Here is a 56,543-nt window from a genome sequence, read left to right as displayed (position 1 = left end):
CTTTACCGACATCTTTGAGCGCCTTTCCTCCGGCCTTCATAATGTCCTTTCCGACTTTGCCGTAACTCTTCACCAAACCTTTTCCGGCTTTAGCGACCGATTTCACGGCACCACTCGCGGATTTCGTAACTGCTTTTACAGCCTTTCCGATATTCGGAGCTTTGATTCTAATGTTTGGAATTTTAGGAAGTCGGATCGGTGGAAGTTTGAACTTGAATCCTTTGAAAAGTGAAGCGAGTCCGAATCCCGCGAGTTCGTCCCCGGCTAAGGCGATCGGAAACGCGTCGTCATGGATGTAATTTCCGAGGTGGATTAGGTTCGGTGAGTCTTCTCCTGAAAGTTGAGACTCGGAAGGTGAAAAGTATTCGAATCCTTCTAAAACAAAATCTCCGAGAAGTTCGTCCCCTTGAAGTTCTTGAGTAGGAATAAACTTTCCGTAGACTCGGAGGATTTGGAAATCTTCCGGTAACGTTTCGTTTTCGTCCCCTTCCAATGTCAGTCGATTACTCATATTCTAAAAAAAGAATAACAGAGTTCAAAAAAAGTACAAGAGCGTAATTTAAGTTTGTATTATATAGGTTTCAGACAAGTCTCACACAAGTCCCGTTTTTAGAATTTTTTTATGAAATCGGAAAGATAGAACTCTCTTCGGTAGTTTTCTCCGTAGAGTTTTTTTCCAAAGCTGCAACGACCCGAATAAGTGGCGTCCGCAGAATTCCAACGTCCTGAAATTTGTATCTCCGGGTAAATGTGATGCGGCTTAATACTTTTTCCACAGACGACCGCGCGACAAGGAACTCCGTTGTAAATCGCCCACGCGAGAATCGGAATTGTTTTGTCGTCGCAGTCTCGAATTGGAAAGTCTGCTTCCTTTGTATATTTAAACCGACTTACAGTTTCAAGTCCTTCCGGATCGGCGATATACGGAAGGGATCGAACAAAGTTATAAAGTTCGAAAATACTTTTGTCTTTGAACTCCCCTAAGTCGTTTGGATATTGATAAGCGAAGCGGAAAATATCGGAAACCGTATCGACAAAACTTTCTAACGAACTCAGGGCCGGTTTTAGATTTTGAAATTGATTCGGATTTTTTTCGATATACTGCAAAAGATTTTTTACAGAAGCGTGATTTGCTTGTGGGGTCTTAGAAAGAAGTTCTGAAAGCGAATTCATGCAAATATGAAAGCACAGAATGAAAGAAAAGTACAGTTCCGGAAAAGTTTTTTTGATTTAGATCGATTTCAAGGGACTGACAGGACTCGAATAAGTCCCATTCAAGTCCCTTTTTTGAAGTGATAAGTCCCGAACAGGTCGCAAACAAGTCCCGAATGAGTCCCTTTTGCTAAAAAGGAATTTCGTCGATAACCTCTTTGATTATTTTTTTCGATTTTTTCTCTGCGAAATCTTCTTTCAGTCGTTGGTATTTTTTGTTTCTCTCAAATTTTTCTTTTCCTTCGAGTTTCAAATCCTGAAAGTATTCGTCTCCATGAAGATCGGACATTAAAAAGACCGCACCCGAAACTTGATTTTTTAACCAATGGTCAATGTCTTCGAGTCCAGTTTCGTATTTCGGCAATCCGATCTTTTCACCTTGGCTTTCTCGAAGAAATTCAGTCCACCACTTGCAAACTCCCCAGTGTTCTTTTCTCCTGAGTCTTAAATAATAATGACCGAGGTCGTTTACTCTCTGAGTATAAGTCGGTTCCAAAAATTTTAGATAGTAGAACGCGGTTCTTGCAAACGATCGATTTTCAAAAGTAGCACGTCTGGGATCTTTGATCTTTACCGTTCTTTCTAAAATTTCCCCTGTCTCTGGATCGACGTTCCAAGTAGGATTGCAATACTGATCAGAGGCGTCACCCGTGAGCTGGAATTCTAATCGATTCCAAATTGGATAAGCACACTCCGGACCGACTTGAAGTTTCTTGTCATAGATCCGTACGAAGACGCTGCTTTTCCGCATTGCGCCGATATAAATTGTATAACCTAATTTCCCGAGTTTAGGGTCCGTAAATAGAGAACCGGTTTTTATCTTGTCGCCAACCGCTTCGAATTCACTAAAACCCCGGAACCGTGTTAAAACTTCTTTCCGATCCAGTTTTTCAAGGATCAAAGGTAGGTCCAGGCGTCCGTCAAAATCGTCTTGTGCCAAATCGATTCGAGTAAACCGCCCTTTATGTTTGATCGCCCCTTGAATCAGTTCGGAAAGGTTCTCTGTTGTGGATCCAAAATTAAAAAGAGCCTTCGCGGAAAGCGAAACGTAAATTTTCTGACTCTTACGATTCGGCGAGAAAGCGCCGAAAACGTCTCCACGAGTCCGGAAAGTATGCGTGTGACCCGTATTGTATCCCTTTTCTTCAATCTCGATGCTTCCAAATACGCTTTCTAACCAAGACCAAGCCTCATCCGTATATTCCACCGTGAAAGAAAGCCAGTCAATGAAGGGTTGTTTAAGATAGTCGGGTATGAAATCCATGATTCGATTTGATTCCTCAATCTGTTTGATTTAGTTAAAATATTTTGGAGTTAGCGGGGGGGTGTTACTCTCCCCCCTCCGCCCCGGAAAATCCGGGCATAAAAAAAACCGGAGGACGTTCCCGTCCCCCGGCCTGCCTGTGATGGGCTTTATTCCCTTAGCGTCCCCGCCATACAAATAAAGCCGTTTGTTTTCAGAACGGAACACCGTCGGAAAGATTCTCTTCTGAAGGTTTTTTCTCGGATGGTTCCGAATACGAAACGTTGTATCGTCCTTGCGTTTCGTTGTCTGGAAAAAGAGCAAAATTCAGCTTGCCTTGTGGACTCAAGGGGGCCACAATCTCGCAAGAAAGGTATTCTTTAGATCCACTCTTAGAAATCTTTTTCCATGCGGCTCCCGCTTGATTCTTCGCGTAGTAAACTAAGAAATCAGGCGCGGAGTCCTTGGCTTCCGGTGCGTTCTTTTTCGAATTCTCTACAACGTAGAATTCCATCTTTGGAGAAAACGGAAGGTTTATTTCTAAGTTGAAAAACTTCTTTCCGCTCTTATCCGCCTTTTCTTCCATGAAACCGAGAGTCTTAGACATTCTTTTTACCCTCGTCGCTCATCGATCTAACCGCATCCGCCAAAAAGAAAAAAGACTCTTCATCTAAGGTTAGATGAATGTTGGCCTCGTCTTTCGGGATAAAGATGTCGTATTTTGTAACGTCATCTTGAACGTATCTTTTTACCGATGCTCTCGGCTTCTTCTCATTTTGGGTTTCCATTTTCTTTCTCCTTAATCTTTAAAAGATTCCTTTCCTTGCCTCTCGGCTACCGCCTCGGGATTTACAGGATTGCCATTCCTGGCAGTCGTTTTGTGAATCTCCCCCCACTCCGGTCGGAATTGTTCTCGCGGAATAAGCGTTCCGCAAAACACCGCGTAAAGTTCACGATACCAATCCTTCCCGTCGCCTTTCGGAACATACCGAAGTTTTCTGGGACGTTGTTTCCTTGGATCGTAAACGTAAGCGTTAGCCATTGGCTCCGGGAAGATTTTCCTTGATTTTACTCGCCGCTCCACTGACCTCTAAAGCCGATGCGATTTTTTCAACGGCTTTAGCGTCTATGATCGCTTGGTCTTTTACGTCCACGACGATTACAGTTCCGTCTTCCATTACGATATTGATGGACTTAATTTTCATCTTTGTTACTCCTCTTTAAGTTTTTCTAATGCTTGTCGAATTTCTTCCGCTTCTTGTTTGGATATTAACAGAGTCATTTTCGGGAAAACTAAACTCAAGATAGCGGTTAAGACTTTGATCTTATATTTCAGTTTTTTAATTTCGTTTTCCATTTCTAAACCTCTTTACCAAGTAATTCTAAAAGTCCGCCTTTTCCTGAATCAGCCATTGAACCCATGACCGACTTTATCATCGGAGCTAAAGCGGAAAGGTCGAATCCTCCGCCCGCTCCGGGAATATTCGGAATTTCTAATCCAAGAACTTTTCCGATCACAGATAAAACGATCGGGTTTTCGAGTGCTTTGTTTAAATCGATTCCTTCCGAAGAAGATCCGCTTTTCAATTCTCCTCTGACTCGGCTTTCAATCGCTTTTGTGAGTTTGATTCTCTCTGTCTCTAAGAGTAATTGATTGTTCTTTGTGATCTCTAATTTGTATTCCCAATCCTTATTAATTCTATCGATCTCCGCTTTGTGGGATTCATTGAGTCTTTTGATTTCAGCTTCGAACGTTGAGCGGAGAGAACTCAATTTCACTTCCCACAGCTCGCGGTCTTTCTCGTGAGAAACCTGGTCTTGCTTGCGAAGTTCTAAAAGAATGCTTAGGTTAGGATCTTTTGATGATTGAGATTCAGCGTTTTGTAAGACTGGAAGTTTGATTTCCTCGCCAGCTTCTTCTTTGTTCGGAACATTGAATTCAAAATTGGAAAGTGATTTTTCACCTTCGTCCGTGACTTCAAAAACTTCCGCTTTATATACACCGGAAGGAAGGTTGTTCGGAATCGAGAGCTTCTTAATCGAAAAAGTCATCGCCGCTTTTATGTGTAAAAATTCGATTCGATAACTTGAATCCGGACTCGTACTAGTCGAAAGGTTCGCCAAAAGTTTTCGAGCCGTCTTTAAATCCAGAGTCATTGCTTCCCTCTGAACGCGCCTTCGGTCAGTGCTTTGCGAATCGTTTTCGTTGAAACTGTCTTTCCCGAGGCTGTCTTTGGAAGACGCTTCGCTATATCTGTTTTCGTGTATCCTCTGCGAGCGAGGTCTTTGACTTCCGCGACAAAGTCAGTGGTTCTAATTACTTTCGGCATCCCTATTTCCCCTAAGCACATTGCAGACATGCTTTTCATCTTCAAAATGATAACGTTTACACTTTTCGCATTGAATGAACTGAAACGCGTTCTGACTTCCTTCTTGTTTTTGGCCCTGCGTTAAATAAGCGGTGAAGCTGGCCGATGCGTTTCTAATTCCGTTTTCCAGCTCTTCTTGAATTCGGCTCTTTACGATCCTAAAGAGTTTTCCGAATTCTTCTTCGATGATCTCATCTAAAAACTTGCTCACGGTTTCCCTTCTTTCAAGTTTGCCCTGTGGTCGAGATAGAAAAGTCCGAAGACGAAAAACGAACCAACGATTTCAATTAGAAGGAGTTCCATATGAACTTTCCTCTTTTGATATACGAATTCTCAATTCAACTTGATTAATCAAGGATTCAAGATCTCTCCCTATGACATAGTAGTCCGGTGAACCAAAGTTCTCTTGAAAAATCCTATCTAAAATTTGATCGTGAAATTTTAAGGATTCGAGAAAACCCTCTAACTTATACGCAAGATCTCCGGGAGCGTTAGCAAAAATTTCAATTGTTTCTTTCTTAATTCTATCTTCTTCCTCTTTCGAAAATTTAATCGGACCGGAAAAGCGAACTTGATCGGGAGGAAGATTGAAGAGTTGAGAGTTTCGAAAATCTCTATACGCATCCTTTGAAATAACAGCGATCAAGGTGACTAACGCACCAAAAGCAAAACTCATAAAAATTGTTGTTATCATTTTAGTCCTCTTTATGTCTCATTATACTTTAAAAAAACTTAATCTTTCCAGGAGGAAGGATGCGGCTCTTGTATCCGGCCGTTATACAGATTCGGCAACGACCTAAAGAGTAAAGAACTGTGACTGCTCTTCCACAACCCGAACAAGTTCTAAGTTGGGTTTGACTTCCAGGTTTTACCTCTGGAAGTCCTTTTGCTTTTAGTTCCTTATTCAATTCGTTCACGAAGTCTTTTTCCATTTACTCCACCCTGATAATAGTCCTAACAGGCCAACGAAGAAAGCCGATGAATACCAGGAGAGTGAGGTAAACAGCAAAATTCCTTCATGTGGATTCGGACTTAGTGATTCAATGCAGAATGAAAAGAAGAAGCCGACCGCCATTCCTAAGAAAATAAAAAGTAGAAACTCTATCTTCATGCTGAAATATACTCCGGTTTGTTGATTCGAACGAGGTTGCGAATCGCTTGTCTGACTCGATTGATTGCAATTCGTTTTTCAGGATTCGTTTCTCCTGAAAGAACCAGATCAATGTTAGCCGATTCTCTTCCGTTGGAAAAATGAATGAGGATTGTTCCAGCTTGCTCAGTCGCTCTTTCTGCATCTGGGCATGAAGAGCAAACGACGGCCCAGGCAATCCCTGGGCTTAAATCGTGCGCGAAGTTCTTGAAGACTTTATGAGTCTGCAAATATCCTTTTACATGGAGTGTAAGCATTTCGGATTCGAACTTGTGAGCGTAAAACGAAATGTTACCGTGAGAGAACTCGATTGAAGTTACTTTCATTTCCTTGTCCCCTTTCTTTTGGATTGGTCAACATCCATGCAAAATTGGTAATACATGGTTACGGAAGTTCGTATGATTTCTTCGAGGTTCTTTCGAGCTGACTCTTTGATTGCCTTCCCTATTGCGTCGATGCTATCGGAATCATCGAACGTTTTCAATGCGACTTGACCGCGCTGAAATTTGTCTTTGATGTCTGAGGCTTGCGTAATAATCGATCCGACTTTTCCGGACCACCAGTTGAGAGAACCGGGTTTAAATTCACCCTCTTCCCGGCTTGAGAGTTTTATTAAGGCTTTTTCACGGGCAGTTTCGAAGGATTCGGCTAATTGTAAAAATTGCTCTTTGGATGTTAATTGTGAGGTAGGTTTGTTTCTTGCCATACGTTATTTAGATTTTTCATGGCAAAAAACCGGTTCATTGAATCATATTAAAATAAAATGATTTTATAATGCGACGATAATTGGACTTCCTCTTTTGTATCTTATGTCGCATTATGAAATTTACCAAGATGAACGTCTCCATACAAGATGTATTAATAAATCTAACATATCCAGGACTGCGTTCGTAAAATAGATCTTACACAAACGTTCAGAGACTTCTTCAAAACCAACCCGTTCAATTCTTTCCTATACAATCGAATTGAGAATGAAAAATAATTTTGAAAGATCCCCAACCTGATTCATTTTTCGAGGCGGGGATCCGGTACAAATTGAATTTCTCGTTCTCGAATTTTATTTTACGGTAACCGTACAATCACCGGTCATTTTGCTTTCGGAGTCGATTTTGAAATCACAAGCGACATCGTACGTAAATTTGTCGTTATTGTATGTTCGAGAAACGCTAACGTTTCCTCCTCCGACGGATCCTGAAACCGCAACGGTTCCCGTTAACGTATCGACATATCCCGCTTTAAATTTAAAGGCGCTATTGGAAAAAGTCGGGTTTTCCGTTATCGTTACTTTGCTCGTAATTTGCATATCGACATTGCTCGTAACATTTACAGTCTGAGCAGCTCCACCGTTGATTGCGAGATTGGAAGACTTCGTAACATATTTTTCCAGATACTTAATAACGGAAGTATTAGTCGCCATATCCATACTAACCATTTCTAAGTTATAGTCTCCGCTCACATTTAGATCGCCGGTTGTAATAGAAGTTGTTAGACCTGGAAAATTAAACCAATCGTTGCTTTGAGACGCGCACTTGTTCATCGTTAAATTCCCGTCCATGTTCATTTTGAACGATAATCCAGCGCCGCTCATGTTGGCCGTATAAGAGACTTTCATTTTGTCCAACGTCATCGTTCCGGAATTACTCCCCCCGATCGTACAATCCGTCGTTCCATTGAGTGTCGCCGTGCAGGAAGTAGTATTGCATGTTCCCGATTCTTTGGTAAGGCTCGTTGGAAAGGAACGAACTTGGCTTTGCAGAGCCGCTAATCTTGACTTACTTTGGATATAAGCTGTCAGATTTTTCCTTTCGATTTTTGGAATCTTAAAATGAAAATTCGAAGCGACTCCGCCCTGAATCCCTGTGCTGATCGAATTCGATATTCCGGAAACGGCCGTTCTGACTTGAGCGCTCGTTTTTGTAGCGTTTAGATTTGCGCTAGCTACGACTCCAAGAAGCATTAATGCATTTTTGTCATCGGACTTGTCTTCTTTACAAGTAAAGAACTGTAAGGTTAGAATAGTTATTGAAACTATCTTAATAAACTTGTTCATCATCAAATACCAAAATCCTTATAAGCAATTTAAGGCTGTGACTTTAAGAAAACTATATCGATTTGTCAAATAATAATTTCCTACTTAAAATTAATTTATCGGATGAAAATTAACGTAAGAAAACTTTAATATATCCGTAAGGAATTATTAAACCGACTTGACTTCCTTCATTGATTCCAATCGAAGAGCGTACCATCCCTATTGCCTGTCCATTTTCCAGAAATACGCATGCGCCGCTTGCGCCGGGAAAGGCGATTTGGTTTACTTGGATAAACGGAATACTAGGATACGACGGATCAAATTGAATTCTATTTACATGCGAAATGTAACCAAAATAAATTCCCGGAGTTCCCCCATACGCGCCCGTCCAGGAGAACACCTTCAGCCCTTCCGACAATTCCGAACGGTCAACGAAGTCTAATGCCTCTGTCGGGAAAACATCGGAATTTTCCTTAAGTTGTAAGGACGCTAAATCAAATTTTTTCTCTACCTTAAGTAATGTTACTTTATAAAAATCTTTTGCATTGTACGAGACGAAAGTCTCATCGTAAAGATCGCGAAGCAAATGCTCTGTGGTCAATATCAGATTGTTTCCGATAACGCATCCGGTTCCTAAGGGTGCGAGATTTTTATCTCTGTAAATCAGCACGGATCTGTTTTTTTTATCGTCCCATTTTCCTAAAGATTCTTTAGCAGGTTGGCCGCAATGAAGCAGCGAAAGAATGAAAACGAGGGTATTATACAAAGGAAATAAATTTTTTCGTAGTAACATTTCTGGGCCTGATTCGGTAAAAACCAAAATAACATCTCCAGGTCCAGTCGGATATTTCCTTCCGTCAAAAATCGTTTCAATCACATCACGATGGTTTGTAATGTGATTGAAATAAACTTGTTTTTATAACTCGGCGATTCATTTCATTTTTGAACGCGGTATTCGATTCGCATACTTCTTCCCGCGATGCCTTTGCAGATCTGTATCACTGAAATTAGAACGAAGCGCGAACGGCCAAACGAACCGATCGTGGCGCGGACGGTCTCGTATGAATGTCGTTTGTTCCGCCTTCGTCCGGGCCTTCGGCCTCGTGTTTCAAACGGGACGCGTAGTAATAGTCGATGTCGCTGACCTTTGCGTTTTGGAGGTTGAACATCTCGAAGACCGCGCTCCACGTTTCGTCAAATTTATGCCCGAGCTGCAGATTGAGCAACGTGGTCGGCGGTGATCGCACCGAGTTGTCTTCGATCAAAGAACGAGGACCGAAATAACGGGCGCGGACACTACCGAACCATCGATTCGTTTCTTTGAGAGTGATTCCTCCCGTATAAACGCTTTCGATCGAACCGGGAATAAAGTTGCCCGGCTCGTCTTCGCTGGAACGAAACCGCGACTTGGAAACCGAAACGTCCGCGTCGAAGACCAGATTCTTGATCGGCTCGAACGAGTTGGACCACTCGACACCCCTTCGAGTGCTCGAGCGGCTCGGTTCGGTCGTGGCGGCGTCCCCGACAAAGATCAATTCCGAATCAAGATCGAGCTGCCAGGCGCTTACGGTGGTCTTCCATCGATCCATCACCACGCTTCGAATTCCGAATTCTCCTCCTCGGGACATGACGATCGGAATAAACGGATGCGCCTTATCGGTAAGACCGCGTGCGTCGTTCGTATGAAACCCATGCCCTCCGTTGAGATAGATTTCGGTGTGCATCCACGGGCCGAATACGATCCCCGCCTTCGGACTTCCCACCGAGGCCCGCGTTCGGTCGCTCAATTCCGGATTCTTATCATCCACGTGGAACTGGAACTGATCGGCTCTGATTCCGAGAACGGTCCGTATTTTAGGCGTCCATTGTATTCTGTTTTCATAATATACGGAAAGATTCGTCTCTATGATTTGGTTCGATTTGAGGTTGTCGATCTGGGCGCGGGCCTCCGTATGATAGAGGGCGTTTCGAATGAAGTCTCTGCGGATTTGAATTCCCACTTGGTTTTCGAATTTGATTCCTTCCCATTCGGAAAAAATTTTATAGCTCGTTTTGATTCCGGATACGGTTCTTCGATCGGTTTGTTCGACCTGATCGCCCCGTTCGTGATCGACCATATAGTATGTCGTGTTTGAAAAAAGGGCGAGATCGTAATACAAACCATATACTAACAATCTAATATCCTTCGTTTTGTCTCTGTGATGCGCTTCCCAGGAAAGACTGGCCCGATTCGTTCTTCCTCCGTCCGTGGGATCGACCGCGTCGTATCTTCCGATTCCGTCGTTTTCGGGGTCGAGCCACGACTTCCCTCTCTCCAGGGCGCGTTTCGGAATTTGATGGGTCGTATGCCAGTTTCCTCTATAACCCATTCCTAATAAACGATGGCCGCTCTTATCATCGCCCACGCTGTAACTTACGATGCCGTTCGCCTTTCTGTAATTTTCCTTTACCGTCCAAGGTCCGTCCGAATGAGAACCTTCGAACGCGTACAGCAAAGTTCCCGATCCGATCGAATGCGACTTTGCTACCAAGGCTCTGCCGAAACCCAGGGTTCCACCTTCGATCGTGGCGATTCCTTTCTTTAAGGAACGAAAGTAGGAAACGTTCATCGCCCCCGCTGAAGAGAAATTGCCTTCGTCCGCGTAATAAACTCCTTTTTTAAACCGAACTTCTTCGATGAGTTCCGGCATAATGAAGCTGATATCCGAATACCCTTGCCCGTGTCCGTGCGAAGGATTGTTGACCGGAATGCCGTTTACGCTTGCCGCAAAGTCCGTTCCGTGATCGAGATTAAATCCGCGGAGATAGTATTGATTCGCCTTACCCGAGCCGCTGTGTTGGCTAACGATCATTCCCGGAATGAACTCCGCGATTTCCCCCGTTCTGGAAATCGGACGGGATCGAATCTGTTCGGAACGAATCACTCCTTCGCTCGCCGAGCCCGCGATTCCAAGTCCGAAGTTCGCTTTTCCGTTGACGACGATCCCGGAATCCTTTTTGGATTCGCGATCGGATTGGGTTTTGTCCGTTTCCTGCGTTTGTGCATATAAACGCATTTGTCCGAAACAACCGATAAAAATGAGAATGATAAGAATCCCTTGGGTTCTTCCATATACGTCCTTTGCCATTTCTCCACCTGATGAACGGGGAAAGCTCGAAAAAAGAATACGGATTCCGCTTGAACGAGCGGATAGAATATTCCTATATCATGAAATTCTGATTCTATATCCTGATTTGAGGATGCCCCAAATAGTCTTTCGGGGCCCTTCGTTCTGTACGGACGTACATAGGCGAGAATGCAAACAACCTAACCTCGAGGTTTATGAATTGCGGGAGATCTGGCTTATCTCAATCGTTATACGCGAATGAGACATACAGTTGCGGGTCAGCGTGGGAGTTTCACCCAACTTCATCCCTGAAAGCTAAGGCCAGTAAACCGATGTTTGATTTTGCTTACAATAATATTTTAAAATTTAAGATTTTAATTTCGATCGATTCCGGATTATGGAAATGATTTTCGTTCGGTTGCCTTCGCCTCGAATTCAATACATTCTCCATTTTGAATATGCCAAATATCTTTTATTTCCGGCCTGAGAATTTTAAACATTCGTGTCATAACGAAGCCATGCGTGCACAATGCGACGACTCGGTCTCGGAATAATTCGGCGTGAGAATCTAGAAAAGAACGAATCCGTTCGTCCACGTCTCGTTTAGATTCTCCTCCGGGAAATCGAAGATCGTCGTATATCGGACCGAAGTCGCTCCATCGCTTCCAAAACGATTCCCCGAAATACGTATCCACTTCTTCGATGAGTTTGCCCTGCCCTTGTCCGAGGTAAACTTCCCGAAGTCTTGCGTCGAACGTCGTTTCTAAGCCGAGTTCGCTCGATACGATCGCGGCCGTTTGTTTGGCGCGTAACAGATCGCTACTGATGAGGAAGTTCACGCCCGATTTTTTTAGGAAAGGGATTACGGATTTCGCCTGTTCTTCCCCTTCTTTCGTAATCGAAACTTCCGAATGGCCTTGAAGTCTTCGTTCTCGGTTCCATGGAGTTTCGCCGTGTCGAAAGGCGTAGAATATATTACGTTGATCGGGTCGATTTATCATTGTTAGGTGACCCATTCTTTCCAAACCCAAGCGGATAAAAAATAAATCAGGATATAAACGCACGCGGTGAACAGGGAGGAAAGAAGAATCAAACGATTTGCCTGAAGAATATGTTCGACCCGGAATTCCTTTTTGAAATCCCCGAGCTTCGGTTTCTCGCTTTTGACCCCGTCGTAAAAGTTGATTCCTCCGAGCTGAAGTTCCAGCGCTCCTGCTGCAGCCGCTTCCGCAAGACCCGAATTCGGACTCGGATGTTTTCTCCCGTCGCGCAAGAGGATATAGAATGAATTCTTAAAGTTGTATCCTAAAACCCAAGACGAAAATACAAGGACGCAGGACGTGATTCGCGCGGGAATGTAATTGGCAATGTCGTCCATTCTTGCCGGGAAGCCCCCGAACATCCGATATCGCTCGTTCTTATATCCGAAAAGAGAGTCTAACGTGTTTATGGATCGATACAACATCGCCCAAGCCGGTCCTCCGAATGCGGCGTAAAAGAGAGGAGCGGTGATTCCGTCGACCAGACTTTCGGAAGTGCTTTCGACACAGGCTCGTATGATTTCCGGTTCTTCGAGATCTTTCGTGTCTCGTGCGACGATACGGGAGACCCGTTCGCGTGCCAGAGGAAGATTTTTCTGAACCAGAGCGTCGTAGACTTCCCTGCTATGATCGATCATATCTCGAATCGCAATCGTAGTATAGATCGTAATCGCAGACAATAATGTTCCGAAGATCCAATGCGTCGTTTCCGCAAATCGAATGAACAAAAAAGGAATGAAAAAAGAAGGAAGATATACGGAACAAGAAGTGAAAACGCCCGCGATTCGTTCCGAACGAAATGCGGAACGAAAGAAGACTTCGGAAGTTCTCGCGAATTTACCGATGATACGAACCGGATGCGGTGCGTTTCTCGGGTCGCCTAATATCAGATCGAAAACGATGGATGCGGCTATGATCCAAGGCATCGTCAAAGTCCCATCAATTGATAAACGAAGTTCACGTCCAAAGATCGCCTAACGTGTTCCGCTAAACGGTCCAGGGATTTTTCAAGGTTGTACGAAACTTGGATTTCACCCAAGGGTTGTTTGCCGTTTCGGGTTCGGATCCGATCCAAATAATTTCTCCTAAATTCGTCTCGATCGAAAACTCCGTGAATGTATGTTCCCCAGATTCTTCCCGTTGAATCGCTATGACCGAGAGCGTCCTTGTTTTCGTTTTGAAAGATGGTTGCGTTTTGTCCGATCGACTCCGTTCTTCCGTGATGGATTTCGTATCCCTCCACTTCGCAGCCGCTCGGATTATGAATCGCCTTGACTTGCTTGAGCAATTTATCTTTTTCTAATACGGTTTCCAGATCCAAAAGTCCGAGGCCTTTTGTGTTTCCCCGATCCGTTTCGATCCGATACGGATCAAAGACGTTTCTTCCGAGCATTTGATAGCCGCCGCAAATGCCTACGATATCCGTTCTTCCGTTATTCGCCAGGGTTAGGATCGGTTCCTCTAAACCGACATTGCGTATATGATCCAGATCGGTGATAACGTTTTTGCTTCCGGGAAGAATCAGTACGTCCGGTTCTCCCAGATCCTTTCGGCTTCTCACGATGCGAACGCGTACGTCCGGTTCCATCCGAAGCGCGTCGATGTCCGTATGATTGGAGATTCTCGGAGTGTCGATCAAAGCGACATCGATTCTATTTCCCAAGGGAGATGTGTCGTCTAACGCTCCCGATTTGAATTCAAGGGAGTCTTCTTCGGGAAGTTCCAGGTTTTGAAGATGGGAAACGATTCCTAGAACGCGTTTGCCCGTGTATTCTTCCAGATATTCCGTTCCCGTTTTGAGCAATTCTTTGACTCCGCGAAAGCGGTTGATGATAAAACCGGCTACGAGTTTTCGTTCCCATTCCGCTAGGGTTTCCATCGTTCCTAGGATCGATCCGAAAATTCCTCCGTGATCGATGTTTCCGATGAGAAAGACGTTGGCCTTTGCATACTCCGCCATTCTCATGTTTACGATGTCGTTTTTTTTCAGGTTCACTTCGGATGCGCTGCCCGCTCCTTCTATTAGAATTGCGTCATATTCGGATGAAAGCGAATCGTACGCTTTTTTCACCTCTTCAAACGCGAAGGATTTGTATTTCGTATAGTCCCTGAAATCCATTGCGGCGATCGGTTTACCGTTGATGATTACCTGTGAATCCTTTTCGCTCGAAGGTTTGAGAAGAATGGGATTCATCCGAATGTCCGGAAGAATTTTTGCGGCCTGTGCCTGCAAGGCTTGTGCCCGTCCGATCTCCCCTCCTTCGCGGGTAACGAAAGAATTTAAGGCCATGTTCTGCGATTTAAACGGAGCGACTTTGATTCCGTCTTGAACGAGAATCCGGCAGAATGCGGCGGTCATAACGCTTTTTCCTACGTTAGACGCCGTTCCTTGGAACATGACCGCCGGGGTTTTGCGCGGAACCTTTCGAGGATATGTTTTACCGTGAGATAACTCGTAGAGGGCGTTTAAGATCGTTTCGTTTTCTTCCGGAGTTCGAACCGCAAGGCGAACGAATTTTTCGGAGAGTCCGATAAAATTACCGCAATCTCGGACAGCGATCTTATACTTTAACAGAAGATCGTTTGCGAGAGAAGACCCTGTTCTTTCGTTCCGTATTTTTACGAGAACAAAATTCGTCTCGCTCGGGAATACATGCAAAAAATCGAATCGACCGAGTTTTGCAACGAAGTCGTCTCTCCATTCGGAAACCTTGTTTCTTGTCGCTTTAAAAAAATCCGAATCGTCGATCGCTTTTTCGGAAACGGCGGCGGCGAGCGCGTTGACATTCCAACTGGGAAGTCTTTTGTTGAGTCGGGAACAAATCTCTGCGGAAGCATTGCAGAATCCGATCCGCAGTCCCGGAATCGCGAGAATTTTCGTCAAAGACCGGATCAAGATCATATTTTCGGTTCGTTCATTTTGAAACGAATCTTCTTCGGAAACGAATTCGATAAACGATTCGTCGATCACAAAGAAACTATCCGGGAAAGTCTTCGCGAGTGTTTGAATTTCTTTTTTGTTGAGAGTGAGTCCGGTGGGATTGTTCGGATGCCCTAAAAAGATCAAAGCCCTCCGGTCAGGATTCGATCGTACAACCTGTTCGATCGCATCGACTTGAAGACGAAACGAATCTTCTTCGTGGAGGCGCAGTTCCGTGCAGGGAAGATTTGCAAGTTGGATCGATTCCCGATAACCGCCGTAACAAGGTTCAATCAGAATCGCATAATCGGCGTTTACCGCAGACGGAATCTGATGGATGAGTTCCGCCGCTCCGTTGCCGAAAACGATCTGATCGGGGAATATTCCATATTTTGCATGTAATTTTTCCTTCAAAGACGCGTAATCGGGATCGGGATAAGAGACAAGATCGCTGATCTTAGAGTTTAAAAACGGGCGGAGCCATTCCGGGAACCCGAGCGGATTGATATTTGCGGAAAAGTCCAGAATTTGATCGGGTGCGCACCCTGCTCTGCGCGCAAGCTCCCAAAGATTTCCACCGTGTTTTGTACGTTCCATATTCGCTTTTTTATCCTAATTGTCGGCGTTTCGGATTCCGAACCGAGAGTGGAATCCCGCTGACCATAAAGTAGACCGAGTCCGCGCTTTGTGCAACGGTTTGATTGCAAGTTCCCAAAAGATCTCTGTAAATTCTTCCTGACTTGGTTGGCGGAACGATTCCCAAACCGACTTCACTGCTCACAAAAATCACTCTTTCAATCGGAGAACGGGAGATCGTATGCGTCAATTCTTTGCAAAGGATTCGAACCTCCTCTTCGTTTAACAAACGATCGGATCGTTCGGCTTGATAGAGCAGATTGTTGATCCAAAGGCTGAGACAATCCACGACTACGATCGATCCCGGCCGAATTCGGTCGGAATCGAATCGACTCGCGAGGTTCGTTTCTTCTTCGACGGTGATCCATCGTGCGTTTTCTCGTTCTTGTTTGTGTTTATGAATTCTTTGATGCATCTCCTCATCCAGGATCGGACAGGTTGCAACGAAAACTTTCTCACCTTGAGATTCTTCCGCAAGCCGTAACGCAAAGCCGCTTTTGCCGCTTCTGCATCCGCCCGTGATTAAGGTTATACCGGCCATTCGCTTCTCCGTTTTGCGGAATATTGATTGAGGCTTGTGAGCAATGCGGTCCCGTTAGAAAAAATTTCCATAGAAGAAACCGAAGCGCTCTTCACTTGGAAGTGAAGGTAAGAAGAAGGATGAATTTTTAGAAGAAGGCAGATCAATGTGGAAATCAATCCTCCGTGCGAAACGAGAATGATCTTTTGTGCGGAAGACTCCTTTAAAAAAGAAGATAAGAAGTCGATGCGGTCCACGAACGTTTTAAAGGATTCTCCGCTCGGGAAGGAGAAGAGAGACGGCTCGGCGGCCCAACGAATCAAACCTTCCGGATCGATTTGCTCCAATTCCGTAAAACTTCTTCCTTCCCAATTTCCGAAATGAATTTCCTGCAACGCCGGAATGACGATCGGCTCCGAAGAAGATTCCAAACCCATTTCTTTCCAAGTTTGAAGACTTCTTTTTGACGGACTGAGGTAAACTTGTTCATTCGAAGAATGGAATGTTTCTTTGCAGTAATTTCCGAGCGACTGCGCGTCCGAAATTCCTTGAGCGGAAAGTGGAGGATCGAGTCGGCCGACGTATTTGAATCGATAATCGATTCCTATGTCCGCGTTTCGAATGAGATACAATGTCTTTTTCAAAACGTTCCTCCCGCTTTGATTTTTTCCTCTTTCCATTTCTCGATTCCTTGCCGTACGGATTCGTAAACCGCTTTGCCGATCAGATGACCGGAAAGAGTATGTTTGCCCGTGTAACGGATAGGATCGCCTAACAAAGGTGAGGCGAACGCGATACAATCGGTACCCGTTCCCGTTGAAAAATCTCGACTCACCTTGCTTTTGACGTCCGCTTCGAGAACGGCAAGGGTTCTCGCTTCCGCGATGAGAGAGACCGCTTCCAAGGACGCGCTTAAATCCATCGGCGCCGAACACCGGACCAGAATGTTGATCGTTCCATACGAAGGAGAAACAAAGGGGGGATCTCCGATGCGAACGGCGTTTCCAAGACCGGCGGTTACCAGGGATTTGATTTGCAGCGTTCCCCGTTGCAGAGGGACTTCGGAATAATTTTCAAGGGACGCGCTCGTTAAAAAACCGACTACGTTTCCCGATTTTTCTCGCCGTGATAATTGTCCGCGGAAGTAATCGCTCGGTTCGATTTCGGGAGAAAGATCTTCGTTGCGAACCCTATGCCATACGATCCGATCCGTTTGCGTCCAGCCGCCTCCGATCACGGCCCAACTCAACACGTTATGCGCCTCTTTCAGATCGATTTCCAACCAGGAGACATTCGATGGATTGGATAGAATGGAACTCATCGGATCACCTTTGCTTGGGCGCAGGCTTGTACGAATCGTTCCGGTAGAATCGGATTGGAAGCCCAATGCACGTGAACATAGGACGCGAGAACGGAATTTCGAAGATATCCCTCTTCGCTTGTTTCGTTTCCTCTCCGTTTTCTGAGTTTATAAGAAAGTTCGATTTCAGCGGAAGAATCCAGAGTCAATTCCGAATAACGAAATTGATGTCCTCTAAAACGGATTCCGGGTTCTCCGAAGAAGGTGGGAATCTCCGTGGAAACTTCGACGTAACCGAGCGCCTTTAGTTTTTCTCCCATGGTTACCGTTCCCCGAATCAACCCGACCATCGGATACGATTCTCCGTTAACGAGTCGAATCGAGTCGGAAAGATACATGAGTCCGCCGCATTCCGCATAAACGGGACGGTTCGTATATGCAAATTCCCGAATGTCGTTTAACATTTCTCGGTTTTCGGAAAGGGCTGCGGCGTGCAGTTCCGGATACCCTCCTCCTATGTACAATCCGTCCACTTCCGGCAATCGGTTGTCTTTGATCGGGGAAAAGAATACGAGTTCCGCTCCGGCTTCTTCCAGTCGCATTAAATTTTCTTGATAATAAAAATGGAAGGCGGCATCCATCGCGATTCCGATTTTACATCGAGGCGCGATGGATCGAGTTTCGCGGCGGGGTGCGGAGAGTTTCGGGGCCGTGTTTGCGATTGCAAGGATCGAATCGATCTGCAACCATTCTTCCGCTAAACTTCCCCAAAAAGAAAACATCTCCTCAGGTAGGGCGTTCTCAGCTGCGGAATACAATCCAAGGTGCCTTTCCGGAAACGCGTGTTCGGGTCGTTTCGGAAACCCGCCGACGATCGGCACGTCCGAAGAAGCGCTTTCCAAAAGTTGAATATGTGATTTGCTTCCGATAAAATTCGTACATGCGCCCGCGACGTTCAGATCCGGGTCGAATTCTTTCAAGCCTTTGAGAATCGCCGCCGCCGTTCTTGCCATCCCGCCCGCATCCAAGATCACGATCACCGGCGCGGACAACCACTTCGCGATTTCCGCGGTGGAACCCGCTTCTCCGTTGGGAGAATGTCCGTCGAACAATCCCATTACGCCTTCGATGATCGCAATGTCCGCGTTATGACAGGCTTCTCCGAACGTATTCAGTACGGATTCTTTTCCCATCAACCAACCGTCTAAGTTGTGACAAGTTTTCCCGGTGGCCCGAGAATGATACGTAGGGTCCAAATAATCGGGGCCGCATTTAAAGACCGCGACGTGCATCCCCCGTTTTTGAAGGGCTTGCGTTAGCGCGAGAACGATTGTCGTCTTGCCGACTCCGCTCCCGGTTCCGGCGACGACGATTCTCGGAATGTTTCTTTCAAGGGAAGAATTTCGAGCAGGATCGTTCATCAGAAATCGATTCCTTTTTGCGCGGGAATTCCGCTTTGATACGGATGTTTTTTCGCTTCCATCACGCTTACGAGATCCGCGTATTCCAGCAGAACTTCGGGACAGTTTCTTCCGGTGACGACCACGTGAACGTGGCGGGGACGTTCTTTTAAAACTTCTAAAACTTTTTCCACTGGAAGCCATCCGTAATGAAAGGCGTACGTAATTTCATCGAGTATTATAATATTATGATTTCCTTCTTGAATCATCCCTGCGGAAACGGACCAGGCCTCTTCCGCCGCGGCCTTGTCCTTGTCGAGATCGTCGCTGTCCCAAGTAAAACCCAGACCCATAACGTGAAAGTCGAGTTCGGGAATCGTTCTCGCGAATTTCCGTTCCCCCGTTTCCCATTTTCCCTTGAGAAATTGGATCACCCCGCATTTCATTCCTCTACCCAAGGCTCGAAATACGATTCCGAGCGCCGCCGTGGTTTTTCCTTTTCCGTTTCCGGTATGAACGACAACAAGGCCTCTGGTTTCTTTTGCGGGTTCGCTCATCGATTTCGTTTTGCCTTTCTGAATCCGTGCGAAAAATCGGCGGAATACAACCTCGAGTCCGCAAAATCGCGACAATCCAAAACCGGACCTACGAAGATGATCGCCGTCGACGAAATTTTTTCGGCTTTGACGCGCTCCGCGATGTCGCATAACGTCCCGATTAAAATTTTCTGTTCGGGCCAGGTCGCTCTTTGTACGACCGCCACGGGACATTCCGCTCCGTAAAAAGGAGTCAATTGTTCTACGATTTTTCGAATGTGGAGTACGCTCAAAAAAAGTGTGAGAGTGGCTCCCGATTGTGCGAGAATTTCAAGTCGCTCTTTTTCAGGCATCGGTGTTCTTCCTTCCGCTCTTGTGATGATGACCGTTTGCGAAACTTCGGGAAGGGTGAGTTCCTTGCCCAGAACCGCGGCGGCCGCCGTAAAGGAACTGACGCCGGGTACGATTTCGTATTGTATATTCAAAGAATCGAATCTTCTCATCTGTTCGGCGGTGGACCCGAAGATCGAAGGATCTCCGGTATGCACCCTCGCCACGTCCTGGTTCTTTTCTTTAGCCTGGAGAATTACTTCTAAAATATCGTCTAATGTCATATTCGAGGAATCTAATACGGTTGCGTCCTTTTTCGCTCTTTCGATAACGGCGGTCGGCACGAGTGATCCGGTATAAAGAACGACGGGACAGGTTTCCACGAGTCTCGCTCCTTTGATCGTGATGAGTTCGGGATCGCCCGGCCCCGCTCCGATGATATAAACCTTCATACTGCACCTTCGCTTAACATTTTAGGATCACTCCGCGGACGAGAGACCAGACGTCCAAGGGCATGGCGCCGAGCCAGGAAATGTCCGAATATTCCTTCTCGTCGATAAAAACCTTTCCGCTTTCTGTTTTTACATAACCGAGAAGCCGTTCGCTTGCGGAAGAATTTCTGTATATGATGAATTTCTCATATATTTCTCGTGGAAGAATGTCGTTGTGCGCCGAAATCGCGAATTCGAAAATGAGATCGAGAACTCTTTTTGGATCGATCACTTTGAGTTCGCAGTATCGACCTCCGTATTCTCCCGGATCGCGGAAACCGTAGTCTTCGAAGCGCGTGGGAGTTTTCAATCTTCCCACGATATAATAGCGATCCTTGTTTTTAAAAAGAATTCCGCCGCCGAGTCGGCCGATAAAACAAAGTTTGTGTCGGGTCGGATCGATGGAATCGATTCGTTTGGGAACGTTTTCTTCTTTCATCTTGGTCAAAAGATCCAAGGTTTCGATCGCCCTCACTGCGGAAGAATCCAGGGTCGCGGTCGCACTTACGGGCGCGGCTTGAGGGTTCGTTTCCGCCTCGATCACCGAAGTCGAAGGTTTTAGAAATGCGCCTTTGATTTTCGTAATATTCAAATTCGGTGATGGATCGTTCTCGGAGGTTCTGCTTTGCAGATCGCCTTCCGATCGAAGAGAAAACGCCCTTCTTTGTCCTTCCTTGACGCTGCCGTCTTCCAAGGAATATTTGTTCGTATAACCGCGAGGGGTGACCATAAAACCTTCGTAGACGAACGTTTTGGTGGAGCCCACGAGTACCGTGGTGTTCATTCCGATTTCGTAATCCAAAAAGTTGTCCAGATCCGAAAGCTGAACGTTCTGTTGTCTTCGATACGCGCTTTTGACGAGCGCGACCGGGGTCGTTCCGGGGCGATGTCGCTTAATAATTTTGGAAGCCTCTACGATTTGTCTTTGTCTCCTGCCAGAGGCGGGGTTGTAAAGAGTGATGACAAAGTCTCCTTTCGCGGCGCACTCGATCCTGTTTTCGATCACGGCCCAAGGAGTCAAAAGATCGGAAAGGGAGATTCTCGCCATATCGTGAACGAGAGGGGCGCCCACAAGAGAAGCGCAGGAACTATCCGCGGTGACTCCGGGAATCATTTTGATTTCGGGTGAATCTTCCTTCTTCCATCCGATTTTACGCAAGACTTCGAAGACGAGGCCCGCCATTCCATACACACCCGCGTCCCCGGAAGAGATCAGAGTCACGATTTTGCCTTCTCTGGCGGCGTCGACTGCGGCTTGCGCCCTGCCGACTTCTTCGGTCATTCCCGTTCTTGTCACTTGCTTCCCGACTAAGTGGTGTTTGACGAGTCCGATGTAGGTCGCGTAACCGATGACGAGATCCGCTTCCTGTATCGCTTTTAAAACCGCAGGCGTAATGTGCGAATCGTTGCCCGGTCCGATTCCGACGATGTTGAGTTTTCCTTTCTTCATACGTTTTCCCTCGAGGCTGTCGTCAACTCGGGCATCGATCGTTTCGGAAACGGAATTCGAGAAATCGCAACGGTGAGATTCTTACCGTTTTCTTCTTCCTTGTATTTTTGTTTGGGAACGAGTAATGCTTCCGCTCCGGAAGCGAGCAAGCTTGCCGCCTCGCTGACCGATTTGGTTCCCACAAAATGTTTCACCGTGTTCGAAGGATTGACAATCGAAGCGACTTGATCCAATTCTTCGGAGGAGAAGGTCGACAATTCCCATCCGTATTTTGCGCAGAGTTCTAAAAACGCGTTCTCGTCTTTTTTGAGGTCCGCGCTTGCGATGGCGCGTACGCTTTCGATCGCGAGTCCGTTTTCCGAAAGAATTTTGAGAATCCCGTTTTCCGCCGTTTGAAACGGTATGTCACGATCGCATCCGAGTCCTAGTATCAGAGATTTAGGATGATATAATATAGAATTATTGTAATGTTCTATGCTTCTTGTCTTTAAGTCGTTCCGATCCGTGGCGATGAGAAGAATTTCGTATTCCGTAGGATCGACGTTCTCCCAGGAAGTCGCGTATTCCACTCCTTTCGGAAGAGGTTTATCCGGAGGCCACCAGTCGGCTTCTCCCGTTTCCTGAACGAATAAAACTTTCGTTTCGTTGACGACCGCCGCGCAGCCTCGCGTTACGTTCCGATCCGGATGTTCCAGTTTCCATCCGAAATCGCGTCCGAGTATGTCCACGGTCAACGTGCCGGAAACGTCGGACGCGGTCGTGATGACGGGAGTATTCTCCAGGGTTTGCGCGAGACGTTCCGTATAAAAATTTCCCCGGCCTACGTGACCGGATAAGACGCAGATCGAAAAATTCGCGCGATCGTCGACGCAAAGAACGGCCGGATCCACTTTCTTATTTTCTAATAAAGGCGCGATCATCCGAACGACGGCGCCTACGCTGATGATGAAGATATGACAGTCGTATTCCTGAAACGTTTCGCGCATCGTTTGATCCATCGGAAGCGAAAGCGGTTTGGAACCGGCGGGCGCTTGATCGAGAAACTTGGGAGAAACGAAGAGGTCCACTTCTTCCCAAGCCGATCGGATTCTTTTGGCGATTTCGAGTCCGTGTTTTGTGATTACAAAAACGGAATATGGTTTTCTATTCCGCTTCGACATTCCGTCCTCTTAATACGCCTTTTCGTTTTCGGATCGAAAGAATCACCATCGAAAAGTAATCGCAGTTTTCGTTTCGAATCGTTTCCAAATCGCGTACGATTCTTTGTCGATCCGTGGTTCCGTAAGATACGTAGCTTGCGTTTTGCAGCAGATCGAGTTCCTTCAGCATGGCAACGAGCTGCGGAACGACTTGTCCCACTTTCGTAAGAACCACGGTGTCGAATTGTTTTACGAGTTCGGGTAAGTCTTCGATTCCGTACGTTCCCGGAACGACGCAAAAGCGTTCTCTTCCGTCCGCAAGCGGGGTTTGCAATTCGGCGGGAATCGCCGTGATGGATGAAACGGCCGGAACGATTTCGACTTCGATACCCGGCCATCGATCCTGCGCTTCTTCCAAAAGATAACTCCAGGAACTGTAAACGCTCGGATCTCCTTGCGTGATAAATGCAACGTTATGCCCTGCTTCCAATCGAACTCCGATTTCCGAAAAGGCTTTGTCCCAAGCGGGAATCAGAATCTCCGGTTCCTTAGTCATCGGAAAATGAAGAAATAATTTTTCTTGGGAAGAATTTTCCCGAACGACCGGAGAACACACTCTCCATGCGAACGGTTCTAAGTGTTCGCTGCTTTTCGGAATCGCAAGAACGTCTACTCCATTCAAGACGTGAACCGCTCTAAGAGTGATCAAGTCGGTGGCGCCTGGGCCCACTCCGACTCCGTAGAGTTTTCCGTATTTCGTTTTCATCGTTGAAACCCCTCCGGCTTCGTGACTTTAAAGATATGAATCGGGTTGAGAGCTTCGTATCGCAGATAGTCCGCGAGAGGTTGTGCCCGGGAAACGTTCAAAAGAGTGACGTCGGGAACGAGACAAAGTTTTTTGAAACTTTGATACGCTTCCGCGACGTTGTCGAGAGTTACCGCGTTGACGACCAAACTTCCGGAAGAACTGAGTCTATTTAAGCAAATTCGAATAATCTCATATAGGTTTCCTTTGGAGCCGCCTACGAATACACAATCTGGATCGGGGAGCCGTTCCAAAATTTCGGGCGCTTTTCCGGAAACGACGTGAACGTTATCCGTTTTTTGGGAAAGAACGTTTTGTTTGCAGATCTCGATCCCTTCCGGATCGACTTCTATGGCGTAGGATTTTCCGTTTTTGGCGATTTGAGCCGCTTCGATCGCAATCGATCCCGATCCCGCGCCGATGTCCCAAATCACGCTGTCGTCCCGGATGTCGAGATACGCGACGGAAAGAATCCGCACTTCCTTTTTGGTGATCAGTCCTTTTTTCGGGGTTCGTTTCGCGTAGTTCTCTTCGGGAACGTTAGGCACAATCGAAGGGGGCTTCCATTCGGATTCGTTTCGCGTAAGAATCAGCACGTTCAAAGGATTGATCCCTTCTTCTTCGCTTAACAATTTTATGTCGAACTTGCGGATTCTTTCCTCTTTGCCGCCTAGGTTTTCGCAGACGAACGCGGTCCAATCCGTTTCGCCGAAGTTTGAAAGATAGGACGCGATCGCCCGAGGATGATTCACCTCGTCCGTAAACAGAGCGACCTTACGAAGAGATTGGAGCTTTGTCACCAGGCCCTCGATTTGTCTTCCGTGTAGGGATAAAATTTCGGCGTCGTCCCATTTCATTCCGACTCGAGCGAACGCTTGTTGAATCGAACTCGGAGCGGGAATGAAGTCGACGTGTTCCAATCCCACTTTTTTGGAGATGAGATTTCCGATTCCGAAAAAGAGAGGATCGCCCGAAGCGAGAACGCAAACGGTATGTTCGGAAGCGAGTTCCGCGATCCGTTCCGTCGCTCGGATCAAATCCCCTTTGAAGACGATCTTTTCACCGCGGAATTGAGGAAAAAAATCCAAATGTCTTTCGCCTCCCGCGAGAACCTGCGCTTTGGAGACCGCGTTGATCGCGAGGCTGGAAAGCCCCGGACAACCTTCGTCGCCCATTCCGATTACGGTGACGGCTCTCATCGTTCCCCTCGTTTGGAGGATAAAAGAAGAAGTGCGTGAATGATCGCGACCGCAATCGTGCTTCCTCCTTTTCTTCCCCGCGTCAGAACGTAAGGCGTGGAAAGCGTATCAGAAGATTCTAATGTTAGAATCACTTCCTTGGATTCGACCGCGGAGACGAAACCTACCGGAACGCCGATGACGAGGGCAGGTTTTGCGTTTTCTTCCCGGATCATCCGTTCGATTTCAAGCAGGGCCGTGGGCGCGTTCCCGACGGCGAGGACTGCTCCATTCAAAAGTCCTAATGTATGTGCCTTGCGGATCGATTCGATCGCACGAGTGGAGTTCTTTTCTTTGGCGGTTCGAATCACGTCTTCGTCGGAGATGAAACCGTACGTCTTGCATCCGTAGGCGGCGAGTCTTTCCTGATTGAGACCGGCGATGATCATCTGCACGTCGCAGACGATAGGACAACCGCTTCGCAACGCGGCGATCCCGGAGTCGACCGCGCGTTTATGGATTTTCGTGATGTCTTTGTATTCGAAGTCGGCGGTTGCGTGGATGATTCTTCGGACCACTTCCCATTCTTCCTTTGAAAAAGAATGCGGTCCGGCCTCTTCGTCTATGATCGAAAAGGATTTGTCTTCGATTTCCCTTCCGAGAGACGTCATTTGTCTCATGTCATTCATGTTCGGGATTTCCTTCCGTTGATTCTATGTTTTGCGAGAAGTTCTCGCATTTGCCGAGCAGGACTCCGTCGAAGTCCACCATATAACAGGAGATTTGTAGATTCGTTCCCGCGTGTTTGGAACAGTTCTTCGCGACGATCTCGCAGATTCTCGTGGTGATATGTTCGTAACCGTTCGCTTTGCAGACTTCCAATACGTGTCTTGCCGTGTTTGCGTTTTGAATTTCAACCGCGATCGGTTCCGGGATTCCGATCGATCGCGCGATTTCGGATAACAATTTCGTGTTCACGGAGGAACCGCCTCTATGAGTCATCATCACTCCGTCGGCCATCTTGGATAACTTGCCGATCATCCCCACGATGATGACGTGACGCATGGATTCCTTGACCGAGGTTTTGATTCCGGTTCCGATAAAATCGCCGACCTGAATAAAGGAGAGTTCGTTCAAGGAAGGCAAAAGATCCATCGCGAACTTTTCGGATTTGCCTCCGGTCGTCAATACGACGGTATCGATTCCGTATTCTTTCGCCATCTGAACGGCTTGGATCACGCTTGCCTTGAACGCGGCGGTGGAATACGGCTTTACGATTCCGGTCGTGCCCAAGATGGAAATCCCTCCGATCAAACCCAGACGTTCGTTCATCGTCTTCTTCGCCATTTCCTGGCCGCCCGGTACGCTGATCTCCACCTCGGCGCCGTTATACGAACTTCCTTCGAGTTCTTCGAGGATCATTTCGCTGATGTTCTTTCTTGGAACCGGATTGATCGCGGGCTCACCCACTTCGAGACCGAGTCCCGCCTTAGTTACCGTCGCGACTCCGTCTCCGCCTTTCAGGACGATTCTGCTCTCTTTTGTTAAGCGAACTCGCGCCGTGAGTTCGGCTCCGTGCGTGCAATCCGGATCGTCTCCCGCGTCCTTGATCACGCTGCAGATCGCGACTTCTCCGTCGAGTTCGCATCGTTTGACCGGAAATAGCACCTGACGTTTGTTAGGCAAAGTCGTTTCGATTTCCAAAACGGGTTCCCGTTTTAAGAGAAGACGGGTGGCCGCTTTTGCCGCGGCGGCGGAACAAGCTCCCGTAGTGAATCCTTCTCTTAATTCTTTCGTAGCCATAAAGTGGTCGCTTCAAGGTCGAACGTTTTCCGATTCCCGCATCGAATGGAAGAACGTTTCCAATCCGACGTTCTCTTCCGAAAGTCCCCGGACTAAAAGAACGTCTCGGATCATTCGGATCAATTTCCCATCCCCCGCTAAAAACGCGTTGTTCGGGAAAATGGAAGAATCCAATTCTTCCGTAACCGCACGCAGACATTCTTCTTCGCGTAGGCGATCGCCGATCGGAGAAATCGGAAGTATATGCAAAGAATGGAATGTGTTTGGTAGCAGGTCCAAAACTTCCTGCACGGAAATAAATCCGTCGGCGGGAGATAAAAACCAAAGAACCGCAGTGCGTTCGAACTTGTCTTTCCATCGGTTGGATTGAAGAATACTGATGATCGCCGTGATTCCCGTATCGGTCGCTACGAGAAGAATTCTTCCGTCTTTGGGCCAGGAAGGGTTTGCGATAAACTTACCCCAAGGCCCCGAAAAATCGAGTTCGGAACCGATTGCAAGATTTGGAATATACCGGGAAGCGAATCCCCCGTTTAACGGCTGGATGCGGATCTGAAACTCTTCCTGTTTATCGTCCGAGGAAAAGATCGAATAGGCGCGTTTGATTTCCTTTCCTTCTTCCGCGATAAAACCGCAGTTGAAGATCACGTATTGACCTCCTGAAAAATGAAGAGGCCCGCTTTTGGAAACGAAGGTAATCGTCGCCGAACCTTCGGTTCGAATCACGTTTTGGACGACCGCTTTTTTCGGAGGATTTGCCATCGATTTATGCCGGATAAATTTCGTGAACGAAGTCGTGCATCTCTTCCAGATCGCGAAACAGATTCTGAAAGGACAAAAGGGAATTCTTCAGTTCGAGTTCCACCTTTTTGGTAAGAATCAAAAGGGAACGATAATACGACATCTTCGGATCGTCTTTGGAGGTTTTGGAGATCGTCTCCTCCAAATCGCTCAGAGAAGCCTCGTAAAATTTGATGAGAGATTCCAAGTCCTTGGCTTCCGCAAGAGAACGAATCGGTCCCGGAGCGCCTAACGCGTCTTCGCCGATCTCGGCCCTTTCGTGACGGATCGTAGCCTCGTCCTTGATTCCGATTACGTTCATCATTCCCAACCGCAGAGCGGCCACTTCGTGACATGCCATTTGATTTCCTCCCATTACTGCATGATATTGTCTACGAGTCGCGACACGAGACGGTCGTTAAACAGGTGTTCGGCGACCAATTCTTCGGCGTCGTTTTCATCGACCTTTTGATACCAGATTCCGTCCGGATAAACGACCACTGTGGGCCCTTCTCCGCATCTTCCCAAACAGGAACTCTTCGATACGCGAAAGTCGGTTTGTCTTCCGTGTTTTTTGATCGCGGAACGGAGACGATGAATCAGGGAAATGCTTCCCTTGCTCGCGCAATCCACGTTCTCGCAAACGTAGATATGTTTTTTTAAATTTCGATGCGGAAACTCGTGCGGCGCCGCTTGCGTATGCGTCTCGAGATGTCTCATGCTCCAAAGAAGAGAATTGAGTCCGCCGACTTTGTTCTTGAGACCCGGAATGGAAACTCTGTATTCGCAGTGATCGCAGGGAAGAGCGGCTTTGCCCGAAAGAGCCTGCGAGATTCTTTCATCGAGGATCGGATACAGGATCGGATCGGGTCCGAAATGAGGCGCGACCTCGATCCGAATCCAAGGATGACTCTGCGAATATTCCCCGGCTATATGAGAAATCTTTTGTATTAGTTTTCCATCAAATAGGAAATACGGGAGAATCAGCAACCGCTCCGGCCTGAGTTTCGCCGCCATTTCTATACTTTCGTGTAACAGCGGTTTTGTGATTCCGATAAAACAGGGTTTGACGAAGAGAAAGGAATTCGCTTCTTCGAAAAATCGCACGGCCTTGTAGAAATCTCCGTTGGCATCCGCGTCCGAAGCCCCTCTGCCCACGACGATAACGGCGGTTTTGGAAACGGATTCTTCCTTAAAGTGTTCAGAGGTGCGAGATCGGATGGATAATAATTTTATGATATTCGAATGAATTCCCAAAGGTAAGGCGGTGATCCATTTGTGGTTCGGAAATTCCTCTTTGAGATCCGAAAGGATCAGAGCGATGTCGTTTTTTACGTGTCCGCTCGCGAATAAGAATAAGGGAACGATGAGAATTTTTGTGTGGGCGGATGCAAGCTCGCGCAAGGCCGTTTTTAGATCCGGCTGCGCGAGTTCGACGTAAGCGATTCGGATTTCAGATTCGGGATGAAGTCTGCGATATCCTTCCACAAAGGTCTCGAATTCCTCACTGGAGGAAGTTTCTCTGCTTCCATGGCCCACGATGAGAATTCCAAGACCGTTCATAGTTTTACGCCCTTCCCGTTTCCGCTGAGACAAAAACGTTTTGTTTTGTTCTTAGGAAACGCGTTACCAGAAATCCGATCACGCTCCAAAAAACGAGGTTCGCGAGGATACTGTTGAAAACGAATTCCACTCGGAGTGAATTCGGGACGGGCGTTTCGGTCGAATACGGAGGAACTCCCGGAATCCAAAACAGAAAACCGAACAACAGAATCCATAACAAAACGCAAAGTAGAAGTGCTATGCTTCTCTCTTTCGGAAAGCGTATCTGCAAATACAAGCTAAGAATCAAACCGATCGAAGACAAACCGACCGATTGCAGCCACCAGAATTGCCTGGATTCGAAGTCTTCTTCCGAGCCGATCACTCCGGGAAGTTGCGGAGGAAGGCCCAAAGATGGAATTCCGAAAAAGATCAGGAATCCGGAAACGGCGATCAAAAGGGAAGGTTTCCAGGACGCAGAAAAGAATTCAGAAGATAGAATATTCCTAAATTCTAAAATACAATGCGCTAAGGTCGCGAGAATCCCGAAGGCAAGACCCAAAAGAAGGCAGCCGATCCAAGTCCACAAAAAACGTTTCCCAGAAGGAGCGGAAGAATCCCCTTCTGAAACGGTCGTTTCGTGATGATGGTGCGCTTTGACTCCGGTACCATGAGAATGCGAATGCGCGGAAGTCGTCTCCGTTTTCGTTTCGAAAGTTTCGGCCTTGAGGATCAACGGTCCGACTAGGAATTGAAGTAAGATTCCGTACGTCAAACCGGCGATCAAACCCGCCTTAGATCCTAAGACGAGTCTCTGTAAAAGGATTCCTTTCATCTTCAGTGACAGGGAAATCCGGTCGCGTGTCGTATATCGTGAAACGACGCGTGCAGTTCGGGCATCGGTTCCAAGCCGACGATATAAATCACGAACAAAGAAACAAAAATCAACGATACGGTCAGGAACGGATCTAATGACACGGAAAGATCCTTGTTCCGTTCCACGGACGTAGAAACGGTACGCATAGAATACTCCTCCTTGCAGAGTAAACTTCAAGACGAACGATATGTAAGCGTAGAAATTCTCCGAGGAGCATCTAACGCGTGTTAATGAGAAATTGTCTTTTTTAAGTTACGGATCGCCTTACTTCCGAGGACGAAACGTATCTTCAGGATTTTCATAGGGTCGTATTCTGACTTGAGATCTTCCTACTCAGCATGCCTTCCCAGGTTGCCCCAGTGACTTAATATGCCTTTCGTCCCTCTTACAGCGGCGGATACCGTGACGGATTCTAACCGTCTTCCCACCGACGTGGACGTCGATGAATCCCATGAAAATGGACTGTAATTCCACCAGCATTCGGATCGATTCTTTTGGAAAGAAGATTTTTTCGATCGATCTAAAAATCTTTTCGAGTTGAAACGCTCTTTTCTTTGATCTAAGATAAGATCGGTTCGAAGTTTTGGAATTTGTTTGCAGAATTCTTTACGGCGCGTCCCAAAAACCCGATTTACTTTGTCAGAAAGATCAAGCTGCAAGGTTCTTTCTCCGTCGAGCGACTCACAGGAGTGAGATGCCGAGTTTTTTTGGGACAGGTTCTTATACTGAAATCGCTTCTAAGAATCCTGCTTGACCCTGAAAAAAAGAAACTTATACAGTTCGCATGTTTTTTTTAGCGCAAGCCCGCCCCATTCTTGTCTGGCCGGAATTTTCTTGGATCCCGGTCATCAACGGAACTATCTTTGTGGCTCTCCTGTTGCTTGCCGGATATTATCTAGAAAGACGTTTTCGAAATTCGATCAAACATCGCGCCGCGTTGCGCGCTAAAATTCTCAAAAAACTTCCGCTGACCTACATGAACGGAAGAGACGTGATTCAAATTCACTCTTTTGTGGATCACGCATCCATCTCCGTTCTTCAAAAGATCTCGGATTCTCACTCTTGGTTTCAGGAAGTGTTTCTTCCGGAACTTGCTTCGTTTCTCGCACATCAGGGAGAACTCCCCGCTTGGAGAGACGCACTCATCGTCAAAAGATTGCAACATCTCGTTCACGATCTCGGACCTCATCCGAGAAAATTGATTCCCGTCGTATTCTTGACCGATGGGGAAGAAGCCTTCCCCGGACTTTTGTATTCGGGGCCGCCCGGTCCGGACTCCGTTCAGAAAACTCTTCACGCGAAAGTTTTTACGAAGAAGTTGTATCATTCGTTTCCCGTATCGACCGGGGATAAGATTCACGTATTGTTTTCCGGCGAAGACAAGGAATGGATTCGTTTCGACGCGAAGATCCTCAGTTTAAACGGAAATGATATGGGAATTCAAGTCGAGACTCCTCCCGAAAAAGACGCGGAAAAAACGAGGGCTTGGGGCGGAATTCAAATGGGCGGCGTCAGCGCTCAGGAAGATATCGCTCTTCCCGAAGAATTTCAAGGGAGTCTAACGCAGATTTTGAACTACGCGGCGATGGGGAACTCGGCCACGTCCGAGATTCAACGAAGGGTGCAAGCCTTTAAGGAACATCCCGGTCTTGTCCGCAAGGAACACAAACCCGAAGAAATTCAAACCTTCATTCAACTGTACTCCGCTTGTTATGCGAGATACAGATCGGACATCGGTCCGGTTCCGAAAGCGGTTCTTCTGTTTTTATACTTCTTTTATATGGACGAGAATCTTCTTTCGGCGGGAAGAATCGTTCAGCTCTACGGAACTCTTCAGAAGATCCGCGGTTATACTCAGGATGCAAATCCTTCCAATCATAAGATCGCCGTGTATTTTTTACCGGAATGGCTCGGTCTCATTCTTTCCGGAAAGAAAATTCCTTCGCGAAATCACTTGGCGCAATCGTACGAACAAGTGCGCGCGACGATGTTGCGTAAAACCGGAACGGACGAATTCGCGGGCGACAGCGGAATCGAAGACCTTCTTCATTTATTGGATTGGGAACTCAGCAATTTATTGTTCAACGGTCTGATCGGAGTATCCGCCAATCCGAACCTCGCGTATCCGATTCTTTCCGAAGATCAGATGTACGGAGAGACGGATGCGTTCTTGGTGACCCCGGAAAAACTGAACGCGGTCGTCGATCACGTTCATAAAATCGATAAGCATCTTTTTTACAGACAGATCTCTTTCGAACCCGAACAGACTCCGGGCAAACCCGAACTTGCAATGAAGGAAATCTGTCCCGATTGTATCATTCTTCCCGTGTTCGGAAGCAGAGGCGTTCTTTGGCAGGAAATCACTTCGGGACTTTCGTCGAGAGGACGTCTCGTATTTCCGCAGATCTTAAACGAGAACATGACTCTTGCGATCACGAGAACCCTCGGAGAATTCCGCTGGGAAATCGAACGAACCGTCCGCGGAAGAAAATGGAAGGATTCTTCCCCTCCTTCGCTGACTTCGGAATATTATTTGTATCTGGAGAATTACCGTAAGTCTCCGGCTTTGACGCCCGACGCGAAAAAAGGAATCGATCAACAGCTGGTAAAATATAAGAAAAATCTAAAGGACTTGTTCGCTAGCGATTATTCGTATTGGATTCTGTTCGAATCCTCCGGCAAACTCAGACTCAATCGCGTTTCGAGGGACATACTCAACCGTTACGTTCCGTTTTCTCCGCAGCTTCGCGGCGAGTTGCAGAAGAATCCGATCCTCAAGGAGTCCATGGATTCTTTCGAGGCCAGAAAACGCAGACTCGTTTCCGGAATCAAAAAAAGATACAATCCGTACTTTCAAGCGGGAAACGTCCCCGTCGAAGTTCTGGAAACCATCAAGTTCTTCGAGGAAATGTAAGAATATTATAATAATCTTTCGAACGGAGAAGTGCGCCAGTCCTTCGTTACGAAAAACTTGGAATGACAGGCCGGGCAGGCGTAGTTTCCGGAAACCTGTATCTTCAGCATATGAAAGCAGTTCGGACAATTCACCAGGACGGGAGAATTCTCCGTAAACGCCCCTCCGTTTGCGTCCTCCGCGGTCAGATGGGCTTTTGCCGATTCCCGATCTCCGAATACGGGGATTTCGTTTTCTTGTTGGGAAGAAATTTCGATTCCGCCCGGAACGGAGCAGATCGCGAACTTGGTTTGCGGAAACCGTTCCGGAAGTCGGTTTAATATGGAAGCTCCCTCTAACGTTGCCGTTTGAAGTCCCGATGCGTCCAAAAGAATTTTGCGAGGAGCTTCCGCGAGATCTTCCAATTTGGAAAGCAGCGCTTCTCCCAATTTAAAGTCCAGATCTCCTTGGAGGTTGATGATAATTTCTTTCAAGGTGTCCCGATATTAGAACCGATTTATTCTCCTATTGGAGTGGGGCAAGAAAAGAATTTCTGCAACACATTTTTCGATTCGCCCAAAAATCGGCCGCATTCATTTCAAAAAGATTGGACTTTTAGGAACAAGCGGATTTTATTTCCTACATGCTCGGTCATTGGAATCGAAGAATGTGGGTCTTCCCTTTGGATCTTTTATTCATGGGAATCTCCTACTTTTTGGCGCATTGGATCCGCTTCGAATCGTTCGTTTTTCTCGCTCAACCGGAAAGATTTCTCACCTCTTTACTCATCGTCATCAGCGTCCGAGCCGCGGTTTTTATTCTTTCGGACATTTACAGATCGATTTGGGCCTATGCTTCCATTCACGACCTCGTGGAAATCATCAAGGTAACACTTCTTTCTTCCCTGATTTCGACTACGGCGCTTTTGTTCTACAACCGATTCGAACAGCTCTCGAGAATGGTTCCGGTTCTCGATACGCTTCTTCTTTTGAGCTTTCTTTGTATCCGCAGTTTTTCCTGGAGAGTGTTCCGCGATCAGTACATTCTCAAAAAGGCAAAGGAAGAAGGACTTCCCACGCTCATTCTCGGTGCGGGAAAAGTAGGCGCTACGCTTCTTTCCGAAATCCGTAGGCACAACGAACTAAAGCTGAATCCGGTCGGATTCTTGGACGACAACGTCCAAAAGATCGGCGCGCATATCCAAGGCGTTCCGATCCTCGCAAAGATCGATCAAGCCGAACAGATGATTCATCAGTTCGGAGTCAAACAGGTGATCATTGCGATCACCAATCCGGACGGAAAGTTGATCAGCCGTTTGATCCGTTCTTTTGAAAGTACGGACGTGAAGTTCAAGATTCTTCCCTCTTTGGGATCTTTGTTTTTTGATTCTCCCAAACTGAATCAACTCCGGGAAGTTCAGGTGGAAGACCTTTTGGGTCGTCCGGTCGTCGACTTGGAAATCGAATCCATTCGTTCTTATCTCAAAGGCAAATCGATTCTCGTGACCGGTGCGGGCGGTTCGATCGGAAGCGAACTTTGCAGACAGGTCGCGGTATTCGAACCTTCGAGAATTCTCCTGCTGGATTCCGCCGAAACGCCGTTATACGAAATCGAATACGAACTGAAGAAAAAACTGCAAGGTCAGAATGTGGAACTCGTTCCGATCGTCGCGGACATCAAAAATCTTTCCAGAGTCAGTTCGATCTTTGAAAAACATTCTCCGCAGGTAGTATTTCATTCCGCCGCTTACAAACACGTTCCGATGATGGAAGTCAATCCGACCGAAGCCGTGATGAACAACATACTCGGCACGAAAAACATCGCGGACATTTCAAGACTTTCCGGCGTGGAACGTTTCGTTCTCATTTCCACCGATAAGGCAGTCAATCCGGTCAACATCATGGGCGCTTCCAAACGCGCCGCCGAATTGTATCTGCAACATGTTTCGAGGGAAACCAGAACCAAGTTCATCACGGTTCGTTTCGGGAACGTTCTCGGTTCGAACGGTTCGGTGATTCCTCGTTTCCGAGAACAGATCGCAAACGGCGGACCCGTTACGGTTACGCACCCGGATGTGATTCGTTACTTCATGACGATTCCCGAAGCGACGCAGCTTGTGTTGCAGGCCGGAAGTATGGGAGAACGCGGAGAAATTTTTATCTTAGAGATGGGTGAGCCCGTCAAAATCTTGAATCTCGCCGAAGAAATGATTCGTCTTTGCGGACTCAGACCGCATGTGGACATTTCGATCCAATTCACAGGACTCAGACCCGGAGAAAAACTGTTCGAAGAACTTCTTCTGGATTTGGAAGGAATCAAAAAAACGCATCATCCAAAGATCAAGATCGCTGCGCCTCTGGAGAATCAGGAGACGACCACGTTCGTCGCTCGTTTTAACGAACTTCTGAACGCGGGCCGCACCAACAAAGACAAGGATATCTTCCTCGCCTTCAAGGCCCTCGTTCCGGAATACAAAATCCACGGGGATTATTTGAACGAGGCCAACGCGGGAATTACGGATCAGAATTTAAAGAATGGATAAACAAAATCTGAAAGAAGAAATCCTGACGCTCCGAAAGTTCAAACGTTCTTTGTTCGATCTTTACTGGGATCAGTTCGGGACCTTCTATCTGCAAGCCCTTCCCCATCCCCAACTCGTCATCGGCAAACGCGGGTTAGTCGGCGACGAGAAAGAATCCGGGATCGTTCTCGTGTTCGGACCGAAGGGCGGCGTTCGTCGTTTGGACCTTCAGGAAGAATGGATCTACGCGGAACTTCAATTCGGATACATTTGGGAAGAAGTCTTCATTCCCTGGGATTGTGTCCTGCGCTATTTTGATAAAACACAACAAACATTGACGAATCTAAAAGTTTTTACGACGGAGCCTGAGATCCTGCAGGATTTCCGTTCGGGCGAGAAGACGGTCACAACAGAGAAAAAAGAGGATGATACGAAGGACGATAAGTCCAACGTGATTCAAGTGGATTTTGGGAGTAAATCGAAACAATGAGCCAAAATAAATTAAAATGGTTTGTACTGGGGGATTTGGACGGCTTTTTCGGTCTGATGATCGACAATCTGATTCAGATTCTCGTTCTTTCTTTTTTGCTGACCACGTTATGTGGTGTTCCGGGCGATTTCGTTTATAAGGTCATTCTTCCGGGAACGGCAATTTCTCTTCTACTCGGGAATCTCTTCTATTCCTGGCAGGCGCACCGTCTCGCCGAAAAGGAGAATCGGACCGACGTCACCGCCCTTCCCTACGGGATCAACACCGTATCCTTGTTCGCATTCGTATTCTTTATTATACTTCCCGTATATAAGAAAACCGGCGATTACAAATTGGCTTGGCAGGTCGGACTCGTCGCGAGTTTTCTTTCCGGTTTGATCGAGATGTCCGGTTCCTTTGTCGCGGAAAAGATCCGCAAGGTGACTCCTCGCGCCGCTCTTCTTTCTTCTCTTGCGGGAATCGCGATCACCTTTATTTCCATGGACTTTCTGGTGAAAACCTTTCAGAATCCTCTGATCGCGTTTCTTCCGTTCGGAGTGATTCTTCTGCAATACTTTGCTAGAGTAGTGTTTCCGTTTCGTCTTCCGGGCGGACTCGTCTCCGTCATCTTAGGAACCATTCTTGCCTGGTCGCAAGGCGTTTGGGGAAATCCGATGATGGACGGGGCGTTGCTCAAAGGTTCCACGAGTCAGATCGGTCTTTATCTTCCGGTTCTTTCCATAAGCGATTTGTTCTCGGCGTTTCAACACGCGGATATCCGCGAATATCTTTCCGTTTTGATTCCGATGGGGATCTTTAACGTGATCGGTTCTTTGCAAAACATAGAATCCGCCGAAGCTTCGGGAGATTCCTTCAATACCAGAGATTCTTTGATGGCGAACGGAGTGGGAACCGTTGTGGGATCTTTTTTCGGATCTCCGTTTCCGACTACGATCTACATCGGACATCCCGGCTGGAAAGCGTTAGGCGCTAGAGCGGGTTATTCCACTCTCAACGGAGTGTTTATGACGATCGTCGCGCTCTTCGGTCTTCTCGCATTCATCCAAGCCTTGATTCCCGTCGAAGCCGGAATGGCCATCGTACTTTGGATCGGAATCGTAATCGGTTCGCAAGCATTTGAAGCGACTCCGAGCAGACACGCTCCCGCCGTCGTCGTCGGAATTCTTCCCGCTCTTGCTGGTTGGGGAGTTCTTCTCGTTCAATCCACCTTCAACTTCGCGGACAGATCCATCGCCGGAATTCTGGAGAACGCGGGCGTAAAAGAAACCGCGCATCTTTGGATGTCGGATGTTCCGTTAGGATTACCGTTTCTTCCCTATCCACTCGGAGGACTTTTGAGTCTGTCGCAGGGATTTTTGATCTCTTCGATGATCTGGGCTTCGATCGCAGTGTTCGTCATTGATCGTGATTTCAAAAAAGCTTTGATCACTTGTTTGATCGCGGCCTTTCTCGCGGCGACCGGTTTCATTCACGGATTCTCGTTACGAGGAAACGATATTCTCAATCAATTCGATGTCGGTTTAAATTCTTTCGTAACCGCGTATGTGTTGTTGGGGATTTTATTCTTAATCGCTTCTTTTTTTCGTAAAGAACCGAGGAAGGTTTAAAAAAATCGAGATCGTAACAAAAGCGTTGAGCGCATTTCGTTCGAGTTCGGGTCTCATTAAAGACGTAGGTCGGGAGTGATGTCTCTAAGGGACTCGTTGAAAAAAACGCAATAGAAATGCTCCCGAAAGGAGCATTTCTGAGTCTAACATTTCGAAAAGAATTCAATCGGATTTGAAACTCGGTCCAAAGAATTGCACTTATTTTAAGTTTATAAAATTCAATCTCGCTTCCTATGGGGCGCGAGATAAGGAGAAACCAAAATGTGGTTTAAACGAATTGGGTTGTTTTTACTGACCAATATCCTCGTGGTCGTTACGATTTCGATCGTTACGAGCGTGCTGGGAATCGGTCCGTATCTGGATGCAAACGGAATTAATCTGAGTTCATTGCTCGTGTTCTGTTTCCTCTGGGGGATGGGCGGCGCATTCGTATCGCTGTTGCTTTCTAAGTTTATGGCGAAGATGATGATGGGCGTTAAGATCATCGATCCAAGATCCGCGTCCGGAGCCGAAAGAGAATTGTATTCCAAAGTGGAACGACTTGCAAGAACCGCAAATCTTCCGATGCCCGAAGTGGGAATTTATCATTCTCCGGAAGTGAACGCGTTCGCGACCGGACCGTCCAAGTCCAGTTCTCTCGTCGCGGTTTCCAGCGGACTTCTACAAACGATGGATAACTCCGAAGTAGAAGGAGTCCTCGCGCACGAATTGGCGCACGTAGCGAACGGAGACATGGTGACCATGACTCTGGTACAGGGAGTTGTTAACGCTTTTGTAATGTTCTTTTCGAGAATCATCAGCTACGCGCTCAGCACGATGGTCAAAGACGAACTGCAATACACGGTACGTCTTGTGGCGAACATCTTACTCAGTATTCTGTTCAGCATTCTCGGGTCGATCGTGGTCGCGTATTTCTCCAGAACGAGAGAATACCGTGCGGACGCGGGCGGAGCGAAACTTGCGGGACGTCAGAATATGATCGCGGCCCTCGAAAAACTGAGACGCACATTCGACGCACCCGAAGACGAACGAGGCGGAGACGCTCTTGCCACGATGAAAATTTCGGGACACAGCAAATGGATGGCCTTGTTTTCCACTCATCCGCCATTAGAAGCGAGAATCGCCGCGCTGAAGAATTCTGGTTATTAAGAACCGATTCTTCCTCAATCGAAATAAAGCCCGGTTTTGCCGGGCTTTTCCGTATTCCGAACAAAAAAGAATTGTTTGAAATGTCTCCGGTTTTTTGAATAGAACCCGTAAATTAAAAACCTGGGACGTAAAACCTAGATGTCTATTGTTAAATCCAAAATCAGAACCATCCCCGATTATCCAAAACCGGGAATCTTGTTTCGCGATATTACATCACTCTTACTCGATCCGGAAGGACTCGCACTGACCATCGGAACTTTCGTAAACCGCTACCAAGGCAAAGGAATCACAAAAGTTGCAGGAATCGAAGCCAGAGGATTTCTCACGGGAGCTCCTCTCGCGTTTCAACTCGGAGTCGGTTTTATCCCCATCCGTAAAAAAGGAAAACTTCCTTCCGAAACCGTTTCGGAAGAATACGACTTAGAATACGGAAAAGATGTGATCGAAATCCACAAAGATGCGGTCGAACCGGGAGATAGAATTCTTCTGATGGACGATTTGATCGCAACCGGCGGAACCATGATGGCCGCGGTTAAATTACTCAGAAAACTCGGAGCCGAAGTCTACGAAGCGGGGGTCATCATCGATCTTCCCGATTTGGGCGGCGGCAAAAAACTTCAGGAAGAATTGAAGGTGCCGGTTTTCGCGATCTGCGAGTTCGAAGGACATTAGAAAATTCTAAACTAGAAGTTTCTTATTGGGAGGGCCCATTGACGGCTAATCTATCCGGTTTTTTTAGGATTTGGTTTCGAAGAAATTCGAATGTTGCGCTCCGGGCCTTCTCGGTCGTTTTGTTTCTCGTTTTTCAAAGCGGCGTTTACGCCGTTGAAAACGCCCTTCCCTTCGACGAACTCCGCAAAGGCGTCGTTCAAATCCGGGTTTATTCCCAAGCGGTGAATCCGTTTTCTCCTTGGACGACCGATACGGTGCGGGCCAGTTCGGGCACCGGTTTTTTAATCGGAAATAAAAGAATTCTTACCAACGCGCACGTCGTTTCGAACGCGAAGTTCGTGCAAGTGCAGAGATACAATCAAACCGAATGGTACGGCGTGAAGATTCTTCATCTCGCACACGACTGCGACCTCGCGGTTTTGGAAGCGGACAGCCCCGACTTCTACAAGGATTCGAGAGATCTTTCTCTCGGAGAAATTCCCGAACTCAATTCTCCCTTGATCGTGGTCGGTTATCCGATCGGAGGGAACAAGGTTTCCGTTACGCGAGGGATCGTTTCAAGAAAAGATCAATCCGTATATTCTCATTCCGCGGTGGACAGTCATTTGGTTCTGCAAGTGGACGCCGCGATCAATCCGGGTAATTCCGGCGGGCCCGCGATTCAGGACGATAAGGTTGTGGGAGTTGCGTTTCAAGTCGCGACCAAAGGGGAGAATATCGGATATCTCATTCCTACCAATGTGATCCGTCACTTTCTCACGGATATTGAAGACGGAAAATACGACGGTTACGTCGAGCTCGGAGTGAGAACTCTCAATTCGTTTAACATTTCTTTGCGAAAGGCGAAGAAGATTCCCGATTCTTTGGAAGGCGTGTTCGTTACGCGCGTGTTGAAGAACGGTTCGGCGGAAAACCATCTGAAAGAAGGCGATTTTCTCGTGCAGATCGACGGACATCCGATCGGAAAAAACGGAACCGTGATGCAGGACAAGGACGCACGAGTCGACTTTGTCGAGATCGTGGATAACAAACACGCGGGCGATCAAATTTCTTTTAAGCTCTATCGTGACGGAAAGGAAATGTCCGTTTCGTTTCCCGCGCTTCGTATGCCCGATTTCGATTTTATGCGGAATCAATACGACAAGTCGTACGATTACGAGATGATCGGCGGACTTCTCTTTCAAGAAATGTCACGCGATCTCATTACGAGTTGGAGCCGCGGAGGAAACACTTCCGGAGGAAGCCAGCTATTATACAGATTCTTTTACTTTATCGAAGACGGTCTGAATCGAAGTAGAAAGACGGACGTGGTTTTATATCGAAAACTTTCGCATCCCGTGAATTCCTCTTCGGATTACTTCGTCAATCTCGTGTTGGAATCGGTAAACGGAACTCCCGTCGGAGAATTGAACGATCTCAAACGGATTCTGAAAGAATCCAAAGAAAAATATCTTCGTCTGAAATTTTTAGACGTTCAAGTTCCTTTGATCTTGAATCGGGAAGAAGCCGAACGAGCGGACGAAAAAATCCGCAAGACCTACGGTCTGGAGTAAATACGAACATGACTCAATTCAGAACCTTGCTTTTTTCCCTCGTTCTATTTAGCTTCGTTTCGATCCCTTTTTCGATTTTTGCGGAAGTTTCTTCCCAGGGAGAATCGGATCTGCTTCTTATTAAAAAAAATCACGTTAAAGCGAAACATTCCAAAAATGCAACCGCGCAAAACGGAGCTGCGAACGGTTCCCCAAAGGAAACTCAAAAGGAAGAAAAGAAGGAATCCGTTTCCAAATCCTCGAAATCCGCCCAGGAATCGTATTATAAAAGCATTGTGCAGATCAAGGTAACGTATCAGGAACCCGAATACCACCAGCCTTGGAAAAAGAAAAATCCTAGAGTAAGGCGCGGGGTCGGAGTCGTAACCGAGGGGAATCGTATTCTCATTCCCTATTCTCTTTTGCCGGACGCGACTCTCGTCGAAGTCAAAAAGTATTCTTCGTATTCCGAGATGAAGGCGATCGTATTCAGACAAGATCCGGAATCCAACCTGGCTTTATTGCGTGTGGAAAAACAGAATTTCTTTGACGATTTGGTTCCTTTGGGTTTTTCTCCCGTGGTCGTATTTCCGAAGCAAGTCAACGTTTATCAGTTGGACAATTCCGGTTCCATCCAATCGACCGCAGCAGCTCTTTTGAGCATGGACATGGATCAAATGCCTCTCGGACAGGTTGAACTTCCCGTTGTGGATCTGAGTTCGAGCGAAGGTTTGAACGGATTCGGGGAAGTCGTGATCGAAAACGGAAAAGTCACGGGACTTCTCTACGACTTTACGTCCGGAAAAAATTCGGGAAGAATCATTCCCTCTTTTATCATTCAAAAATTCGTCCATACTCCGGGAACGAACGTGTTCGGTTATAAGGGATTTCGTTTTAGACCGATCACCGACGGAGCCGTAAAAAAATATTACGGAATGGAAGAAGGTGATTCGGGGATTCTTGTCGCCGACGTGATTCCGGGTTCTTCCGCGAGCGGAGTTTTGAAACTAGAAGACGTCATCCTTGAATTCGGCGGAAAGAACGTGGATTCGAAAGGATATATCGATCATCCTCTCTACGGAAAACAAGTTCTTTCCTTCTTGGCGCATTCGGGAGATTCTTTCGGTTATTCTCTCGGGAAAGAGATTCCCATGCTTGTTTTGCGCGATAAAAAGAAAATTCAACTCAGCATGAAGCTGAAGCCGTTCCCGTATTCCGCGGTTCGAATTCCGTATAAGAGCATTCCGAATTCCAACGATTATGCGGTGGAAGGAGGTTTCGTTTTTCTGGAACTGTCCGAGGCCCTTCTGGAAGAATGGGGAAAGGATTGGAGATCGCGCGTGGATCGTAAGCTTCTTTATCTTTACGACTATTCTAAGTTTCACGAGAAGGAAGGAGACACGGGAAGAATCGTTCTTCTTTCCCAAGTGTTGCCCGACGAATCGAACGACGGTTTTCACGATTTCAGTTTTAAGATCGTTGAGAAGATCGACGGTCAGGACGTGAAGTCCGTTGCCGATCTGAAGCGGAATATCCGCGAAGGAAAATCGAATTACGCGGTGATTTCGTTGGACGATGGAAATCAGATTGCGTTGGATCGAACGAAGCTCGGTGAAATCAACGAAAGAATTTATAAAAGTTATAAGATTCGTTTTTCAGGAAATTGAAAGAAGCTGAGCCGGATCCAATAACAACTCGTTTCGATTCGCTTTTTGTTTGTCGGACCAAATAATCGTGATTCATTTTGGATTGCAAAGATAAATGAATCCGATTTGCGAATCCCATTTTTTTAGTTCCGTTTTCCATTTCAATCGCGGAAGCACGGCGAGCCGTCGCCAATCAGATTCGTATTCTTTCGGATAATACCGTTTAGGTCCAAGGAACGGACTTCTACATTCTTTTTCACTTCCAAAGTTCGAAAGGAAGCGGAGTGGAAACGAAGGCGAGCTTGAACAAAAAGAAAAAGAAAATGCTTCCGGTTACGAGCCAATAGGCGGTATCCGAAATCGTTTCGTCTTCGGTTTTCCAAAAAATCAAAAACGCGATCGAAACCGTAAACATTCTCGAAACGTTTTCGTACGAGGACCAATACAGCACATAACCCGCGGAAAAAACCGAAACGATCACAAAGAAAAACGAAATTCTGAGTCCGATCGCCTTGTTCCAACGTCCCGTCGCAAGCACGGACAAGCCCGCGAGAAATAAAAGAAAGATCGGAACTCTCGAGAACTTCTTCGCAAAAAGAATCAATCCCGTTTCAAAATCGGGAACTTGCAGAAAAGAGAATATACTCGGTTCGTTGATTTCCTTCCAATAACCGAGAAAACCGTCTAACGGCGCGAAAAAATCCGTAAATCTTGCGGGTGACCAATGCGGAAATTGAATTCTTAAAAACACGGCCCAGCAAAACGGCAAAAACAAGGTGGCGGCGATCGCGATCGAATGTTTCCATCGACGATCGAACAAGGATTGAATTCCTAAAGGAAACAAAAGAAAGAATGCCTGTTCTTTGGTGACGATCGAAAGACCTCCGAACACCGCAAACAACAGCCACTTCTCTTTTTTATAAAACCAATATGTGATTACCAAAAGTCCCGTGAGAACGGCGTCGCTGACCAAGAGCGCATAACTTCCCAATAAGAACGGAGAGAATAAATAGAAGCTTGTATAGATCTTGAATTTTTCTCCGCATAAGTCCCGCAGCAAATACCAAGAGACAAGAATTGCGGCCAGATTGAGGAAATACATTCCGAAAACCGTTCCCCAAGGGCCGAACCACCCGAAGATCGAAACGAACAAAGGATATCCGATTCGGGGCGCTCGAATGTTTTCCTCGAAACCTTTGGGCCAATCCAAATGGAATTCGCTTAACATTCTGGAATAATAATAAAAGATTTGTCCGTCGTATCCGGCGCCGAGATCGCCGGGTCGGCCTAAAAATACGACGGCGCCTTTCGGAGTCGTTGCCGGATTTTGAACCGCGAATTGCATTCCGAAGTTGATCTGTGAGCTCGGGTTCCAATCGTACTTTCTCCAGATCAGAACGGAGGCAAGCGCGTATAACGCGAAAAATAAGGGAAGAATTACGAACGGGTTTTCAAGCCAAGAACGAACTTTGCAGAAAAAGGAATTCGTTCTTTCCGTTCGCATATCATTTTCTTTCCGGAGAAGAATTTAAAAAATCCTGAATCGCCTGCCGATATAAGGAAGAACTGCGTTTTGCCGCGTTGAACGTCAGGTGATGCGGGTCCAAAAACGACTTCTTATCCGGGATCGCGTCCTTGAGATCGTAAAAGCCGAACGTTTCGTTTGTACGAGAATTCAGAAATTCGAGATAACCGGAATACCACTTCCCATTTTTATAATATTTACTTTCGATCGGATTCTCGGGTGAATTGATGACGATCAGCTTCTGCCCTTTCGCCTTAAACTTCTCGATCGTCTTTTCCAAAAACTGGATCTCGGACCAAATGAAATAAGAGGAGTTCCCGAGGATTTCCTTGTTCCGTTGGATCTTTTTCAGACGATTGAGAGCGCCTTCGTTTTCGGGATTAAAATAAAGACGTCTTTCATAGTCTTTGAAATAGTCTTCGTCGGACATAGCTTCCACCCGATCGTCGTCCAAGCCGTGAATTCGATCGTAGGAAATATCGGAACGGATTTCTCTTCTGCAAAAATTCTGCGGCAGACGAATCCCGTATGTTGCGGGGATTCCGAAAATTCTCGCGTCCACTTCGTCCGAACTCGTCGTAGGTGAAACGGTGAATTTCAAAGTCACCTTCTCCGGTTTGTTTTTGGATCCATCGGTGAAATCCAGAACGAGCGGTTTCCAGCCGGCTTTCGCATACGTTTCTTGGTGGGACGGATATTTCAAAGGAGTTCCGTTCGGAGTGATCTCCTCGATAAAAACGCTGATTCCCGGTTTTTGCGTAAAAATATCTTCCGACAACTTCCCGTCTTTGAGTTCGCATTCGATCGTGAATTGGGGAGGAGTCCAACCTCTTAGAAAAATCCCTTCTTTCGGCATCGCGCCCGTGTAGTAGTGATAGGAACGCATGGTTCTCGTATGATGTTCCATGTATTCCGTCCAAGGATCGTATAAGAAACTTCTAAAACGATTGAGGAGAATCGCGGCCTTGGTCAACTGAGCGAAAAATTCCCCCTTCGTGTATTCTTTCCAATGGTCGGCGAGGAATTCTCCGGGGAAAATGAATCGATTTTGATGACGGACCTTGTAATCCTTCATCCGAGCTTCTTCGTCGAAGCTCGCCAAGGAACTTTCCGTTTTTTGAATATAATCTAATTGTAAATCGGCCGGGTTCAGAACGTAAACGACGAGTTCCGGTTTTTTCGCTAGGATGTCGTCCGAATAATAATAAAAGTCCGTGGGAGACAGCGCCGGATGAGAATAGAATTCCGCTCTGAAGGCTTCGGCGTCTTTCGCGCCGGAAGACCGAAGTTCCTCCGTAATTTGTTTCGGATAAGAAGAATACAGAGCGACGCTGCTTCCTGCCACAAGAATTCCCTTCTCCTTTGAATCAAAGCGGATGTTTCTGCGTTTGTGAAGAAAGTTATACCAAGGAGAAGTGTCCCATTCGAGTTCGTTCGGAAATTCAAAGAGTGCGATGGGAAAGAGGATTCTATCGATGAAAATAAATCCCAGGATAAGAAGGAGAGAAATCCAGATTGTTTTGAGTTTTACTTTAGATTCGGAATTCATTTTGCCTTGGAATTACAGTCGGAACAGGTTCCATAGAGAATGATCTCATGGGTGTCCACGGTAAATCCTTTCGGACTTTTGTCCAGAGGAAACGGACAGATTTCAATGTCGAACACTCGGTCGCATTGTTTGCAGTGAAAGTGATGATGATGGTGAAGATGGCTCGCTTCAAATCGCGAGGATTCTCCCGGCAAATGGATCTCGTTGATCGCTCCGGTTTCCATCAGATGATTGACAGCTCTATAAACGGTCGCAATTCCCAAGTTGTCCAGATTTTTGCGGGAAAGTTCGTAGATCTCTTTGATCGAAAGCGGACCTTTGGCTGCCTCGAGAACCTTGAGGATTTCCCCCTTTTGTTTCGTGTTTCTGAGGGCAATTTTTTTCTCTTCTACTTTCATGCGAACGACAAGCTTCCGATCCCCTTAATTCTCGGCGGCCGACCTTTGCCCTGTCAATCGCAAATAACACGGTGGGACTTTGTGGGAACTCATACGAAAGCTCTCTTTGCAGGAGAATTCTTCCGTTGCAATTGGAACGTGAGAGTTCCCACAAAGTTTTACGGTTCGATTGGGAAATTCGCAGGAGTTCCCACAAAATTTCCCATTGCAATTGGAGAATCTGAGGAGTTCCCACACGATTTTTCAGGGAAACACGCTTCCTTCTTCAAAAATAAGTTTGATTCTCAGTATCAAATTTCGAGAATTGTCACAGTATTGTCAGGAGATACGTAATGAATTTAGCAACATTGCTTCGGGAAGGAACCTCCGAAGAACACAAAGCCGCAGAAAGTTCCGCCTTCATTCGCTGTTTTATGAAGGGAGTTTTGGAAAAAGGAACCTACGCGCGCCATCTGGAAGCATTTTACTTTGTGTATGAGGCGATGGAAGAAGAACTCGAGCGTCACGCGGACAACCCCGTTCTCAAATCGATTCGCTATCCGGAACTCTATCGCAAGAACGCACTTTTAGAAGACCTTCAGTTTTTTTACGGATCTTGGAAGGCGGCGGATCACAAACCGACAGCTGCAACACAAACCTACGTGGATAAAATCCGCAAAATTTCGGCGACACAACCAGAACTCTTAGCGGCGCATTCTTATGTTCGTTACTTAGGGGATCTTTCCGGCGGGCAAATTCTGAAGAAGGTCGCTGCTAGAGCGTTGGCGCTTCCGGAAGGAAAAGGAATTTCGTTCTACGAGTTTCCGGCGATCACCGATATGAACGCGTTTAAAGGAAATTACCGCACCGCTCTGGATTCTCTTCCCGTAAGCGATGACGTAAAGCAGCAGATCCTAACGGAATCCAAACAAGTATTCCTCTTGAACCAAGGAATTTTCTCCGAGCTGGAACAGGATCTGATTTCTGCGATCGGTAAGGAAGCGTATGACGCAGTTCTTGCAAAAGGCTGATCGAAAAAAATCCCCCTATTTTTTACCGGCGGCCGTCTTTCTGGCGATGCTTCCGGTAACGATGATCGTTCCCGTATTTAAGGAAATCGTAAAGGACCGTTTTCAATCGGGCAACGGAGAAGTCGCCTGGTTCCTGAGCATCGCGATGCTCGGGTCCTTTTTCTTTTCTCCCATTGCGGGATTTCTTTCGGATTATTTCGGAACCCGCAGAAAGATCATCATTCTCTTCTGCGGGTTGGACGCGTTGTTATTGGGCTTGCTTCCGTATGCGGACAATCTCGCCACCCTTCTGTTATTGCGTTTTTTGGAAGGAGGTGCACACGTATTCGTGATCGGTCTTCTTCTCGCTTCGGTCGCCGACGTGGAACACGGAGAATCCAAACTCAAGTTCGGAAACGGCGCCTTGATGGGTTTGTCCGGTATGCTTCTTTCCTTAGGAGGGGCCGTCGGAGTTTCACTCGGATTTTTAGGCAAACAGGATCCCACTCTTCCGTTTCGGATGGGTTCCGGGATTTTACTTTTTCTCGCTTTGGTCGTTTATCAATTCGTTCCTGAAGAGAAATTCAATCGAAGCAAAAAACATTCTTGGAAAGAATCCGGAATCGTCTTTTTATCGCATCCCCTTCTTTTATTCCCTTTGGCGTTTCAGTTTCTGGATCGTTTCACTTCGGGTTATTTTATGAGTTCTCTCAATCTTCGTCTTCGCGAAGAATTCTCCCTCAATCCTTCCGAGACGGGGAGAATGTTGTCCTTGGTTTTTTTACCGATGGCCTTATTGTCGTATCCCGCGATCCGACTTTCCAAACGAACCGGTAAATACTTTCCGGTTGCGATCGGTTCTTTGATCTACGGGACTTCGTTGACTCTTTCCGGAATGTTTCAATCCGTTTTGTGGATCAGCGTTTCTTTGTTCTTCTGCGGATTGGGTGCGGGTTTGATGTTTGCTACATCGTTGCGTTTGGCTTCTTCTCTTTGTACGCGTGAGAACAACGGACTTGTGATGGCGGGTTTGACCGGCTTCGGTTCTCTCGGTTTCTTTTTAGGTCCGATTTCTTCCGTGGGCTTGGATCGTGTTTCCGCAGCGGTCAATCCTGCTTGGAATTCTTCTTTGACTGCGGTTGTGTTCGGGCTTGCGCAGATCGCGATCGTTCTGGTCAGCATTCCGTTTTACAAAACCTTAAACAAGAAAGACGTTTGATTTAAATTCTTCCATCAAGAAAGAATAGAATAGAGTTCCGACAATCTTTCCGTAAAACCTGCGGGCCCCACCCTGAATTGGGCGGTGGAGGCGGGCTCGTGGGAAAAATCCGGAAAGATCCCTATATCAAAAAAAGATCATATTGACGAGTAGAATTCTTATCCCGTGTATTTGTCGGAACTCCTACAATCGTCCGTTTTTCAGAAAGAGAATGTGCTTCTCACGGAGCCTGCATACGCTCTTAAACGAAGCGTTGGGATCTAACTTCTTTCTTAGAATTGAGCCGAAAATCCGCCGTAGTAGAAGCGAGGCCGCATCGGGTTGTAGGCGAGTTCGTATTGGTTCAACACGTTGTCCACTCCCACAAACAACGCAAAGTGTTTTTCAAAGAATTTCTGTTCCATTCGGATGTTGATGATGGTGAACGGTTTCCCGTACGTAACCGGAGGATTTTCGTTCAGCTTGACTTCGGTTGGAATGTAATCCTGTCCCGCTGCTGACAAGTTGTTTGTGGAACTGTAGAACGGACGTTTGTCGAGATGTTTTCCTCTCAGGTTGAATTGAAAACCGCTCGGCGTATTGTAGATGAAGTTCGCGGAAGCCTGGTGAAGCGCTCTTCCTTCCAGAGGACGGTCGGTAGTTAAGTCTCTCGTATCCGTGTGGTTGTATCCCAATTCCAACGTGAAGTGTTTTAGGAACCGGTATTGAACTCCGAATTCTCCGCCTCGCGTATAAGCCTTTGCGATGTTCTGCAATTCGAATTCGGCGAACTCTTTTCCCTTATTGGAATCGAACTTGTATTGAATCAAGTTGATGATGTCGTTTCGATACAAGCTGAAGGAGAAGGTAAGAAAACTGAACGGAGTGTATTCCAAGTCGGAATTGATCGTGATCGATCGCTCCGGTTTTAAGTTCGGATTTCCTTCCACGACGTAACCCACCGCCGGGTTTTCAAAACGAAGATACAATTCCTGAAAGCTCGGAGGACGAAACCCTCTTCCGTAACTCGCTCTCCATACCAAGTTCTGGAGAATATCATAACGCATCGCGAACTTCGGAGTCGTTTGGTTTCCGAATTGGGAATCGTCGTCGTACCGAACTCCCGGGATCACTCGAATTCTGGGAGAACGGGAGATCGTCCATTCGTCCTGAAAGAAGGCGGCCTTTCTCGTTCGATATACATAACGATTTTGTAATCGATCCGATTCCAATTCGTTCGCGAAGGATTCGGCTCCCATCGTGATAAAATGTCGGTCGGAGGCTTCCATATCCAATTGAACGGTTCCTTGAGAAGTGAGTTCGGCGTTCAACTGTTTTACGTCTAACTCGTCGGAACCTCGTTGATTATTGTAATACTTGTTTTCCCATTTGGAGATATTCCCGCGGAAGGAGATCAGATTTTTTCTTCCGAATCCGTATTCCAAAGAACCGGTCGCTAAAAAGTCGTGCGTCTTGTTGTTCCGATCAAAGACGGCCTTGGACTGAGTTACGTCGACTCCGTTTTGATCCCTGTGTTGGTAGAGAATTCTCGTCTTACCCTTGAATTTTCCGTCCGGGTTGAAGGTAAGATTCATTCCCGCGTTTAAGTCTTGGTATGCGTTTCCGGTCGTCGCCTGCGAATCGGGAACCAATCGATATCCCGGATTTTTATTATAACCCGCGGAGACGCCGCCGCTCACCATCTCGTTGCGGAATCCCATATTGGCCGTGGTATTGAATTCTCCCTCGGTATTGAAGTTTTTCCGACTTCCGTTTCCGTACGTCGTCCGCATTTCGTAGCTGAGCTTTTTGTCGGCTTCTCTCGTGATGAGGTTGATGACCCCTCCGATCGCGTCCGCTCCGTATAACGCCGATGAGGCGCCTTTTACGATCTCGATTCTTTCCAGGTTCTGTACCTTGAATCGGCTGAGATCCACCGCGTTGTTGAGACGTCCGGAAATTCTTTCCCCGTCTATGAGAATCAGAACGTATTGGGAATCGAGTCCGAGCATTCGAACTCTCGATCCCCCGAAAAACGGAACCACGTCGATTCCGAGTTGCGTTTCCAAAACTTCGGCGGCGTTTCTCGCACCGCTCGCTTCGATCTTTTTGCGGGAGATAACCTCGGTCGCAACCGTGGAATCTTTGAGTCTTCGTTCTCCGCGCGAACCGGTGACCACGATTTGCGAATCTTCGGGAGGTTGTCCGTTCTGGCCCGTTTGACCGTTTCCGTTTTCCTTCGTAGGACTCGTGTTCGGAGATTCTTTTTCGGAAACCTGATTGTTCTGTTTCGTCTTCTCATCCTGCGCTCCGACGGAAAAACAAAAAAGAATCAGAAACAATATCTGAATCGTCTTACGTTGAAAAATTCGGCGGATGGAAACGGTCATGTGAGATTAGTAAGAGATCTGTTTCCACTTGATCGTAGGATATGCCGAAGTTCCTTCGGCGCTATAATAACCCGTCACTTGAAGCAGATAGTATTCGCCGCCAGTATGAGAACGAACCACGAACAATTTATTGTTGGGCTGCAAAAACGCCAAAGTATAGTTGAACCATTTATTGAGAACGTCGCTTCCTACGTATCTGGTTTCAACCCCTCCGGCGGCGACTTCGGAAACGTTCGTATCGGGAGAAAACGCCGCGTTCGGACAACCGAGCGCCGTGGATGAACTCGCAGCCGCGGCGTTAAAATCCGTAAGAATGGGATTGGTTATACAAGCCGCGCCTTGTGCGGATGAATTGGTCAATCCACCGTTGGTCTGCAGTTTGAATCTCTGAAAGCCGATATCCCAGCCGGTGGAAACGTCGGGGACGTTGGCTTGCGCTTTATTAGAAAAATTGAATTTGATCCACACGTCATACGAAACCGCTCTGACCTTGGTCGTGAACGATCCGTCACCGTTGGGTTCCGTGGAGAGAATTTTGGAGCTGTTCGCTTCCTCGATTTGTTTTTGGATCGCGAGAAGCGATTGTCGAAACGCAAGTTCGCCCTCGTCGATCGCAGGGTGTTGTCTTGCGCACGAAATGAGAAGCGTGAAAATCCCGAACCCGATCAGGGCTTGTTTCCAATATAGATTGAAGTTCGGGATCAAATACATTTTCAGTCGGTTACCATCTTATTGAATTTGGAACGTAGTCGTCGGTGGTTCCGCAGTTCTGCTCGCGAGATAGAATACGAAGTAATAATCTCCGCCTTTAGTCGCGTTCAGGGTGTAAGTGAAAGGTCCGTCTCCGGCTGCGCTTCCGTAAGTTCCTTCGCTACCGCCGGTATAAGTGGATCTTGCCGTATCCAGAGCCGAATCCAACAACGGACAAGAAGAAGCCGTGTAAACCAAAGGAGCGTTTGTGTTTCCCGCAGTCCCTTCGTCGAAGTCGGCAACGTTCCGTCCGGTGAAAACGATTTTTGTTCCGTTTACTGCACCCGTAACTTTTACGGCCGCGATGGAATGGTTCACAAAGGGAACTTTTCCGTAAACTAAAGTTTGAACGGATGTAGATGCAGTCATCGCAGGAAGTCCCGCTACTCTGCCGCCGACGTTTGCGGAACAGTTATAACCGTTTGCCGCAAGTCCTAATAAAAGAAGATTCAATGTATCATCGTCTTTCTCGTCTTTTTTACACTGTAAGAGCGCACCGAGGATGAGACTAAAAATAACTGCCGTTTTAACATACTTCTGGATGGTTCTCATAATTACTCCTTCTGTCTTTGAGAGTCATTTTGAAAATGTGAAGATGAGAGTCAAACTCAAAATCAGGCAAAAATGAGCAAACACTCGAAACTGAATCATCAAAACAAGAGCACGTTATTTGCCTCGTGTATGGATTTGGGAAAGAATTTGGTTTCTCTTTCTTTCCATTTCGGTTTCCATCGTATTTGTATGATGCGATCCGATCGAAACGAATCTCGATGGAAACAAAGTCCGCGAGCGAGCATCCTCGGTTGCTTCTTTGCACTTTCTGTATGGCTTTGCTTTCTTTCTTGTTCGTGGTTGGAAAGAGAACCCGTTTCCGGCGGAATCCCCGTATATTCTAAAGAAGGAAAGGTTCTTCGTTATTACCCGTATCAAATCCGATGGATCGGATTCAACGAGAGCGAACTTCCGGACACGGCCAGTCTTGTCGATTTTCGGAATTTGGTTTCGCTCGAAATTCTTCATCCCGAATTTGAGAACTTGGAGGAACTCAGTTCCTTAAAGACGATCGGGTTTTTGAACGTCAACGGAACCAAGGTGAAGAATCTGAGCGCGTTGAACAAACTTCCCGCGCTTCACAGTTTGTATTTAAACGAAACGTCCGTGGACGAAAAGGATCTGAAACGTTATCCGTCCATCGGAACTCTGACCAAGCTCGGTTTGTATAAAACGAAGATCAAGGACCTATCCTTTATCGGTGCGGAATGTAAACTGAGGCAGCTCGACATTCGGGAAACGGAAGTGGCTTCCTTGGAACCGATTTCGATCTGTAAGGATCTTTTGGAACTTCGAATCGGACATACGAAGATTCGGGAAATCCGCCACGTGTACGAAATGAAGGATCTTCGTTATCTCGAATGGAGCGGTTTAAAACTTTCCAAAGAGGAATTGGATTGGATTCGGGAACAGCTTCCCTATCTCAAACTCGTTCCGATGCATATAAATCCTTTCTAATATTCGATATGCTTAATACGTAAGAGGTCCCGATTCTCCCGGATTCGAATACAGAAGAATGTCCCCTTTTTCGACGGGAACCCCTTCCGCGGTCACCTGCCCCGTGGTCTCGATCGTTTCAAGCGCGCGGACCGGATATCGTTTTCCGTTCTCTTTTTCCAAAACAATCGACGCGCTTTTCCTCACTCGGGAAAGTCGGAGGCCCCAGACTTCCAGAATCGTTCCGCCGCTTTCCAAAACAAGCGCGCTGATTCGAGACGGATCGGAAGACGCGGATTTTCTATAAACCCCGATCGGATTTCCCGGAATAAAATCGGGTGCGATGGAGATTCGGTTGGATTCGTTCGATTCGATTTCAAAGGAAAGGTGATCGCAGTCATACGCGCGAACCAAAGCCCAACGGTTTCCCGATTCGCGATTGGTAAATACGCGGCAGGATTCGGGAACCAATCGAAACCCCCTGCTCGTCGACTTCGTGATTCCTTCGATTCTCGTTTCTTCCCGGTTTTTACTCCGAGTCACGCTTAACTGAGTAAAGATGAATTTTCCCTTCTTTGCGGACGCATCGAGAAACAACTGTCTCACGAAATAACCTTCTTCCAATTTTTGAATCGTAGAATAGTATTCTCCGGAAAGAACGGGGAGAAAGGGTTTGGACGCGGACTCGTTTTCGAGTCTTTCATTTCCTAAGGAACAGAATTGAATCGTAAAAATAGAAATCGCGAAAAACGAAAGAATTCTCCGCGTTTTAAGGTTGAACTTAGGAAATATTTTATCCAATGTTGATTGCTCCGGATGGAAGGCGTCAGGATGCTGACAAGTTACGGGGGCAAGAGAGAATCTCAATCAAGTTTCTTTCGTCTAAGATCTTTCATGAGAATGAATTTCGGAAAAAAACTTGCGCTTACGTTCTGGATTCTTCTCTGGATCAGCTTTTCGAACGCCTGCTCGTTAGAAAGCGTTTTCCCTTCCCTCTTTCCCTCCGATAAACCGAAGCTCGGAACGCAATACGTGCAAACCTTGATCCTAACCGCGATCGGTTGTTCGGGTCCGGGCAAGTTCTGGGTGCGCGACATCACCAAAAATTCCTCCTATTGTCTGCAGGCTAATCTCGTGGGAGAAGGAAGTTCGGTCGCTGTTTACGCCGAAAACGGACAAGAACAGGTTTTGGATTACGCCAACATTGTCCGTGAATTCGATCAGAGAATTTTTCCGAAAGTGACCGCAGCGTTCGGAACTCCTTCCGATATGGATCAAAGCGGAAAGGTTCATCTTTTGTTTTTGGATATCCGAGACGGAGCAAAACCGGGCGGTTCTTTCGTGGCCGGTTTTTTTGATCCTTCCGATTTTTTTGCGGACGACGCCCGATCGAGCGTACGTTCCAACGGAAAAGAAATCTTATATATCGATTCGGTTCAGTTGAAGGAACTCGCGGAGAAGGACGTTGCGTCCGGCAAATCGGATACTCTTTTGTCCACGATCGCGCACGAGTTTCAACACTTGATCCGATTCCAATTCGAACTTCCCGACTATCAATCGCAGAAGGTACGAGACGAAACCTGGTTGAACGAAGGGACGAGCGAAGTCGCCAGCGATATCGCCGGTTATTCTCCGCAGACAAATCGGATTCAGTGTTATCGCGGAAATATTTCCGGGGTTTGCGCAAGGGGCGTGAACGGTTCCACCCTGTTCGGTTCGTCGAACTTCTCTTCGATCGTGGATTATGCGTTCGCGTACGCGTTTATGAAATATCTATACACGGTTTCCGGTTCGAACGTTCAGGAAAGAAATTCATTCTTTAAAAAGACCGTTGCGGGGCCTACCGTGCGCGCCAAAGACGCGCAAAGTCTCGCGGAGATTTTTCTGACTTCTCCGGCGGTGACCGCTCTTTCACCCGCGCAGAAAAACGATTTGGGTGTTTCCGGAGAAGCCGCCTTTGTCCGTTTGTTCGCCGCGTTTTTATGGTTGTCCACGGGAGAAACGACGATCGCCGAAGCTCAGTTGGGAGTGGACTCCGCGGGCGCGGCCAACTTCAAGTCGGGCATGGAATCGGTATTAGGCGCCCTTCCCTTTCCCGCCGCGAGCGACGGAGCCGAACTCCGCAAATTGTATGAAACGCAACCCCTTCCGTTCATCATTCCTCTGAGCAACTTGAAGCCGGGACAATTTCATTTTATCGATCAAACGCGAAGCAACACCGGAACACAACCGGCCGTGGTTCTGTTAAAGAAAACGGCTCCGAGTTTGAAGATTTTGCAGGTAAACGCCGACCCGTATCGTTTGGGTCAGGCTTCTCAATCGGTGGTGAGAACGGAAGACGAAGGCGAACCGCTTCTTTTGCCGGAAACCGGCGGCCTGGAAGCGGTGTGTCCGTTGGATTATTTTCATTCCGTGGATCGGGTTCGGTAGACCGGACGTTTCGAACTCGACCTTTGGAATATTCAATTTACGGAATGTGATTTCCGTTCGAACTGCGTAACGGAAAAAATCGATCCGGTCATTCCATTCCGGGAATCATTCCGCGGAACTCTGCCATTCTTTCTTCGGCGGCGGCTTGTGCGAGTTCAAGGGAACGGGTCACCGCTTGTTTGATGCTCTTTTGTAAAAGTTTCTTATCGTTTTTCGCGAGAAGTTCGTCTTCGATCAGAATGTCTTTGATGTTGAGTTTTCCGTCGGAGATACAAGTTACCAGGTCGTTTTTGGATTTCGCTTCGAACGAGAGGGCCATGAGATCTTTTTCGAGCTTCTTCATTCTCACGCGCATCTGATTCATCTGCTTCATTGATTCTAACTTGTTTCCGAACATTCTTTGATTCCTTTTGATTTTCTGAAGTGGCTGCGATTGTTTCGAACCGGTTGCGTCGATGGGCGATTGATTTCCGTATTGCGACGGGACGGGCGAAGCCTCGAAGACCTTTCTCAATCAAATTCTTAAACCGAAAAAAACGGGCAACCAGAAAAGAAGTTAGAAGGAAAGCTCCATTCCTAAAGAAGTGAAGTATTCCGTATAATATTGGGAGAACGCAGGAAGACGGAACGGACCGACATCCGTATAGATCACACCCTTGGAAAGGTTGTTTCGGAAGTTCATGAAAAAGATCGCGTTTTGAAAGCTCGTCTTTCCGCGGAAACTCGCGGAGAAGGATCGCAGAGGTTCGTCGACTTGAGTGTTGACTCCCGTGTTTCTCTGCGAAAGAAGATTGTAATAGTTGTTTCCGAAAAAGAGAGAATATCTTCCCGCCGGATCCAAAAGCATCGTAAATCCGAGCGTAGTCGCGTCGGATTCGGGAGTGATATAAAGGCCGTTGTTGCGCGTGGTCGGATCCGCGGAATAACTGTATCGCACGTTCAGAATGATCTTCGTAAAATCGATGAACATCGAAAAACGCGCGGCTTCCGGACTATAAAGACCCTTGTCCTTTTCCTTGTTCAAAACGGAAGTCTGAAACGAAAGACGCTGCACGGGCTGAATGTTCGCCTGCCATTCGATCACTCTTCCTCCCGCGTTTCCCATCGCCTGATTCCTCAAAACCGGATTGTTTCCGATGTTCGGATCGATGTTCATCGCCTGCGCGTTGGAAGAATGCGGAGAATACGTCAATCGGTTTGCGGTTAAGCTCGAGTTCCCGAACGAACTTCCCGACACGATCTTGGTGCTGACGTATTCGTTCGGTTTAAAAGCGAATCCCGCCATCGAATAGCCCTGATCCTTTTGATCCGCGGTATAAGGAAGGGAATTCCCCGTTTTTAAAATCGCCTCCACGCCGGGAAGAACGGTATAACTGAGTTCAAAGTTGTCTAACGTGGCTTGATGGACGCCCGTGCGGTCCGCTGGGCCGAACGGATCGGATTTTCTGCCGCGCAAAGA

58 protein-coding genes and 1 riboswitch (2 of these 59 cut by a window edge) are annotated in these 56,543 nt (G+C 47.0%); of the genes, 12 read left to right on the top strand and 46 right to left on the bottom strand.

What is annotated here, in order from left to right; genetic code table 11:
• The 36 genes from DLM76_RS21945 to DLM76_RS17010 all read right to left on the bottom strand — a co-directional run.
• Positions 1-106: the 5' end (the start) of a hypothetical protein gene (locus DLM76_RS21945; protein ID WP_241548278.1), read on the bottom strand. 614 nt of this gene lie to the left of the window's left edge; only the first 106 of its 720 coding nucleotides appear in the window; its start codon is at positions 104-106; its stop codon lies off the left edge, out of view.
• A 503-nt stretch (positions 107-609) separates the two neighbouring features.
• Positions 610-1,173, bottom strand: coding sequence for a hypothetical protein (locus DLM76_RS21940; RefSeq protein WP_118965958.1), 564 nt, complete (start codon positions 1,171-1,173; stop codon positions 610-612).
• 169 nt (positions 1,174-1,342) lie between these two features.
• Positions 1,343-2,476 carry a replication initiation factor domain-containing protein gene (locus DLM76_RS17175; RefSeq protein WP_118965957.1) on the bottom strand — a complete coding sequence of 378 codons (1,134 nt, stop codon included), beginning with the start codon at positions 2,474-2,476 and terminating at the stop codon, positions 1,343-1,345.
• 193 nt (positions 2,477-2,669) lie between these two features.
• Positions 2,670-3,062, bottom strand: coding sequence for a DUF736 family protein (locus DLM76_RS17170; RefSeq protein WP_118965956.1), 393 nt, complete (start codon positions 3,060-3,062; stop codon positions 2,670-2,672).
• Positions 3,055-3,243: a hypothetical protein gene (locus DLM76_RS17165; protein WP_118965955.1), complete on the bottom strand. Its 189-nt coding sequence runs from the start codon at positions 3,241-3,243 to the stop codon at positions 3,055-3,057. The genes DLM76_RS17170 and DLM76_RS17165 overlap by 8 nt, the downstream gene beginning before the upstream one ends.
• 246 nt (positions 3,244-3,489) lie before the next feature.
• A complete protein-coding gene (locus DLM76_RS21745; RefSeq protein ID WP_167450789.1) occupies positions 3,490-3,660 on the bottom strand; it encodes a hypothetical protein in 171 nt (56 codons plus the stop codon).
• 5 nt (positions 3,661-3,665) lie between these two features.
• The gene (locus DLM76_RS21600) at positions 3,666-3,812 is read right to left on the bottom strand and encodes a hypothetical protein (protein ID WP_158586396.1); all 147 of its coding nucleotides are present in this window, start codon (positions 3,810-3,812) and stop codon (positions 3,666-3,668) included.
• Between the two features lie 2 nt (positions 3,813-3,814).
• Complete coding sequence (locus DLM76_RS17155) at positions 3,815-4,612, bottom strand: hypothetical protein (protein ID WP_118965953.1); 798 nt, start codon at positions 4,610-4,612, stop codon at positions 3,815-3,817.
• Positions 4,613-4,768: 156 nt separating this feature from the next.
• Positions 4,769-5,035, bottom strand: a complete 267-nt coding sequence (locus DLM76_RS17150) for a hypothetical protein (RefSeq protein ID WP_118965952.1) — start codon at positions 5,033-5,035, stop codon at positions 4,769-4,771.
• 72 nt (positions 5,036-5,107) lie between these two features.
• A complete protein-coding gene (locus tag DLM76_RS17145) occupies positions 5,108-5,518 on the bottom strand; it encodes a hypothetical protein (RefSeq protein ID WP_241548277.1) in 411 nt (136 codons plus the stop codon).
• A gap of 28 nt (positions 5,519-5,546) precedes the next feature.
• A complete protein-coding gene (locus tag DLM76_RS21930) occupies positions 5,547-5,756 on the bottom strand; it encodes a hypothetical protein (protein ID WP_118965951.1) in 210 nt (69 codons plus the stop codon).
• A gap of 175 nt (positions 5,757-5,931) precedes the next feature.
• Positions 5,932-6,300 (bottom strand): hypothetical protein, encoded by a 369-nt coding sequence (locus DLM76_RS17130; protein WP_118965949.1) that lies wholly within the window; start codon positions 6,298-6,300, stop codon positions 5,932-5,934.
• Positions 6,297-6,680, bottom strand: coding sequence for a hypothetical protein (locus DLM76_RS17125; RefSeq protein WP_118965948.1), 384 nt, complete (start codon positions 6,678-6,680; stop codon positions 6,297-6,299). The genes DLM76_RS17130 and DLM76_RS17125 overlap by 4 nt, the downstream gene beginning before the upstream one ends.
• 351 nt (positions 6,681-7,031) lie before the next feature.
• The gene (locus tag DLM76_RS17120; RefSeq protein WP_135581847.1) at positions 7,032-8,027 is read right to left on the bottom strand and encodes a hypothetical protein; all 996 of its coding nucleotides are present in this window, start codon (positions 8,025-8,027) and stop codon (positions 7,032-7,034) included.
• 106 nt (positions 8,028-8,133) lie between these two features.
• On the bottom strand, positions 8,134-8,880 hold the full coding sequence (locus DLM76_RS17115) for a S1 family peptidase (RefSeq protein WP_147455804.1): 747 nt from the start codon (positions 8,878-8,880) through the stop codon (positions 8,134-8,136).
• 130 nt (positions 8,881-9,010) lie between these two features.
• Complete coding sequence (locus DLM76_RS17110) at positions 9,011-11,131, bottom strand: TonB-dependent receptor (protein ID WP_118965945.1); 2,121 nt, start codon at positions 11,129-11,131, stop codon at positions 9,011-9,013.
• Positions 11,132-11,505: 374 nt separating this feature from the next.
• Positions 11,506-12,111 (bottom strand): histidine phosphatase family protein, encoded by a 606-nt coding sequence (locus DLM76_RS17105; RefSeq protein WP_118965944.1) that lies wholly within the window; start codon positions 12,109-12,111, stop codon positions 11,506-11,508.
• A 2-nt stretch (positions 12,112-12,113) separates the two neighbouring features.
• Positions 12,114-13,076, bottom strand: a complete 963-nt coding sequence (cbiB, locus tag DLM76_RS17100) for an adenosylcobinamide-phosphate synthase CbiB (RefSeq protein ID WP_118965943.1) — start codon at positions 13,074-13,076, stop codon at positions 12,114-12,116.
• Positions 13,077-13,078: 2 nt separating this feature from the next.
• Complete coding sequence (locus DLM76_RS17095) at positions 13,079-15,667, bottom strand: cobyric acid synthase (protein WP_118965942.1); 2,589 nt, start codon at positions 15,665-15,667, stop codon at positions 13,079-13,081.
• Positions 15,668-15,677: 10 nt separating this feature from the next.
• A complete protein-coding gene (gene cobU / locus DLM76_RS17090; RefSeq protein ID WP_118957076.1) occupies positions 15,678-16,247 on the bottom strand; it encodes a bifunctional adenosylcobinamide kinase/adenosylcobinamide-phosphate guanylyltransferase in 570 nt (189 codons plus the stop codon).
• Positions 16,235-16,870 carry a histidine phosphatase family protein gene (locus tag DLM76_RS17085; RefSeq protein WP_158586395.1) on the bottom strand — a complete coding sequence of 212 codons (636 nt, stop codon included), beginning with the start codon at positions 16,868-16,870 and terminating at the stop codon, positions 16,235-16,237. The genes cobU and DLM76_RS17085 overlap by 13 nt, the downstream gene beginning before the upstream one ends.
• Positions 16,867-17,547: an adenosylcobinamide amidohydrolase gene (locus DLM76_RS17080; protein ID WP_118965940.1), complete on the bottom strand. Its 681-nt coding sequence runs from the start codon at positions 17,545-17,547 to the stop codon at positions 16,867-16,869. Before DLM76_RS17080 ends, DLM76_RS17085 begins: the two co-directional genes overlap by 4 nt.
• Complete coding sequence (locus tag DLM76_RS17075; RefSeq protein WP_118965939.1) at positions 17,544-18,947, bottom strand: cobyrinic acid a,c-diamide synthase CobB; 1,404 nt, start codon at positions 18,945-18,947, stop codon at positions 17,544-17,546. Before DLM76_RS17075 ends, DLM76_RS17080 begins: the two co-directional genes overlap by 4 nt.
• A complete protein-coding gene (gene cobO / locus DLM76_RS17070; protein WP_241548276.1) occupies positions 18,947-19,483 on the bottom strand; it encodes a cob(I)yrinic acid a,c-diamide adenosyltransferase in 537 nt (178 codons plus the stop codon). Before cobO ends, DLM76_RS17075 begins: the two co-directional genes overlap by 1 nt.
• A complete protein-coding gene (gene cobM / locus DLM76_RS21920; RefSeq protein ID WP_118965937.1) occupies positions 19,480-20,244 on the bottom strand; it encodes a precorrin-4 C(11)-methyltransferase in 765 nt (254 codons plus the stop codon). Before cobM ends, cobO begins: the two co-directional genes overlap by 4 nt.
• Before the next feature lie 13 nt (positions 20,245-20,257).
• Positions 20,258-21,733, bottom strand: a complete 1,476-nt coding sequence (cobJ, locus tag DLM76_RS17060) for a precorrin-3B C(17)-methyltransferase (protein ID WP_118965936.1) — start codon at positions 21,731-21,733, stop codon at positions 20,258-20,260.
• Positions 21,730-22,893, bottom strand: coding sequence for a cobalt-precorrin 5A hydrolase (locus tag DLM76_RS17055; RefSeq protein WP_118965935.1), 1,164 nt, complete (start codon positions 22,891-22,893; stop codon positions 21,730-21,732). The genes cobJ and DLM76_RS17055 overlap by 4 nt, the downstream gene beginning before the upstream one ends.
• Positions 22,877-23,638 (bottom strand): precorrin-2 C(20)-methyltransferase, encoded by a 762-nt coding sequence (gene cobI / locus DLM76_RS17050; protein ID WP_118965934.1) that lies wholly within the window; start codon positions 23,636-23,638, stop codon positions 22,877-22,879. Before cobI ends, DLM76_RS17055 begins: the two co-directional genes overlap by 17 nt.
• A complete protein-coding gene (cbiE, locus tag DLM76_RS17045; protein ID WP_118965933.1) occupies positions 23,635-24,876 on the bottom strand; it encodes a precorrin-6y C5,15-methyltransferase (decarboxylating) subunit CbiE in 1,242 nt (413 codons plus the stop codon). Before cbiE ends, cobI begins: the two co-directional genes overlap by 4 nt.
• Positions 24,873-25,544 (bottom strand): precorrin-8X methylmutase, encoded by a 672-nt coding sequence (locus DLM76_RS17040; RefSeq protein ID WP_118965932.1) that lies wholly within the window; start codon positions 25,542-25,544, stop codon positions 24,873-24,875. The genes cbiE and DLM76_RS17040 overlap by 4 nt, the downstream gene beginning before the upstream one ends.
• Positions 25,537-26,658 carry a cobalt-precorrin-5B (C(1))-methyltransferase gene (locus tag DLM76_RS17035; RefSeq protein ID WP_118965931.1) on the bottom strand — a complete coding sequence of 374 codons (1,122 nt, stop codon included), beginning with the start codon at positions 26,656-26,658 and terminating at the stop codon, positions 25,537-25,539. Before DLM76_RS17035 ends, DLM76_RS17040 begins: the two co-directional genes overlap by 8 nt.
• A 12-nt stretch (positions 26,659-26,670) precedes the next feature.
• Positions 26,671-27,420, bottom strand: coding sequence for an FAD-dependent oxidoreductase (locus DLM76_RS17030; protein ID WP_118965930.1), 750 nt, complete (start codon positions 27,418-27,420; stop codon positions 26,671-26,673).
• Between the two features lie 4 nt (positions 27,421-27,424).
• The gene (locus DLM76_RS17025; RefSeq protein ID WP_118965929.1) at positions 27,425-27,799 is read right to left on the bottom strand and encodes a DUF3209 family protein; all 375 of its coding nucleotides are present in this window, start codon (positions 27,797-27,799) and stop codon (positions 27,425-27,427) included.
• Positions 27,800-27,813: 14 nt separating this feature from the next.
• Positions 27,814-29,001, bottom strand: coding sequence for a CbiX/SirB N-terminal domain-containing protein (locus DLM76_RS17020; protein WP_118965928.1), 1,188 nt, complete (start codon positions 28,999-29,001; stop codon positions 27,814-27,816).
• Between the two features lie 4 nt (positions 29,002-29,005).
• Positions 29,006-29,815, bottom strand: coding sequence for a CbtA family protein (locus tag DLM76_RS17015; protein ID WP_118965927.1), 810 nt, complete (start codon positions 29,813-29,815; stop codon positions 29,006-29,008).
• 2 nt (positions 29,816-29,817) lie between these two features.
• Positions 29,818-30,003 (bottom strand): CbtB domain-containing protein, encoded by a 186-nt coding sequence (locus DLM76_RS17010; protein WP_118965926.1) that lies wholly within the window; start codon positions 30,001-30,003, stop codon positions 29,818-29,820.
• 140 nt (positions 30,004-30,143) lie between these two features.
• Positions 30,144-30,325, bottom strand: a riboswitch (cobalamin riboswitch).
• 316 nt (positions 30,326-30,641) lie between these two features.
• Here DLM76_RS17010 and DLM76_RS17000 point away from each other — a divergent pair.
• Positions 30,642-32,771 carry a DUF8509 domain-containing protein gene (locus DLM76_RS17000; protein ID WP_118965924.1) on the top strand — a complete coding sequence of 710 codons (2,130 nt, stop codon included), beginning with the start codon at positions 30,642-30,644 and terminating at the stop codon, positions 32,769-32,771.
• A gap of 5 nt (positions 32,772-32,776) precedes the next feature.
• On the opposite strand, the gene DLM76_RS16995 is transcribed toward DLM76_RS17000, so the two are convergent.
• A complete protein-coding gene (locus DLM76_RS16995; RefSeq protein ID WP_118965923.1) occupies positions 32,777-33,244 on the bottom strand; it encodes a DUF8512 domain-containing protein in 468 nt (155 codons plus the stop codon).
• A gap of 149 nt (positions 33,245-33,393) precedes the next feature.
• Between DLM76_RS16995 and DLM76_RS16990 the strand changes: the two genes are divergently transcribed.
• From DLM76_RS16990 to DLM76_RS16960, 7 genes are all read left to right on the top strand, one after another.
• On the top strand, positions 33,394-35,292 hold the full coding sequence (locus DLM76_RS16990; protein ID WP_118965922.1) for a polysaccharide biosynthesis protein: 1,899 nt from the start codon (positions 33,394-33,396) through the stop codon (positions 35,290-35,292).
• A complete protein-coding gene (locus DLM76_RS16985) occupies positions 35,285-35,761 on the top strand; it encodes a ClpXP protease specificity-enhancing factor SspB (protein WP_118957096.1) in 477 nt (158 codons plus the stop codon). Before DLM76_RS16990 ends, DLM76_RS16985 begins: the two co-directional genes overlap by 8 nt.
• Positions 35,758-37,368 (top strand): NCS2 family permease, encoded by a 1,611-nt coding sequence (locus DLM76_RS16980; protein ID WP_118957097.1) that lies wholly within the window; start codon positions 35,758-35,760, stop codon positions 37,366-37,368. Before DLM76_RS16985 ends, DLM76_RS16980 begins: the two co-directional genes overlap by 4 nt.
• Positions 37,369-37,629: 261 nt before the next feature.
• On the top strand, positions 37,630-38,517 hold the full coding sequence (htpX, locus tag DLM76_RS16975) for a protease HtpX (protein WP_118965921.1): 888 nt from the start codon (positions 37,630-37,632) through the stop codon (positions 38,515-38,517).
• A gap of 138 nt (positions 38,518-38,655) precedes the next feature.
• On the top strand, positions 38,656-39,189 hold the full coding sequence (locus tag DLM76_RS16970; RefSeq protein WP_118957099.1) for an adenine phosphoribosyltransferase: 534 nt from the start codon (positions 38,656-38,658) through the stop codon (positions 39,187-39,189).
• A 38-nt stretch (positions 39,190-39,227) separates the two neighbouring features.
• A complete protein-coding gene (locus DLM76_RS16965) occupies positions 39,228-40,742 on the top strand; it encodes a S1C family serine protease (protein ID WP_118965920.1) in 1,515 nt (504 codons plus the stop codon).
• 8 nt (positions 40,743-40,750) lie between these two features.
• The gene (locus DLM76_RS16960; protein WP_158586072.1) at positions 40,751-42,388 is read left to right on the top strand and encodes a PDZ domain-containing protein; all 1,638 of its coding nucleotides are present in this window, start codon (positions 40,751-40,753) and stop codon (positions 42,386-42,388) included.
• A 235-nt stretch (positions 42,389-42,623) separates the two neighbouring features.
• Here the strand turns inward: DLM76_RS16960 and DLM76_RS16950 are convergent, their stop codons facing one another.
• From DLM76_RS16950 to DLM76_RS16940, 3 genes are read right to left on the bottom strand one after another with little or no spacing between them, the layout of a single operon-like run.
• A complete protein-coding gene (locus DLM76_RS16950) occupies positions 42,624-43,871 on the bottom strand; it encodes an AZOBR_p60025 family cell surface glycopolymer formation protein (protein WP_118965918.1) in 1,248 nt (415 codons plus the stop codon).
• A 1-nt stretch (position 43,872) separates the two neighbouring features.
• On the bottom strand, positions 43,873-45,441 hold the full coding sequence (locus tag DLM76_RS16945; protein WP_118965917.1) for an LB_356 family protein: 1,569 nt from the start codon (positions 45,439-45,441) through the stop codon (positions 43,873-43,875).
• Positions 45,438-45,839, bottom strand: a complete 402-nt coding sequence (locus DLM76_RS16940) for a Fur family transcriptional regulator (protein WP_118957103.1) — start codon at positions 45,837-45,839, stop codon at positions 45,438-45,440. Before DLM76_RS16940 ends, DLM76_RS16945 begins: the two co-directional genes overlap by 4 nt.
• A 332-nt stretch (positions 45,840-46,171) precedes the next feature.
• On the opposite strand from DLM76_RS16940, the gene DLM76_RS16930 reads away from it, so the two are divergent.
• Together DLM76_RS16930 and DLM76_RS16925 are read left to right on the top strand one after the other, a co-directional pair.
• Positions 46,172-46,849 (top strand): biliverdin-producing heme oxygenase, encoded by a 678-nt coding sequence (locus DLM76_RS16930; protein ID WP_118957104.1) that lies wholly within the window; start codon positions 46,172-46,174, stop codon positions 46,847-46,849.
• Entirely contained in the window at positions 46,824-48,047 is a 1,224-nt protein-coding gene (locus DLM76_RS16925) for an MFS transporter (protein ID WP_118957105.1), read from the top strand. Before DLM76_RS16930 ends, DLM76_RS16925 begins: the two co-directional genes overlap by 26 nt.
• Before the next feature lie 272 nt (positions 48,048-48,319).
• On the opposite strand, the gene DLM76_RS16920 is transcribed toward DLM76_RS16925, so the two are convergent.
• From DLM76_RS16920 to DLM76_RS16910, 3 genes are read right to left on the bottom strand one after another with little or no spacing between them, the layout of a single operon-like run.
• Positions 48,320-50,416 (bottom strand): TonB-dependent receptor plug domain-containing protein, encoded by a 2,097-nt coding sequence (locus DLM76_RS16920; RefSeq protein WP_118965915.1) that lies wholly within the window; start codon positions 50,414-50,416, stop codon positions 48,320-48,322.
• Positions 50,417-50,422: 6 nt separating this feature from the next.
• Positions 50,423-51,127: an HmuY family protein gene (locus DLM76_RS16915; RefSeq protein WP_118965914.1), complete on the bottom strand. Its 705-nt coding sequence runs from the start codon at positions 51,125-51,127 to the stop codon at positions 50,423-50,425.
• Positions 51,128-51,145: 18 nt separating this feature from the next.
• Positions 51,146-51,718, bottom strand: a complete 573-nt coding sequence (locus tag DLM76_RS16910; protein WP_118957108.1) for an LIC20153 family lipoprotein — start codon at positions 51,716-51,718, stop codon at positions 51,146-51,148.
• 192 nt (positions 51,719-51,910) lie between these two features.
• On the opposite strand from DLM76_RS16910, the gene DLM76_RS16905 reads away from it, so the two are divergent.
• On the top strand, positions 51,911-52,675 hold the full coding sequence (locus tag DLM76_RS16905; protein ID WP_241548291.1) for a leucine-rich repeat domain-containing protein: 765 nt from the start codon (positions 51,911-51,913) through the stop codon (positions 52,673-52,675).
• A gap of 12 nt (positions 52,676-52,687) precedes the next feature.
• Here the strand turns inward: DLM76_RS16905 and DLM76_RS16900 are convergent, their stop codons facing one another.
• Complete coding sequence (locus DLM76_RS16900; protein ID WP_429946430.1) at positions 52,688-53,455, bottom strand: hypothetical protein; 768 nt, start codon at positions 53,453-53,455, stop codon at positions 52,688-52,690.
• A 99-nt stretch (positions 53,456-53,554) separates the two neighbouring features.
• Between DLM76_RS16900 and DLM76_RS16895 the strand changes: the two genes are divergently transcribed.
• On the top strand, positions 53,555-55,084 hold the full coding sequence (locus DLM76_RS16895; RefSeq protein ID WP_147455803.1) for a peptidase M30: 1,530 nt from the start codon (positions 53,555-53,557) through the stop codon (positions 55,082-55,084).
• 88 nt (positions 55,085-55,172) lie between these two features.
• Here the strand turns inward: DLM76_RS16895 and DLM76_RS16890 are convergent, their stop codons facing one another.
• Positions 55,173-55,481 (bottom strand): YbaB/EbfC family nucleoid-associated protein, encoded by a 309-nt coding sequence (locus DLM76_RS16890; RefSeq protein WP_118957249.1) that lies wholly within the window; start codon positions 55,479-55,481, stop codon positions 55,173-55,175.
• A 159-nt stretch (positions 55,482-55,640) separates the two neighbouring features.
• Positions 55,641-56,543, bottom strand: the 3' portion of a protein-coding gene (locus DLM76_RS16885; protein WP_118965911.1) for a hypothetical protein. 486 nt of this gene lie beyond the right edge of the window; 903 of the gene's 1,389 nt are visible here — the last part of the coding sequence; its start codon lies beyond the right edge, outside the window; it ends in the stop codon at positions 55,641-55,643.

It is taken from the genome of Leptospira yasudae, assembly GCF_003545925.1.
Taxonomy (GTDB): Bacteria; Spirochaetota; Leptospiria; order Leptospirales; family Leptospiraceae; genus Leptospira; species Leptospira yasudae.
Note: the sequence above shows the minus strand (reverse complement) of the source record. Positions and strands in the feature narration are given on the sequence as shown.

What these genes read in the sequence shown, in the direction of transcription:
- DLM76_RS16940 (WP_118957103.1), bottom strand. Translation starts at nt 45,839, where the DNA reads ATGAAAGTAGAAGAGAAAAAAATTGCCCTCAGAAACACGAAACAAAAG.
- DLM76_RS16920 (WP_118965915.1), bottom strand. Translation starts at nt 50,416, where the DNA reads ATGACCGTTTCCATCCGCCGAATTTTTCAACGTAAGACGATTCAGATA.
- DLM76_RS16925 (WP_118957105.1), top strand. Translation starts at nt 46,824, where the DNA reads ATGACGCAGTTCTTGCAAAAGGCTGATCGAAAAAAATCCCCCTATTTT.
- DLM76_RS17000 (WP_118965924.1), top strand. Translation starts at nt 30,642, where the DNA reads ATGTTTTTTTTAGCGCAAGCCCGCCCCATTCTTGTCTGGCCGGAATTT.
- DLM76_RS17175 (WP_118965957.1), bottom strand. Translation starts at nt 2,476, where the DNA reads ATGGATTTCATACCCGACTATCTTAAACAACCCTTCATTGACTGGCTT.
- DLM76_RS17165 (WP_118965955.1), bottom strand. Translation starts at nt 3,243, where the DNA reads ATGGAAACCCAAAATGAGAAGAAGCCGAGAGCATCGGTAAAAAGATAC.
- DLM76_RS16930 (WP_118957104.1), top strand. Translation starts at nt 46,172, where the DNA reads ATGAATTTAGCAACATTGCTTCGGGAAGGAACCTCCGAAGAACACAAA.
- cobJ (WP_118965936.1), bottom strand. Translation starts at nt 21,733, where the DNA reads ATGAAGAAAGGAAAACTCAACATCGTCGGAATCGGACCGGGCAACGAT.
- DLM76_RS16980 (WP_118957097.1), top strand. Translation starts at nt 35,758, where the DNA reads ATGAGCCAAAATAAATTAAAATGGTTTGTACTGGGGGATTTGGACGGC.
- DLM76_RS21940 (WP_118965958.1), bottom strand. Translation starts at nt 1,173, where the DNA reads ATGAATTCGCTTTCAGAACTTCTTTCTAAGACCCCACAAGCAAATCAC.
- DLM76_RS17040 (WP_118965932.1), bottom strand. Translation starts at nt 25,544, where the DNA reads ATGAATGACATGAGACAAATGACGTCTCTCGGAAGGGAAATCGAAGAC.
- htpX (WP_118965921.1), top strand. Translation starts at nt 37,630, where the DNA reads ATGTGGTTTAAACGAATTGGGTTGTTTTTACTGACCAATATCCTCGTG.
- DLM76_RS16950 (WP_118965918.1), bottom strand. Translation starts at nt 43,871, where the DNA reads ATGCGAACGGAAAGAACGAATTCCTTTTTCTGCAAAGTTCGTTCTTGG.
- DLM76_RS16945 (WP_118965917.1), bottom strand. Translation starts at nt 45,441, where the DNA reads ATGAATTCCGAATCTAAAGTAAAACTCAAAACAATCTGGATTTCTCTC.
- DLM76_RS17010 (WP_118965926.1), bottom strand. Translation starts at nt 30,003, where the DNA reads ATGCGTACCGTTTCTACGTCCGTGGAACGGAACAAGGATCTTTCCGTG.
- DLM76_RS21600 (WP_158586396.1), bottom strand. Translation starts at nt 3,812, where the DNA reads ATGGAAAACGAAATTAAAAAACTGAAATATAAGATCAAAGTCTTAACC.
- DLM76_RS16890 (WP_118957249.1), bottom strand. Translation starts at nt 55,481, where the DNA reads ATGTTCGGAAACAAGTTAGAATCAATGAAGCAGATGAATCAGATGCGC.
- cobI (WP_118965934.1), bottom strand. Translation starts at nt 23,638, where the DNA reads ATGAAAACGAAATACGGAAAACTCTACGGAGTCGGAGTGGGCCCAGGC.
- DLM76_RS16970 (WP_118957099.1), top strand. Translation starts at nt 38,656, where the DNA reads ATGTCTATTGTTAAATCCAAAATCAGAACCATCCCCGATTATCCAAAA.
- DLM76_RS16990 (WP_118965922.1), top strand. Translation starts at nt 33,394, where the DNA reads ATGCTCGGTCATTGGAATCGAAGAATGTGGGTCTTCCCTTTGGATCTT.
- DLM76_RS17075 (WP_118965939.1), bottom strand. Translation starts at nt 18,947, where the DNA reads ATGAACGATCCTGCTCGAAATTCTTCCCTTGAAAGAAACATTCCGAGA.
- DLM76_RS21930 (WP_118965951.1), bottom strand. Translation starts at nt 5,756, where the DNA reads ATGGAAAAAGACTTCGTGAACGAATTGAATAAGGAACTAAAAGCAAAA.
- DLM76_RS16915 (WP_118965914.1), bottom strand. Translation starts at nt 51,127, where the DNA reads ATGTATTTGATCCCGAACTTCAATCTATATTGGAAACAAGCCCTGATC.
- DLM76_RS21745 (WP_167450789.1), bottom strand. Translation starts at nt 3,660, where the DNA reads ATGAAAATTAAGTCCATCAATATCGTAATGGAAGACGGAACTGTAATC.
- DLM76_RS17095 (WP_118965942.1), bottom strand. Translation starts at nt 15,667, where the DNA reads ATGGAACGTACAAAACACGGTGGAAATCTTTGGGAGCTTGCGCGCAGA.
- DLM76_RS16895 (WP_147455803.1), top strand. Translation starts at nt 53,555, where the DNA reads ATGAATTTCGGAAAAAAACTTGCGCTTACGTTCTGGATTCTTCTCTGG.
- DLM76_RS17020 (WP_118965928.1), bottom strand. Translation starts at nt 29,001, where the DNA reads ATGAACGGTCTTGGAATTCTCATCGTGGGCCATGGAAGCAGAGAAACT.
- DLM76_RS17035 (WP_118965931.1), bottom strand. Translation starts at nt 26,658, where the DNA reads ATGGCTACGAAAGAATTAAGAGAAGGATTCACTACGGGAGCTTGTTCC.
- cobM (WP_118965937.1), bottom strand. Translation starts at nt 20,244, where the DNA reads ATGAAGGTTTATATCATCGGAGCGGGGCCGGGCGATCCCGAACTCATC.
- DLM76_RS17015 (WP_118965927.1), bottom strand. Translation starts at nt 29,815, where the DNA reads ATGAAAGGAATCCTTTTACAGAGACTCGTCTTAGGATCTAAGGCGGGT.
- DLM76_RS17055 (WP_118965935.1), bottom strand. Translation starts at nt 22,893, where the DNA reads ATGTCGAAGCGGAATAGAAAACCATATTCCGTTTTTGTAATCACAAAA.
- cobO (WP_241548276.1), bottom strand. Translation starts at nt 19,483, where the DNA reads ATGAGCGAACCCGCAAAAGAAACCAGAGGCCTTGTTGTCGTTCATACC.
- DLM76_RS17155 (WP_118965953.1), bottom strand. Translation starts at nt 4,612, where the DNA reads ATGACTCTGGATTTAAAGACGGCTCGAAAACTTTTGGCGAACCTTTCG.
- DLM76_RS17030 (WP_118965930.1), bottom strand. Translation starts at nt 27,420, where the DNA reads ATGGCAAATCCTCCGAAAAAAGCGGTCGTCCAAAACGTGATTCGAACC.
- DLM76_RS17130 (WP_118965949.1), bottom strand. Translation starts at nt 6,300, where the DNA reads ATGAAAGTAACTTCAATCGAGTTCTCTCACGGTAACATTTCGTTTTAC.
- cbiE (WP_118965933.1), bottom strand. Translation starts at nt 24,876, where the DNA reads ATGAGAGCCGTCACCGTAATCGGAATGGGCGACGAAGGTTGTCCGGGG.
- DLM76_RS17110 (WP_118965945.1), bottom strand. Translation starts at nt 11,131, where the DNA reads ATGGCAAAGGACGTATATGGAAGAACCCAAGGGATTCTTATCATTCTC.
- DLM76_RS16905 (WP_241548291.1), top strand. Translation starts at nt 51,911, where the DNA reads ATGCGATCCGATCGAAACGAATCTCGATGGAAACAAAGTCCGCGAGCG.
- DLM76_RS16960 (WP_158586072.1), top strand. Translation starts at nt 40,751, where the DNA reads ATGACTCAATTCAGAACCTTGCTTTTTTCCCTCGTTCTATTTAGCTTC.
- DLM76_RS16985 (WP_118957096.1), top strand. Translation starts at nt 35,285, where the DNA reads ATGGATAAACAAAATCTGAAAGAAGAAATCCTGACGCTCCGAAAGTTC.
- DLM76_RS16910 (WP_118957108.1), bottom strand. Translation starts at nt 51,718, where the DNA reads ATGAGAACCATCCAGAAGTATGTTAAAACGGCAGTTATTTTTAGTCTC.
- cobU (WP_118957076.1), bottom strand. Translation starts at nt 16,247, where the DNA reads ATGGCCGGTATAACCTTAATCACGGGCGGATGCAGAAGCGGCAAAAGC.
- DLM76_RS17025 (WP_118965929.1), bottom strand. Translation starts at nt 27,799, where the DNA reads ATGGCATGTCACGAAGTGGCCGCTCTGCGGTTGGGAATGATGAACGTA.
- DLM76_RS17105 (WP_118965944.1), bottom strand. Translation starts at nt 12,111, where the DNA reads ATGATAAATCGACCCGATCAACGTAATATATTCTACGCCTTTCGACAC.
- DLM76_RS17170 (WP_118965956.1), bottom strand. Translation starts at nt 3,062, where the DNA reads ATGTCTAAGACTCTCGGTTTCATGGAAGAAAAGGCGGATAAGAGCGGA.
- DLM76_RS17125 (WP_118965948.1), bottom strand. Translation starts at nt 6,680, where the DNA reads ATGGCAAGAAACAAACCTACCTCACAATTAACATCCAAAGAGCAATTT.
- DLM76_RS17145 (WP_241548277.1), bottom strand. Translation starts at nt 5,518, where the DNA reads ATGATAACAACAATTTTTATGAGTTTTGCTTTTGGTGCGTTAGTCACC.
- DLM76_RS17120 (WP_135581847.1), bottom strand. Translation starts at nt 8,027, where the DNA reads ATGATGAACAAGTTTATTAAGATAGTTTCAATAACTATTCTAACCTTA.
- cbiB (WP_118965943.1), bottom strand. Translation starts at nt 13,076, where the DNA reads ATGCCTTGGATCATAGCCGCATCCATCGTTTTCGATCTGATATTAGGC.
- DLM76_RS17080 (WP_118965940.1), bottom strand. Translation starts at nt 17,547, where the DNA reads ATGAGTTCCATTCTATCCAATCCATCGAATGTCTCCTGGTTGGAAATC.